This is a genomic window from Pseudonocardia endophytica (genome assembly GCF_004339565.1).
In the GTDB taxonomy this organism is placed as follows: domain Bacteria; phylum Actinomycetota; class Actinomycetes; order Mycobacteriales; family Pseudonocardiaceae; genus Pseudonocardia; species Pseudonocardia endophytica.
Window position 1 is genome coordinate 3,947,529 of record NZ_SMFZ01000001.1, and the last position, 56,002, is coordinate 4,003,530.

General features: G+C 73.2%; 57 protein-coding genes and 1 tRNA gene (2 of these 58 only partly in view). 22 read left to right on the forward strand and 36 right to left on the reverse strand.

Features of this window, described 5'->3' with window-relative positions; translation table 11 throughout:
* Positions 1 to 126: the beginning of a TetR/AcrR family transcriptional regulator gene (locus EV378_RS18360; protein ID WP_132427023.1), read on the reverse strand. 486 nt of this gene lie to the left of the window's left edge; only the first 126 of its 612 coding nucleotides appear in the window; its start codon is at positions 124 to 126; its stop codon lies beyond the left edge, outside the window.
* Between the two features lie 64 nt (positions 127 to 190).
* Between EV378_RS18360 and EV378_RS18365 the strand changes: the two genes are divergently transcribed.
* On the forward strand, positions 191 to 457 hold the full coding sequence (locus EV378_RS18365; RefSeq protein ID WP_132427025.1) for a hypothetical protein: 267 nt from the start codon (positions 191 to 193) through the stop codon (positions 455 to 457).
* Entirely contained in the window at positions 454 to 576 is a 123-nt protein-coding gene (locus tag EV378_RS36780; RefSeq protein ID WP_279389638.1) for a hypothetical protein, read from the forward strand. Before EV378_RS18365 ends, EV378_RS36780 begins: the two co-directional genes overlap by 4 nt.
* Position 577: 1 nt before the next feature.
* On the opposite strand, the gene EV378_RS18370 is transcribed toward EV378_RS36780, so the two are convergent.
* On the reverse strand, positions 578 to 1,147 hold the full coding sequence (locus tag EV378_RS18370) for a hypothetical protein (RefSeq protein ID WP_132427027.1): 570 nt from the start codon (positions 1,145 to 1,147) through the stop codon (positions 578 to 580).
* 199 nt (positions 1,148 to 1,346) lie between these two features.
* Here EV378_RS18370 and EV378_RS18375 point away from each other — a divergent pair, with 199 nt between their 5' ends.
* Positions 1,347 to 2,627, forward strand: coding sequence for an adenylosuccinate synthase (locus EV378_RS18375; RefSeq protein WP_132427029.1), 1,281 nt, complete (start codon positions 1,347 to 1,349; stop codon positions 2,625 to 2,627).
* 262 nt (positions 2,628 to 2,889) lie between these two features.
* Here the strand turns inward: EV378_RS18375 and EV378_RS18380 are convergent, their stop codons facing one another.
* From EV378_RS18380 to nth, 5 genes are read right to left on the reverse strand one after another with little or no spacing between them, the layout of a single operon-like run.
* A complete protein-coding gene (locus EV378_RS18380) occupies positions 2,890 to 4,101 on the reverse strand; it encodes an MFS transporter (RefSeq protein WP_132427031.1) in 1,212 nt (403 codons plus the stop codon).
* 60 nt (positions 4,102 to 4,161) lie between these two features.
* Positions 4,162 to 5,361, reverse strand: coding sequence for a MarP family serine protease (locus tag EV378_RS18385; RefSeq protein ID WP_132427033.1), 1,200 nt, complete (start codon positions 5,359 to 5,361; stop codon positions 4,162 to 4,164).
* The gene (locus EV378_RS18390) at positions 5,358 to 6,053 is read right to left on the reverse strand and encodes an NUDIX hydrolase (protein ID WP_132427035.1); all 696 of its coding nucleotides are present in this window, start codon (positions 6,051 to 6,053) and stop codon (positions 5,358 to 5,360) included. Before EV378_RS18390 ends, EV378_RS18385 begins: the two co-directional genes overlap by 4 nt.
* Entirely contained in the window at positions 6,050 to 6,715 is a 666-nt protein-coding gene (locus EV378_RS18395) for a TlpA family protein disulfide reductase (protein ID WP_243653534.1), read from the reverse strand. Before EV378_RS18395 ends, EV378_RS18390 begins: the two co-directional genes overlap by 4 nt.
* The gene (nth, locus tag EV378_RS18400; RefSeq protein ID WP_207908705.1) at positions 6,712 to 7,521 is read right to left on the reverse strand and encodes an endonuclease III; all 810 of its coding nucleotides are present in this window, start codon (positions 7,519 to 7,521) and stop codon (positions 6,712 to 6,714) included. Before nth ends, EV378_RS18395 begins: the two co-directional genes overlap by 4 nt.
* A gap of 202 nt (positions 7,522 to 7,723) precedes the next feature.
* Here nth and EV378_RS18405 point away from each other — a divergent pair, with 202 nt between their 5' ends.
* The 3 genes from EV378_RS18405 (at position 7,724) to EV378_RS18415 (ending at position 10,089) form a co-directional block, all read left to right on the forward strand.
* Positions 7,724 to 7,975, forward strand: a complete 252-nt coding sequence (locus tag EV378_RS18405) for a hypothetical protein (RefSeq protein WP_132427037.1) — start codon at positions 7,724 to 7,726, stop codon at positions 7,973 to 7,975.
* A gap of 149 nt (positions 7,976 to 8,124) precedes the next feature.
* Positions 8,125 to 8,799, forward strand: coding sequence for a Crp/Fnr family transcriptional regulator (locus tag EV378_RS18410; protein WP_132427039.1), 675 nt, complete (start codon positions 8,125 to 8,127; stop codon positions 8,797 to 8,799).
* Positions 8,800 to 8,901: 102 nt separating this feature from the next.
* Positions 8,902 to 10,089 carry an MFS transporter gene (locus EV378_RS18415; RefSeq protein WP_243653535.1) on the forward strand — a complete coding sequence of 396 codons (1,188 nt, stop codon included), beginning with the start codon at positions 8,902 to 8,904 and terminating at the stop codon, positions 10,087 to 10,089.
* Between the two features lie 99 nt (positions 10,090 to 10,188).
* Here EV378_RS18415 and EV378_RS18420 read toward each other — a convergent pair whose 3' ends face one another.
* Entirely contained in the window at positions 10,189 to 10,974 is a 786-nt protein-coding gene (locus EV378_RS18420; RefSeq protein ID WP_132427043.1) for an MBL fold metallo-hydrolase, read from the reverse strand.
* A complete protein-coding gene (locus EV378_RS18425) occupies positions 10,974 to 11,792 on the reverse strand; it encodes an NUDIX hydrolase (protein ID WP_132427045.1) in 819 nt (272 codons plus the stop codon). The genes EV378_RS18420 and EV378_RS18425 overlap by 1 nt, the downstream gene beginning before the upstream one ends.
* A 52-nt stretch (positions 11,793 to 11,844) precedes the next feature.
* On the opposite strand from EV378_RS18425, the gene EV378_RS18430 reads away from it, so the two are divergent.
* Entirely contained in the window at positions 11,845 to 12,741 is an 897-nt protein-coding gene (locus tag EV378_RS18430; RefSeq protein WP_243653536.1) for a Gfo/Idh/MocA family protein, read from the forward strand.
* Between the two features lie 6 nt (positions 12,742 to 12,747).
* On the opposite strand, the gene EV378_RS18435 is transcribed toward EV378_RS18430, so the two are convergent.
* From EV378_RS18435 to sp36, 4 genes are read right to left on the reverse strand one after another with little or no spacing between them, the layout of a single operon-like run.
* Positions 12,748 to 15,219, reverse strand: coding sequence for a hypothetical protein (locus EV378_RS18435; protein ID WP_132427047.1), 2,472 nt, complete (start codon positions 15,217 to 15,219; stop codon positions 12,748 to 12,750).
* Between the two features lie 26 nt (positions 15,220 to 15,245).
* Positions 15,246 to 15,899: a hypothetical protein gene (locus tag EV378_RS18440; RefSeq protein WP_132427049.1), complete on the reverse strand. Its 654-nt coding sequence runs from the start codon at positions 15,897 to 15,899 to the stop codon at positions 15,246 to 15,248.
* A 2-nt stretch (positions 15,900 to 15,901) separates the two neighbouring features.
* Positions 15,902 to 16,357 (reverse strand): RidA family protein, encoded by a 456-nt coding sequence (locus EV378_RS18445; protein ID WP_132427051.1) that lies wholly within the window; start codon positions 16,355 to 16,357, stop codon positions 15,902 to 15,904.
* Positions 16,354 to 16,527, reverse strand: a complete 174-nt coding sequence (gene sp36 / locus EV378_RS18450; protein ID WP_132427053.1) for a Sp36 family protein — start codon at positions 16,525 to 16,527, stop codon at positions 16,354 to 16,356. Before sp36 ends, EV378_RS18445 begins: the two co-directional genes overlap by 4 nt.
* A 103-nt stretch (positions 16,528 to 16,630) precedes the next feature.
* On the opposite strand from sp36, the gene bagA reads away from it, so the two are divergent.
* Together bagA and bagB are read left to right on the forward strand one after the other, a co-directional pair.
* Positions 16,631 to 17,662, forward strand: a complete 1,032-nt coding sequence (gene bagA / locus EV378_RS18455) for an ATPase BagA (protein ID WP_132427055.1) — start codon at positions 16,631 to 16,633, stop codon at positions 17,660 to 17,662.
* Complete coding sequence (gene bagB, locus EV378_RS18460; RefSeq protein ID WP_132427057.1) at positions 17,659 to 18,822, forward strand: ATPase BagB; 1,164 nt, start codon at positions 17,659 to 17,661, stop codon at positions 18,820 to 18,822. Before bagA ends, bagB begins: the two co-directional genes overlap by 4 nt.
* Positions 18,823 to 18,827: 5 nt before the next feature.
* On the opposite strand, the gene EV378_RS18465 is transcribed toward bagB, so the two are convergent.
* From EV378_RS18465 to EV378_RS18495, 7 genes are all read right to left on the reverse strand, one after another.
* Positions 18,828 to 19,157, reverse strand: coding sequence for an ArsR/SmtB family transcription factor (locus tag EV378_RS18465; protein WP_243653537.1), 330 nt, complete (start codon positions 19,155 to 19,157; stop codon positions 18,828 to 18,830).
* Between the two features lie 148 nt (positions 19,158 to 19,305).
* On the reverse strand, positions 19,306 to 20,826 hold the full coding sequence (locus EV378_RS18470; protein ID WP_132427061.1) for a hydrogenase large subunit: 1,521 nt from the start codon (positions 20,824 to 20,826) through the stop codon (positions 19,306 to 19,308).
* The gene (locus EV378_RS18475; RefSeq protein WP_132427062.1) at positions 20,823 to 22,436 is read right to left on the reverse strand and encodes a proton-conducting transporter transmembrane domain-containing protein; all 1,614 of its coding nucleotides are present in this window, start codon (positions 22,434 to 22,436) and stop codon (positions 20,823 to 20,825) included. The genes EV378_RS18470 and EV378_RS18475 overlap by 4 nt, the downstream gene beginning before the upstream one ends.
* On the reverse strand, positions 22,436 to 23,095 hold the full coding sequence (locus tag EV378_RS18480) for a hypothetical protein (RefSeq protein WP_132427064.1): 660 nt from the start codon (positions 23,093 to 23,095) through the stop codon (positions 22,436 to 22,438). The genes EV378_RS18475 and EV378_RS18480 overlap by 1 nt, the downstream gene beginning before the upstream one ends.
* Positions 23,092 to 24,039 carry a respiratory chain complex I subunit 1 family protein gene (locus EV378_RS18485; RefSeq protein WP_132427066.1) on the reverse strand — a complete coding sequence of 316 codons (948 nt, stop codon included), beginning with the start codon at positions 24,037 to 24,039 and terminating at the stop codon, positions 23,092 to 23,094. The genes EV378_RS18480 and EV378_RS18485 overlap by 4 nt, the downstream gene beginning before the upstream one ends.
* Positions 24,036 to 26,006: a proton-conducting transporter transmembrane domain-containing protein gene (locus tag EV378_RS18490; protein WP_243653538.1), complete on the reverse strand. Its 1,971-nt coding sequence runs from the start codon at positions 26,004 to 26,006 to the stop codon at positions 24,036 to 24,038. The genes EV378_RS18485 and EV378_RS18490 overlap by 4 nt, the downstream gene beginning before the upstream one ends.
* Positions 26,007 to 26,062: 56 nt before the next feature.
* The gene (locus EV378_RS18495) at positions 26,063 to 26,581 is read right to left on the reverse strand and encodes an NADH-quinone oxidoreductase subunit B family protein (protein ID WP_243653539.1); all 519 of its coding nucleotides are present in this window, start codon (positions 26,579 to 26,581) and stop codon (positions 26,063 to 26,065) included.
* A 131-nt stretch (positions 26,582 to 26,712) separates the two neighbouring features.
* Between EV378_RS18495 and EV378_RS18500 the strand changes: the two genes are divergently transcribed.
* Positions 26,713 to 27,102, forward strand: a complete 390-nt coding sequence (locus EV378_RS18500) for a DUF5313 family protein (protein WP_207908706.1) — start codon at positions 26,713 to 26,715, stop codon at positions 27,100 to 27,102.
* Positions 27,103 to 27,152: 50 nt separating this feature from the next.
* Here the strand turns inward: EV378_RS18500 and EV378_RS18505 are convergent, their stop codons facing one another.
* Complete coding sequence (locus EV378_RS18505) at positions 27,153 to 27,398, reverse strand: hypothetical protein (protein ID WP_132427072.1); 246 nt, start codon at positions 27,396 to 27,398, stop codon at positions 27,153 to 27,155.
* A gap of 219 nt (positions 27,399 to 27,617) precedes the next feature.
* A complete protein-coding gene (locus EV378_RS18510; protein ID WP_132427074.1) occupies positions 27,618 to 28,010 on the reverse strand; it encodes a WhiB family transcriptional regulator in 393 nt (130 codons plus the stop codon).
* Between the two features lie 194 nt (positions 28,011 to 28,204).
* Between EV378_RS18510 and EV378_RS18515 the strand changes: the two genes are divergently transcribed.
* From EV378_RS18515 to EV378_RS18530, 4 genes are all read left to right on the forward strand, one after another.
* Positions 28,205 to 30,562: a penicillin-binding protein gene (locus tag EV378_RS18515; RefSeq protein WP_243653540.1), complete on the forward strand. Its 2,358-nt coding sequence runs from the start codon at positions 28,205 to 28,207 to the stop codon at positions 30,560 to 30,562.
* A gap of 295 nt (positions 30,563 to 30,857) precedes the next feature.
* Positions 30,858 to 31,670 (forward strand): hypothetical protein, encoded by an 813-nt coding sequence (locus EV378_RS18520; protein WP_132427076.1) that lies wholly within the window; start codon positions 30,858 to 30,860, stop codon positions 31,668 to 31,670.
* Between the two features lie 213 nt (positions 31,671 to 31,883).
* Entirely contained in the window at positions 31,884 to 33,872 is a 1,989-nt protein-coding gene (locus tag EV378_RS18525; RefSeq protein WP_132427078.1) for a bifunctional MFS transporter/dTMP kinase, read from the forward strand.
* A gap of 1 nt (position 33,873) precedes the next feature.
* On the forward strand, positions 33,874 to 35,025 hold the full coding sequence (locus tag EV378_RS18530) for a DNA polymerase III subunit delta' (protein WP_132427080.1): 1,152 nt from the start codon (positions 33,874 to 33,876) through the stop codon (positions 35,023 to 35,025).
* A gap of 196 nt (positions 35,026 to 35,221) precedes the next feature.
* Here the strand turns inward: EV378_RS18530 and EV378_RS18535 are convergent, their stop codons facing one another.
* Positions 35,222 to 36,259, reverse strand: coding sequence for an NAD(P)-dependent alcohol dehydrogenase (locus tag EV378_RS18535; protein WP_132427082.1), 1,038 nt, complete (start codon positions 36,257 to 36,259; stop codon positions 35,222 to 35,224).
* A gap of 98 nt (positions 36,260 to 36,357) precedes the next feature.
* Between EV378_RS18535 and EV378_RS18540 the strand changes: the two genes are divergently transcribed.
* Positions 36,358 to 36,933: a TetR/AcrR family transcriptional regulator gene (locus EV378_RS18540; protein WP_132427084.1), complete on the forward strand. Its 576-nt coding sequence runs from the start codon at positions 36,358 to 36,360 to the stop codon at positions 36,931 to 36,933.
* On the opposite strand, the gene EV378_RS18545 is transcribed toward EV378_RS18540, so the two are convergent.
* The 5 genes from EV378_RS18545 to EV378_RS18565 all read right to left on the reverse strand — a co-directional run bounded on the left by EV378_RS18545 (position 36,934) and on the right by EV378_RS18565 (position 43,800).
* On the reverse strand, positions 36,934 to 38,241 hold the full coding sequence (locus EV378_RS18545; RefSeq protein WP_132427086.1) for a phenylacetate--CoA ligase family protein: 1,308 nt from the start codon (positions 38,239 to 38,241) through the stop codon (positions 36,934 to 36,936).
* A gap of 10 nt (positions 38,242 to 38,251) precedes the next feature.
* Positions 38,252 to 39,766, reverse strand: a complete 1,515-nt coding sequence (locus tag EV378_RS18550; RefSeq protein WP_132427088.1) for a class I adenylate-forming enzyme family protein — start codon at positions 39,764 to 39,766, stop codon at positions 38,252 to 38,254.
* 10 nt (positions 39,767 to 39,776) lie between these two features.
* Positions 39,777 to 40,886, reverse strand: coding sequence for an LLM class flavin-dependent oxidoreductase (locus EV378_RS18555; protein WP_132427090.1), 1,110 nt, complete (start codon positions 40,884 to 40,886; stop codon positions 39,777 to 39,779).
* A gap of 140 nt (positions 40,887 to 41,026) precedes the next feature.
* Positions 41,027 to 41,380, reverse strand: a complete 354-nt coding sequence (locus tag EV378_RS18560; protein WP_132427092.1) for a hypothetical protein — start codon at positions 41,378 to 41,380, stop codon at positions 41,027 to 41,029.
* A 152-nt stretch (positions 41,381 to 41,532) separates the two neighbouring features.
* Positions 41,533 to 43,800, reverse strand: a complete 2,268-nt coding sequence (locus EV378_RS18565; protein WP_165922330.1) for a M20/M25/M40 family metallo-hydrolase — start codon at positions 43,798 to 43,800, stop codon at positions 41,533 to 41,535.
* Between the two features lie 107 nt (positions 43,801 to 43,907).
* On the opposite strand from EV378_RS18565, the gene EV378_RS18570 reads away from it, so the two are divergent.
* A tRNA-Thr gene (locus EV378_RS18570) sits at positions 43,908 to 43,984 on the forward strand.
* A gap of 182 nt (positions 43,985 to 44,166) precedes the next feature.
* On the opposite strand, the gene EV378_RS18575 is transcribed toward EV378_RS18570, so the two are convergent.
* Positions 44,167 to 44,376: a hypothetical protein gene (locus EV378_RS18575; RefSeq protein WP_132427096.1), complete on the reverse strand. Its 210-nt coding sequence runs from the start codon at positions 44,374 to 44,376 to the stop codon at positions 44,167 to 44,169.
* A 265-nt stretch (positions 44,377 to 44,641) separates the two neighbouring features.
* On the opposite strand from EV378_RS18575, the gene EV378_RS18580 reads away from it, so the two are divergent.
* Positions 44,642 to 44,941, forward strand: a complete 300-nt coding sequence (locus EV378_RS18580) for a hypothetical protein (RefSeq protein WP_132427098.1) — start codon at positions 44,642 to 44,644, stop codon at positions 44,939 to 44,941.
* Positions 44,942 to 45,698: 757 nt separating this feature from the next.
* Here the strand turns inward: EV378_RS18580 and EV378_RS18585 are convergent.
* From EV378_RS18585 to EV378_RS18595, 3 genes are all read right to left on the reverse strand, one after another.
* Positions 45,699 to 46,418, reverse strand: a complete 720-nt coding sequence (locus EV378_RS18585) for a TetR/AcrR family transcriptional regulator (protein ID WP_132427100.1) — start codon at positions 46,416 to 46,418, stop codon at positions 45,699 to 45,701.
* Between the two features lie 128 nt (positions 46,419 to 46,546).
* Positions 46,547 to 47,302 carry an SDR family oxidoreductase gene (locus EV378_RS18590; protein ID WP_132427102.1) on the reverse strand — a complete coding sequence of 252 codons (756 nt, stop codon included), beginning with the start codon at positions 47,300 to 47,302 and terminating at the stop codon, positions 46,547 to 46,549.
* 241 nt (positions 47,303 to 47,543) lie between these two features.
* Complete coding sequence (locus EV378_RS18595) at positions 47,544 to 48,029, reverse strand: DUF3291 domain-containing protein (RefSeq protein ID WP_165922331.1); 486 nt, start codon at positions 48,027 to 48,029, stop codon at positions 47,544 to 47,546.
* A gap of 434 nt (positions 48,030 to 48,463) precedes the next feature.
* On the opposite strand from EV378_RS18595, the gene EV378_RS18600 reads away from it, so the two are divergent.
* Positions 48,464 to 48,739 (forward strand): PASTA domain-containing protein, encoded by a 276-nt coding sequence (locus tag EV378_RS18600; RefSeq protein WP_165922332.1) that lies wholly within the window; start codon positions 48,464 to 48,466, stop codon positions 48,737 to 48,739.
* A gap of 147 nt (positions 48,740 to 48,886) precedes the next feature.
* On the opposite strand, the gene EV378_RS18605 is transcribed toward EV378_RS18600, so the two are convergent.
* The gene (locus EV378_RS18605) at positions 48,887 to 49,498 is read right to left on the reverse strand and encodes a CGNR zinc finger domain-containing protein (RefSeq protein ID WP_132427108.1); all 612 of its coding nucleotides are present in this window, start codon (positions 49,496 to 49,498) and stop codon (positions 48,887 to 48,889) included.
* Between the two features lie 65 nt (positions 49,499 to 49,563).
* On the opposite strand from EV378_RS18605, the gene EV378_RS18610 reads away from it, so the two are divergent.
* Positions 49,564 to 50,451 carry a haloalkane dehalogenase gene (locus EV378_RS18610; RefSeq protein WP_243653541.1) on the forward strand — a complete coding sequence of 296 codons (888 nt, stop codon included), beginning with the start codon at positions 49,564 to 49,566 and terminating at the stop codon, positions 50,449 to 50,451.
* A gap of 1 nt (position 50,452) precedes the next feature.
* Here the strand turns inward: EV378_RS18610 and EV378_RS36785 are convergent, their stop codons facing one another.
* The 3 genes from EV378_RS36785 to EV378_RS18620 form a co-directional block, all read right to left on the reverse strand.
* A complete protein-coding gene (locus EV378_RS36785; protein WP_279389639.1) occupies positions 50,453 to 50,587 on the reverse strand; it encodes a hypothetical protein in 135 nt (44 codons plus the stop codon).
* A 4-nt stretch (positions 50,588 to 50,591) separates the two neighbouring features.
* Positions 50,592 to 51,380 carry a biosynthetic peptidoglycan transglycosylase gene (locus tag EV378_RS18615; RefSeq protein WP_132427110.1) on the reverse strand — a complete coding sequence of 263 codons (789 nt, stop codon included), beginning with the start codon at positions 51,378 to 51,380 and terminating at the stop codon, positions 50,592 to 50,594.
* A 474-nt stretch (positions 51,381 to 51,854) separates the two neighbouring features.
* Positions 51,855 to 52,649, reverse strand: coding sequence for an alpha/beta fold hydrolase (locus tag EV378_RS18620; protein WP_132427112.1), 795 nt, complete (start codon positions 52,647 to 52,649; stop codon positions 51,855 to 51,857).
* 208 nt (positions 52,650 to 52,857) lie between these two features.
* Between EV378_RS18620 and EV378_RS18625 the strand changes: the two genes are divergently transcribed.
* The 3 genes in view from EV378_RS18625 to EV378_RS18630 are tightly spaced (at most 52 nt apart) and all read left to right on the forward strand, a layout consistent with a single transcriptional unit that may run on beyond the window.
* Entirely contained in the window at positions 52,858 to 53,643 is a 786-nt protein-coding gene (locus tag EV378_RS18625; protein ID WP_132427114.1) for a siderophore-interacting protein, read from the forward strand.
* A 52-nt stretch (positions 53,644 to 53,695) separates the two neighbouring features.
* The gene (locus EV378_RS35395; protein ID WP_165922333.1) at positions 53,696 to 53,845 is read left to right on the forward strand and encodes a hypothetical protein; all 150 of its coding nucleotides are present in this window, start codon (positions 53,696 to 53,698) and stop codon (positions 53,843 to 53,845) included.
* Positions 53,846 to 53,863: 18 nt separating this feature from the next.
* Positions 53,864 to 56,002 carry the 5' portion of an ATP-binding protein gene (locus EV378_RS18630; protein ID WP_132427116.1) on the forward strand. It continues 606 nt past the right edge of the window, so the window shows 2,139 of its 2,745 coding nt (coding positions 1–2,139); it begins with the start codon at positions 53,864 to 53,866; its stop codon lies off the right edge, out of view.

Consider the following 56,002-nt stretch of genomic DNA (forward strand, 5'->3'; position numbering starts at 1 on the left):
GTTCAGATCCGCCTCGGCCGCCACGCTGCGCAGCGAGGCCCCGTGCAGCCCGTCCCTCGCGACGACGCGGAACAGCGCATCGGCGACCAGCTCCCGTCGCTCCCCGGCGTCCACGACCTTCGGCACTCGACTGTTTTAGCACACCTATGCTAGATTGATTTAGCACAGTCGAGATAAATAGGAGGTCGACATGGACACCGTCCTGACGTTGCTGCTGGTCCGCTTCGGACTGATCGCGCTCGGGGTCGTGGTGCTGGCGCTGCTGGCGACAGCGGCGCTGGCGATCGCCCGCCGGAGTCTGCGGACACCGGAGTCCAGGGACAGGGCGTCGTCGCTCGTGCGGTCGGCGTCGGACGCGCTGGAGCGCCGGTCGTCGGGTGCGGGGACGCGCGGCCGGGTCGTCGGATCGGTGGCCCGGCGGGCGGGCGACGCGGCCGCGCGGCGGCTCGAACCGTGACCGGCCACGAGCTGCTCGAGCACCTCGTGACGGACCTGCTGGTCAAGGGCGCGATCGTGCTCGTCGCGCTGGCGCTGGTCGCGCTGCTGGGCGTGGCGCTGTGGCGACGGCTCTCGTAGGTCAGGGACGCACGAGCAGCCACGGCTCGGTGTGCCGGTACCAGGCCCAGCGCGTGACCTCCCTGGGGTGCTCGACGCCGTCGTGCGTCACGCGCGCTCCGGTGAAGCCGATCTGCAGGGCACGGCCGGTTGCGGCGTGCACGCCGCGGTCGCCGAGCACGGACACGCCGTCCGGCCCGGCCTCGACCCGCAGCCTGTGCACCGTCCCGTTCAGCACCCGGGTCGCGTCGCAGTAGGCCTCGCCGTGCAGGTCCCGGATCTCGCCCCGGCCTGCCAGGACGCCGCCCGCGTCGTCGCGGACGAGCGGGACCGGTGTCGCCCGCCCGGCCAACGCCAGCCGGCCCGCGTCGGCTGGTCTGCTCGGCAGGCCCCACGCACGGGCGGCCGGTGAGCGCCCGGACGGCACGAACGCCACCTCGACGGCCCCCAGCAACTCCTTGCGCAGCAGCCGGACGAGCACGGCGGCCAGGTCGCCGTCGGTGCCGCGCACGATCACGCGGGACGGGGCGTCCGCGAGCACCGGGTCGAGCTCGTCGCGGCCGGGCCGTGCGCCGAGCGTGACGGACGGCACCGCCCCCAGCAGGGCGTCGACCCGTTCCCGCTGCGCTGCAGTGCGGATACCGTGGAGGCGGCGAGGCGGACCGACCGCACAGGCCAGGACCACCGCTCCAGGATCGATCGTGCCCACAGATCGGTTACCCTCCCCGCCGCGGTGTCCGGAATCGGAACGTCCGCGGCACGTGTCATGCCTGTAGAACGAGGAGTCTCACATGCCCGCAATCGTGTTGATCGGCGCCCAGTGGGGCGACGAGGGCAAGGGCAAGGCGACCGACCTCCTCGGCGGCAAGTACGGCTGGGTCGTGCGCTACCAGGGCGGCAACAACGCCGGGCACACCGTCGTCACGCCGGACGGCCGCGACTTCGCGCTCAAGCTCATCCCGTCCGGAATCCTGTCGCCGGGCGTGAAGAACGTGATCGGCAACGGTGTCGTGGTCAACCCCGAAGCGCTGATCGAGGAGAAGGCCGGGCTGGAGAAGCGGGGCGTGGACACGTCCGGCCTGCTGATCTCGGCGGACGCGCACCTGATCATGCCGTACCACGTGGCCATCGACCGCGTCACCGAGCGCTACCTGGGCAAGTCCAAGATCGGCACGACCGGCCGCGGCATCGGGCCCGCCTACCAGGACAAGGTCGCACGCGTCGGCGTCCGGGCCGCGGACCTGCTCGACGAGAAGATCCTGCACCAGAAGGTCGAAGCCGCCCTCGAGCTGAAGAACCAGATCCTGGTCAAGGTCTACAACCGCAGGGCGCTCGACTTCCACGAGGTCGTCGACACGGTCCTGGAGCAGTCCAAGGAGTTCGCCGAGAAGATCGTCGACACCCGGCTGCTGCTGAACCAGGCCTTGGAACGCGGCGAGACGATCCTGCTGGAGGGCTCGCAGGGCACGCTGCTCGACGTCGACCACGGCACCTACCCGTTCGTCACGTCGTCGAACCCGACGGCGGGCGGGGCGGCCGTCGGATCCGGGATCGGCCCGAACAAGATCGACCGGGTGATCGGGATCCTGAAGGCGTACACGACCCGCGTCGGGTCCGGCCCGTTCCCGACCGAGCTGCACGACGAGATGGGCGAGCGCCTGCGCAAGGTCGGCGGCGAGGTCGGCGTGAACACCGGGCGCCAGCGTCGCTGCGGGTGGTTCGACGCCGTGATCGGTCGGTACGCCACGCGCGTCAACGGGATCACCGACTTCTTCCTGACCAAGCTCGACGTGCTCTCCGGCCTGGACACGGTCCCGATCTGCGTGGGCTACGAGGTCGACGGCCGGCGGGTCGAGGAGATGCCGATGACCCAGACCGACCTGCACCACGCCGTCCCGGTCTACGAGGAGATGCCGGGCTGGTTCGAGGACCTCTCCGGCTTCCGGGAGTTCGACGAGCTCCCTTCCGCGGCCCGCGACTACGTCCACCGCATCGAGGAGCTCGTCCACGCCCCGGTGTCCGCGATCGGTGTCGGCCCCGGCCGGGACCAGACGATCACCCGCGAGGTCTGACCCGGCCGCACAAGATCTGACCCCGCGGCGCGGGCCGGGTCGCGCCAACGTTCCACCGGATGGCTCCGCCGGATCGAGCGGTACGTTCCGGTCGTCGTGACCGCGGAAACGTACCGGCCGATCGCGACAGGGGATCGACCGGCACATTACGGCTGTTCGGCCCGCCGTCGAGCGACGCCCGACCCGGTCCGGCTGCCCCGTTCCACCGGCTCGCGCGAAAGCTGCTCTCGTCCGACCGGGCCGTGCGAGCGGAGCCCTGTCCTCACCACCGCGCGGCGGGCTCCTGACGGACCGGCGTCACCGCCGCGGCGACGAGAGGCGCGGCCGCGGCCATGGCGAAGCCCCAGGTGTAGCCGGCCGAGCCGATCAGTGCGCCCAGCGCGATCGGCACACCGGAAGCGACCAGGTTCTGGCCGGTGTTCTGGATCCCCAGAGCCCGGCCGGACCACGACGGGCCCGCGATCTCGGCGACGGCGGTGAACGCCAGTCCGTTGTCGGCGACCGTGACCACCGACCCGATGCCCAGCGCCAGGGCGGCCAGCCACCCGGCCGTCGCGTCCCCGAGTGCGAACAGGAGCAGTACGCCCGCCGCCGCGACGGCGACCGTCCGCATCGGACGCAACCGCGACCCGACCCGGTCCGACCACACCCCGGACCCGATTCGCCCGACCGCACCCGCCACCTGGACGGCGGCCATGAACGCCCCGGCCGTGGCGATGCCCCAACCCTGCTCGCGGACCAGGTACTCGGTGCCGAACGCGGCCACCGCGAACTGCGGCACGACCAGAAGCGCGCTCGCCGCGTGCACCCGCCACAGCACTGGTGCGCGGTACGGCGTGCCGGACGTCGGCTGGTCGTCCGAGGCCGCGGCCCGTGGCGGGTCCGGAGCCAGGGTCGCGACGAGCACGGCGGACACCGCGCAGAGCGCGGCGGGCAGGAACAGTGCGGTGAACGCGCCGACGGAGCCGGCCAGCGCAGGCAGCGTCAGCCCGGCCACCGCGACGCCGAGCGGCTGGGCCGTCTGCCGGATGCCCATCGCCAGGCCACGCTCGGACCGTCCGAACCAGCCCATGATCAGCCGGCCGCTGGCGGCGTTCACCGACGCCGCGAACACGCCGCCGAGCCCGAGCAGTAGCAGGTGGGCGGCCGGTGCGGCGTGCGGCAGCGCCGCGACCACGCCGACGACGACCGCGGTGCCGGTGAGCCCTGCCGTCATCACGATCCGCTCGCCGTAGCGGTCGGCGGCCGCACCCCACGCGACGAGCGCCACGAGCAGCCCGACGGTCGGCGCGGCGACATAGGCGCCCGCCCCGGCCAGCGACAGCCCGTACGTGTCGCGCAACACCGGGAGCAGGAACGGCATCCCGTAGGCGAACGCGGAGGCGGCCGTCTGCGCGAACACGCCGATGCCGAGCACGAGCCAGCGCCGTCGGGACCGCGTGACGTCCCCTGCGTGCACGACCCGTTCCGACATGCAACGCACGCTACGTCCGCGTCCCAGAAAGTGGCGAGGTGATCCCAGATAATGGGATCGTCAGGCGGCGCAGTCTCCCGTCTGGACCTCGCGCGTCGAGCCGCTGGCGGCCGCGTTGAGCGCCGCGGCGACCTGCTCGCCGGTGAGCACGAAACCGGTCTCGGAGTCGTCAAGGGCCGCGCCGAACACCACACCCAGCACCCGGCCGTCGGGGGCGATCATCGGGCCGCCGGAGTTCCCGGAGCGGACCACGGCGCGCACGGTGTAGACGTCGCGGGTGACGCTGCCCTGGTCGTAGATGTCCGGCCCGCGCAGGCGGATCCGCTCGCGGATCTTGCCGGGCGTGATCGTGTAGGGGCCGTCCAGCGGGTAGCCGAGGATGATCGCGTCGTCCCCGACACCCGCCGGGTCCGGGCTGAACTGCAACGGGTCGGCGTCCAGGTCCGGCACGTCGAGCACGGCGATGTCGACCTCGGGGTCGTAGCTGACCACGGTGGCCGACAGCTGGCGGGTGGCGCCGGAGCGGCGGGTGACCTCGACGCTGGTGGTCGACGTCCCGGCCACGACGTGCGCGTTCGTCATCACACGCTGCGGGGCGACGACGAAGCCGGTGCCCTCCAGTGCCTTGCTGCACGACGGCGCCCGGCCGCGCACCTTCAGCACGCTCGGCCGCACGTCTCGGACGACCTGCGAGTCGGCCAGCGAGGCGTCCGGCGGACCGACGGCGGCGACCGGGGTCCGGGAGAACGGGCTGACCACGTCCGGGAACCCGGAGCTGTCCAGGATCTGCCGCAGCTCGGCGGGAAGCTGGCGCGCGGCGGCGGGCATCACCGAGTCGACGCCGGCGAGCACGGTGGACCCGCGCACGCCCTGCGTCAGGCCGGTGAGGCTCGTCGAGGCCAGCGGCAGCGCGATCAACCAGGCCGCGATCACCACGGCGATCGCCTGGACGGCCGCGCCCAGCGCCGAGTCCACCTTCAGCGTGCCCTCGCCGCGGATCCGGTCCCGGATGCGTCGTCCGAAGTAGACGCCGGTGGCCTCGCCGAGCGCGACGAGCAGCACCACCGCCGCGAGACTGATCAGGATCTTGGCCTGCTGCGACTCGACCGTCTCGGCCAGCAGCGGCGCCAGCCGCAGCCCGAGGATCGCCCCGGCAAGCACGCCGACGAACGACAACAGCGCGACCGCAACACCGTGCCGCCACCCGGAGACCGCGGCCAGCAGGGCGAGCACGACCACGACCAGGTCGACCCAACTCACGACGAACTCCCCCGGCCATCGGCGTACTCGGCCCGCGCCCGTTCCCAGGCGACATCCACGTCCTCCGGATCGCTCGCGTCCCACGGACGCTCCCATCCGGAGCGGTGCAGCAGTGCGGACAATAGGCCAGCGGTGAATCCCCAGATCACCAGACCCGCCGTCCGGAATGCGGGACCCACGTGACCTCGTGGACCACGCACGGAGAACCGGTTCGCCGGGTCGCAGAGCGTCTCCACCGGCACCCGCAGCACCCGTGCCGTCTCGCCCGGGTCGACCACGCGGACCGGCGTCGGCACGATCCAGTGCGCGAGCACCGGCGTCACGACGAAACCGGTCGGCGGGATCAGCAGGTCGGGCAGGACGGCCAGGGGCGCGACGCCGTCCGGGTCCAGTCCGGTCTCCTCCTGCGCCTCGCGCAGCGCGGCGGCGACCGGCCCGTCGTCGCCCGGGTCGATGCCGCCGCCCGGGAACGAGACCTGGCCCGCGTGCGCGCGCAACGTGCTCGCCCGCTCGGTGAGCAGCACGTCCGGCGACCCGCCCTCGTCGGCGAACAGCATCAGCACGGCCGCTCGTCGGCCCTCGCCGGACGCCGGGATCCGGCGGGCCCCGAACCACTCCGGGTCCAGCCCCTGTGCGGCCTCCAGCAGGGGGCGCAGCGTCTCCGGCGTGGCCAGCGGGTCGACGGCCGTCACGACAACCTCTCCACGGCGGCCGCCACCTCCTCCGCCGACCGGAACGGCGTCGGTGGGTCAACGCGGGACACCGAGCCGTCCGCGCGGACGACGTAGCTCGCCGGGAGCGCGGGCGGCACGTCGAGCGCGGCGCGCAGCGCGCCCGCCGGGTCGGTCACCGCGGGCAGGGCCACCCGCAGCTCGCGCAGCAGGCCGAGGGCGGCGACCGGGTCGTCCCGGACGTCCACGGTCAGCACCGGCGTCGCGTCCGGCCGTGCCGCGTAGGCCGCGATCGCGGGCAGCTCCTCGCGGCACGGCGCGCACCAGGACGCCCACACGTTGATCAGAGCGGGACGACCGGCGAGCACGGCCCCGACGTCCGCGCGCCCGTCGGTGCCCAGGCACGGCACCTGAACGCCGGCCAGCGGGCCGGACGCCGGGCGCCCGGTCGGCGCGGGACACGGCACCGTCCCGGCGGCTGCCCGCGCCGCCGCCAGCGCGGCCGGGTCGGCCGACGCCGGGTCGTTGTCCGGTTCGGCGACAGCGGTCGTCGGAGCTCCGTCAACGGAGGACGACGATGGTGAGGACGGCCACAGCGCGAAGACCGCGATCGCCGCCAGCAGGACGACGACCACCGTCGCCCCGATCTCCGTCCGGGTCGCGGTGATCCGCCCGCGCGTCACCGCCCGTCCCCGGCCAGGTCACCGAGCCCGGCCAGCTCCAGCAGGTGCGGACGCTCGACACCCTTGACCAGCTTCGCGGCCTCGGCCGGGTCGGTCGGACCGGTACCGAACGCCGGGCAGTCCGACGCGAGCGTGCAGGCCCCGCACGCCGGCTTGCGCGCATGACAGACGCGGCGGCCGTGGAAGATCACGTAGTGGGACACGATCGTCCAGTCCCGCTTCGGCACGAGCTCGCCGATCTCGTGCTCGACCTTGACCGGGTCCTCCTCGGAGGTCCATCCCCAGCGGCGGACCAGACGCCCGAAGTGGGTGTCCACCGTGATGCCGGGGATGCCGAACGCGTTGCCGAGGATGACGTTCGCCGTCTTGCGCCCGATGCCCGGCAGCGTGACCAGATCCTCCAGCCGGTTCGGCAGCTCACCGCCGAACTTCTCGACGACGGCCGAGCCGAGACCGATCAGCGAGTTCGTCTTGTTCCGGTAGAAGCCGGTCGGACGTATCCGCTCCTCGAGCTCGGTGCGGTCGGCTCCCGCGTAGTCCGCCGCCGTCGGGTACGCGGCGAACAGGCCGGGCGTGACCTGGTTGACCCGCTCGTCGGTGCACTGGGCGGACAGGATCGTCGCGACCGCGAGGTCCAGCGGTGTGCGGAAGTCGAGCTCGCAGTGCGCGTCGGGGTACGCGACGGCCAGGGCGCGCAGGATGCGCCCGACGCGGCGCGCCCGGCCCAGCGGACTCTCCCCCGCGGCGACGCGTGCGGCGAGCGTGGCTGCGGCCCGCGGCGTGGGGCGCCCGACGGAGGTACTCACGAATCCGAGACTACGGGGACACACCGACACCGAGCCGCGGCGGTCGAGCGGCGGAGCAGCGGCACGGGTGGGGTCCCACCGTCCGACCGGTAACAAGAAGGGCGGACACGCCGATGAGGCATCACGAATGGGTATCGGGCTCTCCGACATCGGCCCCCCGGGCGACGGAGTCCGGTCCCGATGCGGGAGGATCAACAGTGCCATGACTGCTTGGTTGTCCGTCCTCGTGCCGTTGCTGGTGATGTTCTTCGCGCTCGGTATGGAGCGCGTCGAGTCCCGGCTGCGGGAGTCCACCGTCCGGCAGGACGAGCTGGACGAGCTGCTGGAGCAGCCCCGTCCGGACGAGCTGCGCGCACTGTTCAGACAGGGGACGGGACGGGCTCTGGAGCTGTTCCGGCTCCGCAACCGGAGCCGTCGCCGGGGCGCTCGACGGAGCCGTATCCCGTCGCCCTGACCCCATCGCGCAAAGCCGAACGGGTGAGCGGACCTGATCGGGCTCGCGCCCGTTCGGGTTGTCGCTGCGCATCGGGTTGCCCCCGGGCTCTACACTGGCGCGCCGACGACCCGCTGCGCACCCGTGCGGCCGGTGAACGAGGAGTTTCAGTGGACGAGGTTCTCATCAGGGCCGGGATCTTCCAGGGAGTGGAGCCCCAGGCCGCAGAGGCGTTGGCCGAGGCGTTGGAGCCGGCCGAGTTCTCCCGTGGCCAGGTGATCTTCTCCGAGGGTGAGCCGGGCGACCGGCTCTACATCGTGTCGGGCGGCAAGGTGAAGCTCGGCCGCAAGTCCCCCGACGGCCGGGAGAACCTGCTGATGGTCGCCGGGCCGTCGGACATGTTCGGCGAGCTCTCGATCTTCGACCCGGGCCCGCGAACGTCGACCGCCACGGCGGTCACCGAGGTGCGGACGTTCACCATGGACCGCACCGCGCTCCGCGAGTGGATCGGCAAGCGCCCGGAGATCGCCGAGCAGCTGCTGCGGGTGCTGGCGCGCAGGCTGCGCCGGACGAACAACATGCTCGCCGACCTGATCTTCACCGACGTGCCAGGTCGTGTCGCGAAGTCGCTGCTCCAGCTGGCCCGCCAGTTCGGGTCGCAGGAGTCCGGCCTGCTGCGGGTCACGCACGACCTCACACAGGAGGAGATCGCCCAGCTGGTCGGCGCCTCCCGCGAGACGGTCAACAAGGCGCTCGCCGACTTCGCCCACCGCGGCTGGCTGCGTCTCGAGGGCAAGAGCGTCCTGATCCTGGAGCCGGAGCGCCTCGCCCGCCGGGCCCGCTAGGTCGACCCCACCGACTGGTACGCCCGTACCAGTCCGTGTGATGCTGGAGGCGTGCCCGCCTCCCTGCGTCACTACCGCGCTGCCCTGAGGACGCCAGGGGCGGTGGCACCCGTACTCGCGTCCGCGCTCGGCCGGCTGCCGATCGCGATGCTGAGCCTTGCCGTGCTGCTCTACGTGCACGCGGTGCAGGGGTCGTTCGCCGTCGGCGGCGCCGTGTCGGCGGGCGTGCTCGCGGGGACCGCCGTCGGGATGGTCGTGCAGGGCCGTGTCGTCGACCGGCTCGGCCCGACCCGCCCGCTGCTCGTCGTGGCCGCGCTGTTCGCCGTGGCGGGCGGGTTCCTGGTGGTGGTCGTCGACCGCGGTCACGGTCTCGCGACGCTGTTCCCGCTCGCCGTCACGACCGGCCTGTTCAGCCCGTCGATCGAGGGCGCGTCCCGGGCACTGTGGACGGACCTGACGCCGTCCGGCCCGGTCCGGGAGGCGGCGTTCAACTACGAGGCGATCAGTCTCGAGGTGTTCTTCATCCTCGGGCCGGGGCTCGCGGCCCTGCTCGTCGCGACGACGCCGTGGCCCGGCACCGCACTCGTCGCGGCCGTCGCGGCGATGGCGACCGGCACGGTCCTGTTCGCGCTGTCCCCCCGGGTGCGCGCCCGCAGCGCGTCGGCCCGGTCGGCCGTCGTGGAGCGGGCCGGGATGCTCGGCGTGATCCGGCGTCCCGGCCTGCGGACGGTCGCGCTCGCCTCACTCGGGTTCGGCCTGGTCATCGGGTCCGTCGAGGTCGGAGTACCTGCCGCTGCGACGGCGGCGGGGTCACCCGCCGCGGGCGGCCTCCTGCTGTCGGCGTGGTCGGTGATCTCGGTGGCCGCCGGCGTGCTCTACGGGCTGAGGCCGTGGCCGCGCTCGATGGGACGGCGGCTTCCGGTCCTGCTCGGGACGTTCGCCGTTCTCGTCGGACTGACGGCGCTGGTCGCCCCGCTCCGGTCGCTGCCCCTGCTCGCGGTGACGTTGTTGTTGGCCGGCGCCACGATCACGCCGCAGGTCACCGCACACTCGCACGGCGTCGACCTCACCGCGCCGGACTCGTCGGCGGCCGAGGCGTTCAGCTGGGTCGTCACGTCGGCCGTGATCGGCGTGTCCGCCGGCCAGTCCCTGGCGGGCCTGGCCGTGGACACGGTCGGGCCGGCCGGGTTCGCCGTCGGCCCGGTGCTGGGCCTCGTCGTGGCGTGCGTGCTGTGGCTCCGACGACGGACGGTCGTCCCCGCGGCGGAGCGCGAGGTGTCGCCGGTCTGAGTCGGTCCGGGCTGTCCTGAACGGCTCCACCCGACGACATCGCACCGGTGGTGGCTCCCCGACGCGGCCGACCGCCGTACGTGCGATCTCGGCCCGATCTCAGCCTCGCAGGTAGTCCAGCTGCGCGCGGACCGACCACTCCGCCGCGTCCCAGAGCTTCTCCTCGACGTCGGCGTACACCATCTCGACGACCTCGCGCGGTGTCGCGTCCGGCCCCAGCTTCTCCAGCGCCGCGCGGACCTGGTCCAGGCGTTGCTCACGGTGCGCCAGGTACTCCCGTGCGACGGCGGTCGCGTCCGGGAGCTCCGGCCCGTGACCCGGCAGGACCGGCGTGCCGGCCGGGATCAGCTCGGCCAGCAGTCGCAGCGAGTCCAGGTAGGGCCCGAGCGCGCCGTCCGGGTGCGCGATGACCGTCGTGCCCCTCCCGAGGATCGTGTCGCCGGTCAGCAGCGCCGGGTCGTTGCCGCCGACCAGGAACGACAGCGAGTCCGCCGTGTGGCCCGGCGTCGCGATCACCCGGATGTTCACGCCCGCGACGAACATCGTCTCGCCGTCGGTCAGCGGTTCGGCCCGCCGGCAGAGCGACGGGTCCAGCGCCCGTACCGGCGCGCCGGTCAGCTCGACGAAGCGGTCGATGCCGCCCGCGTGGTCGTGGTGGTGATGGGTGAGCAGCACGAGTGCGACGGGCGGTCCGTCGGCCAGCTGCTCGAGGTGCTCGCCGTCGTCCTCCCCGGGGTCGACGACCACCCGCGCCGGCGACCCGAGATCGGACAGCACCCACGAGTTCGTGCCGTCGAGCGTCATGTGGTTCGGGTTGTTCTGCAGCAGCACCGACGCGGCCTGGCGCACCGGTCGCAGCTCGCCGTACGCAGGGTGTTCGCTCATCACGCCGGTCCCTTCGGGGTGAGGTGGTCAGCGGCGGTCTCCCAGTCCGGATCGCCGGGCAGCACGACGCTCACCGAGCTCCCCTCGCGCCGCACCCGCGGGATCACCGGGGTGATCGACCGGCCCGGCGCGGCGGTGAGCGCGTCCCCGGCCGACCCGTGCTCACCGAGCTCCTGCAGCGTGCGCAGGGTCGGCGCCATCAGTTCGATCTCCAGCCCCTCGTAGGCGCGCAACGCGTTCGCCGGCGTCCACCACCGAGCCTCGACGGCCTCGGTCGTCCTGTCGTCGGCGCGTTGGCCGTCCGGGACGCGGGCGATCAGGAACGCCGTGTCGTAGCGGCGCGGGTTGGCCGGTGGGGTGATCCACCGCGCCCAGCCCTCCAGCAGGTCCGTACGGAGCACGAGATCGTGGTCGACGAGCAGCTCCCCGAGTGTGCGACGGCGCTCGTTCAGGTCGTCGCGCCAGCGCTCGGCGTCCGGCAGCGGCACCGGTGGGCCGTCGGCGGCTCCGGCCAGCAGGACGCCGCACTCCTCGAACGTCTCCCGGATCGCCGCCTGCACGAACGACCCGGCGAGCTCCGGCTCGCAGTCCAGCCTGCGGCCCCACTCCGCCGGAGAGGGTCCGCGCCAGCGCGTCGGGTCCGGGACGTCGGACGACGAGACGCCGCCGCCCGGGAACACGGTCATGCCGCCGGCGAAGGCCATGCCGGACACCCGCCGTTGGAGAAAGACCTCGAGGCCGCCGTCCGGGGCGTCGCGGACGAGCAGGACGGTCGCGGCCGGCCTCGGAACGACCGGTTCCCCGCTGCTCTGCGCCATGCCCGGACCCTAGGTCATGATGCGGGGACCGGGGCACGTGATGATGACCGCCATGACGAGCGAGCGGCTGCGGATCGGGCTGGTCGGCGCCGGACCGTGGGCGTGGCGGGTGCACGCGCCGTCGCTGACCCAGCATCCGTGGTTCCGGTTCCAGGGCGTCTGGACGCGCAGGCCGGAGGCCGCCGGCGATCTCTGCGACGAGTTCGGCGGACGCCCGTACCGCACGCTCGACGAGCTCGTGGACGACACCGACGTGATCGCGTTCGCCGTGCCGCCCGCCGTGCAGGCGGAGCTCGCGCCCGATGTCGCCGCGGCCGGCAGGCACCTCGTGCTGGAGAAGCCGTTGGGCGAGGACCTGGCGGGCGCGCGCCGGGTCGCGGACGCGGTCGCCGCCGCCGGGGTCCACTCGACGACGGTGCTCGTCCTGCGCTTCGACGACGCCGTGCTGGCCTGGCTGGACGGCATCGGCCCCGGGCCCGCTGGCCAGGACACGGTCGGTGTCGCCCGGTGGCTGTCCGGCTCGCTGCTCGGCGGTCCGTACCACCGGTCGGCATGGCGGGCGGAACACGGCGCGCTGCTGGACATCGGCCCGCACGTGATCGACCTGCTGGACACCGCGCTCGGTCCGGTGACCGGTGTGGACATGGCGCGGCGGACCGACCCGGACGTCTGGCGGGTCGGGCTCGCGCACGCCGGCGGCGCACGCAGCACGATGACGCTCTCGCTGCGCCTGCCGGTGGACCCGACCGAGATGGAGTTCGGCGTGTTCGGGCCCGCCGGGCGGCACGTGCTGCGCGCCCGCTCCGACGACGCCACCACCTGCTACGGGCGGATGCTCGACGAGCTCGCGTTCGCCGTCGGGCCCGGACGTCCTGGGCCCGCCGTCGACGCGGCCCGCGCGCTGCGGCTGCAGGAGATCGTCGACGAGATCCGGGGCGCGGCCGGCTGAGCCGGGTCAGTCCTGCGCGGGCGGGTGCGACGTGCCGTTGCGCGGCGCATCCCCCGATCCGCCCTCCCGCGCGGCGAGCTCGGCCTGGAGCCGTCGGAGCAGCTCCTGCTCGTTCGGGGTCAGCCGGCTGTCCAGGACGTCCTCCCCGGCGTCGGTGGGTGCGCCCGACTCGGACGGCGCCGGCTCGAACGCGGCCGAGCTCGGCCGGGTCGCCCCGGACGCGGGCGCCCCGGATGCGCCCGCCCCGGGCGCATCGAGACGGTGCCGCGGCTGGGCGTCGGACGTGGACTCCCGGACGTCCGCCGCCTGCTCGTCCCCGGACGTCCGCCGGTTCGGCGACGGCGTCACGCGGCTGAGTGGCGGGGTGGTCGGGGTCGGTGCCGTGGCCGGCTCGAGATCCGGGTCCGGCGTCGCCGCGGCGGGCATCGACCAGCTGCCGGAGCCCCACTGCCGTTCCCATTCCCGCTCGCCGGCACGTGTATCCGATGTAGACGCTGCCGCGCCCGTCCCGTGTCCGTTGACCGGTGGATCGTCCGTCGCGGAGGCGGGTGCGGCGGTCCGCGGCGCCGGACGAGGTGCCGGACGGGGCGACGGGTGGCCGTTCGTCCCGCCGGGCGGGTCGGGATCGGGCCCGACGTCCGCCGTCGGGACGCTGTGACCGTTCGACGGCGGCGTACCCGTCCGGGCGCTCTCCGGGCGTCCGAGCACCGCGTTGCCGCCGTGGACGGTGCGGTCGACGGCGTTGCGGGCCGGATCGAACCGGGCCGGATCGACCTCGGCGGGACCGGACGGCTGCTGGTCCGGCTCCTGACGGTTCGACGGGTGGTCCGATTGCGGTGCGGGTCGTGCATCTCCGTCGGACGGGCCCGCCGGTCGGGAAGCCGCGCGGCTCTGCAGCGCACCCGGCCAGGACGCACCTGCCGGCGAGACCGCCCCGGTGTCCTCGACCGACGGCCGACCACCCGCGTCGTCCGGGGCCACTTCCCGGCCCCTTCCGCCCGCCGGCGCCGACGGGGTGCGGTCCCCGACGGACGCTACCCCGCGGCCGTCGCCGGTCGTCGCCTCGTGCGCGTCGTCGCCGGTCGTCGCCCGGTGGGAGCCGTCGCCGCCCGCAGCCTCACCGGAGTCGCCGCCGACGGAACCCGGCCGGGCGGTATCGGTGGGGAACCCGTCGCCGGCCGGCGCGCTCCCGGCGTCGTCGCCGGTGAGTGGTCGTGGGGTGTCGTCCTCGACGGATGCTCTCCGGGCGCCGTCGGTCGACGCGGCCGGGGCGCCTCCGATGGTGGGCACGTCCGGGTCGTCGTCGGTGGGCACTCGCCGGACATCGCCGTCGACGGGTGCTCCTCGGCCGGTGTCGCCGTTCGGCGCGCTCCACGCGACGTCCCGGGTGGGCACTCGGCGGGAGTCGTCATGGGCCTGCCAGGTGTCGCCCGTCGCGAAGGTCGCGGCGCCGTCGCCGTCGGGTGCGCCCCGGTCGTCGACGACGGGAGCTGTCCAGGTCGGCATCCCGGTCGGGCCGGGTGCGCCGTCCTCGGTGGACCCTTCCTCGATGCCGTCGCCGGCGGACTCCCGCCAGGTGCTCTCGTCGCCCCGCGCCCCCGGGCCGTCGTCGCTCGGCGCCACCCACGGGACACGACCCGCCGACGACGTGTGGTCCCCGGTCGAGGTGCCACGGTCGCCCGGCGCCGCCGGCGGGCCGTCGTCCCACGGCAGGTCCTCGCCGTGCCCGGCCTGCGCCGCGACCGCCGGACCGGGGTGGCCCGGACGCGGCCCGTCGACCACCGGTACGGCTGCGGAGGGCCCGCTCCAGGAGGGAGCCTCGTCCCCGGGAAGATCGTCCCGGACGACGACCGGCATCGGCGACGGCGGGGTCCGGACCGGGGAACCCGCTGCCGCCAGCGCGGCCCGCTGGTACGGCGGGAGCGCGGCCCTGTCCACGAACGCCTCGACCGACGCCGGGATACCGGCCCTGGCCAGCGCCGCACCGACCTGATACGTGATCACCTCGGCCGGCGCGGGCCCGTCGAGCACCATGAGCACGACGGGGTGCGGCACCGGACCCGGCGCGGCCCCGGCCGGGGTGAGCCGCCAGGTCACCGACGTGCGCGCACCGCTGCGGGCGACGGCCGTCAGCCCGGCTGCGACCTCGCGGATCCGCTCGGCAACGCCCGGCTGTCCGCCGTCGGTGGAGAAGACGTGCGGCGTGCGATCCGGGAGCGACGCGCCGGGAGGCAACAGCCGGGCGAGATCGCCCCCGATCCGGCGCTCCGCGGCGTCGGCCAGCCGGTCACGGACGGAGTGCGGCAGGACCGTGCGGCCGGCGGACAGCGTCGCGACCAGCAGCTCCAGCGCCCCGGCCTCCTCACCGACCGCTACGAGCTCGCGGGCGATCGCGAGCAGGTCGTCGTCCACCCATCCGGCCAGACCGAGCAGGAGCTCGTGCCCGGGGGTCGGGGCCGTGGCCACGGCGTCGGACATGGAGGTCTCCTTCGCTTCGCGACCGGTCAGGTACCGGTCAGCGCACCGAACGCGCCCGCGGGGTCGGGAGTCGCGACGTCGTCGGCCGGGGCCGGAGGGCGCGCGAACAGCACGGAGGATCCGACGACGGCCGCCTGGTGATAGGAGGGGACCTCCATCTCCAGCGGCAGCACCTCGACGCACGGCGTGCGGTCGCCGTGCACGCGCAACAGACGCTGCAGCGTCCCGGTCAGCTCCCACGGCCGCTCGGCGCCGAGCACCACCAGGACCCGCTGCTCGCCGCGCGGACCGCGCCAGCTCTGGCGCAGCTCCTCGACCCCGGCGTGGCCCGCGGCGACGGACGTCGCGGACATCGCCGCGAGATCGTGCGTCACGGTGCCCGCCGAGAACGCGACGCCCGGGTCGTCGAGCTCGGGCAACGGCAGCACGGTGTCGACCATGCGCGACGACGGCGACCGCTCGCCCACGCACCGCCACAGCAGCTCGCGCTCGAGGTCGGTGACGCCGAGCCGGTGCCGCAGCAGGGCGCGCGGCAGCACGGCGGCGACGGAGCCGAGCGCGCCCGCGGCGAGCCAGTCGCGCAGGCGCCACACCACGTCGTCGGGCAGCCGTCCGGCGAGCCGGACCAGCAGCTCGTGTCCCGCAACCTGCACGGGGGCGCCCTCGACGACGGCGGTCACGGTCAACCGACCTCGACGACCAGCTCGACCTCGACGGGCGCGTTCAGCGGCAGCTCGGCGACGCCTACGGCGGAACGTGCGTGCGCCCCGGCCTCCCCGAACACCTCGCCCAGCAGGTCGGACGCGCCATTGATCACGCCGGGCTGCCCGCCGAAGTCCGGCGAGGACGCGACGAAGCCGACGACCTTCACCACACCGGTCACGGCGTCCAGGCCGACGAGCGCGTCGATCGCGGCCAGCGCGTTCAGCGTGCAGATCCGGGCCAGGTCGTAGGCCTGCTCCGCGGAGACGTCACCGCCGATCTTGCCGGTGGCCGGGAGCTTGCCGTCCACGAACGGCACCTGGCCGGCCGTGAACACGAGGTTCCCGGAGCGACGGGCCGGGATGTACGCCCCGGCCGGGGTCGCGACCGGCGGGAGCGTGATCCCCAGCTCGGCCAGCTTGGCCTTCGGCGTCATGCCTGGACCGGGCGCTTGAAGAACGCCACCAGCTGCTCGGGGTTGGCGCCCGTGGTGATGGTCACCAGCTCCCAGCCGTCCTGACCGAAGTTGTCCAGGATCGCCTTCGTGTTGTGGATCAGCACCGGTGCGCTGAGGTATTCCCACTTCTGGACGCCGGGGGAGCTCATGGAAAAAGGGTAACGGCCGTGGAGTCGATCATCCTCCCGGCCTCGGCGGACGGCGACGTTCGTCACCGGGCCGACCTGCCCCGCGCTCCGTAGTCTGAGGCCCGTGACGACGTCCGTCCGCCCCGACCCGTGGCCCGCCCGGCTCCGCTCGGCGCGTCTGCACGTGGTGTCCGGCAAGGGCGGCACCGGCAAGACCACGGTCGCCGCGGCCCTCGCGATCGCGCTCGCCGCTGGCGGTCGCCGGACGCTGCTCGTCGAGGTCGAGGGTCGTCAGGGCATCGCCCAGGTGTTCGACACCCCGCCGCTGCCCTACGAGGAGCGGAGGATCGCCGTCGCCCCGGGTGGCGGAGAGGTTCGCGCGCTGGCCGTGGACGCCGAGGCCGCCCTGCTCGAGTACTTCGAGATGTTCTACCGGCTCGGGATGGCCGGGCACGCGCTCCGGCGGATGGGCGCCGTCGAGTTCGCGACGACGCTCGCTCCCGGCCTGCGCGACGTGCTGCTCACCGGCAAGGCGAAGGAGTGCGTGTCCCGCACGGAGAACGGCCGCCCCGTCTACGACGCCGTGGTGCTCGACGCCCCGCCGACCGGACGGCTGGTCACGTTCCTCGACGTCACCCGCGCGATGGCCGACCTGGCCCGCACCGGCCCGATCCACGGGCAGGCCAAGGGCGTCGAGGAGCTGCTGCACTCGGAACGCACGGCCGTGCACCTGGTGACGCTGCTCGCCGACCTGCCGGTCACCGAGACGTTGGAGACGATCGACGAGCTGGAGAGCGCAGGTCTCCCGGTCGGGACCGTGTTCGTGAACCGGATGCGCGAGCAGTGGCTGCCGGACCGGTCGCTGACCGCCGCCGCGCACGGCCGGGTGGACGCCTCCCGGGTGCGCAACGGGCTCGCGGGCGCCGGTCTCGAGCTGGCACCGGAGGAGATCGACGGGCTGGTCGCCGAGACCGTCGAACACGCCGTGCAGGTCGCCGGGGAGACAGCGGCGCTGGCCCGGCTGGACACCCAGCTGGACCCGCCGATCTCCCGGGTCACGCTGCCGCAGCACCTCGGCGGGGTGGACCTGGGCACGCTCTACGAGCTGGCCGAGTCGATGACCGAACAGGGCGTCGCGCTGGAGGAACGTCGGTGACACGCAAGGCCCCCGAACTCGACGTCGATGCCGTGCTCGACGACCCGGACACCCGTGTCGTCGTCTGCTGTGGTTCCGGAGGCGTCGGCAAGACGACGACGTCCGCCGCGCTCGCCCTGCGTGCGGCCGAACGGGGACGGCAGGTCGTCGTGCTGACGATCGACCCGGCCCGCAGGCTCGCACAGGCGCTCGGCCTGGAGGCGCTGGACAACGAGCCACACGCGGTCGCCGGTGTGGGTGGGCCGGACCGCGGGACGCTGAGCGCGATGATGCTGGACATGCGCCGCACGTTCGACGAGATGGTGCACGGGCACGCCCCGCCGGACCGCGCGGCCAAGATCATCGAGAACCCGTTCTACCAGACCATCTCCTCGTCGTTCTCCGGAACGCAGGAGTACATGGCCATGGAGAAGCTGGGCCAGCTCGTCGCGACCGGGAAGTGGGACCTGGTCGTCGTGGACACCCCGCCGTCGCGGTCGGCACTGGACTTCCTGGACGCGCCGCAGCGGATGTCCACGTTCCTCGACGGCCGGATGATCCGGCTGCTGTCGTCCCCCGCGCGGGCCGGCGGCCGCGGCATCCGCAAGCTCGTCGGAGCCGGGTTCGGGCTGTTCGCGAAGGCCGTCGGCACGATCCTCGGCGGCCAGATGCTGGCCGATGCGTCCGCGTTCGTGCAGGCGTTCGACACGATGTTCGGCGGGTTCCAGGAGCGGGCGCAGAAGACCTACGCGCTGCTGCGCTCGCCGGGGACGGCGTTCCTCGTCGTCGCCGCTCCGGAGCCGGACGCGCTGCGCGAGGCCGCCTACTTCACCGACCGCCTGTCCGGGGAGGACATGCCGCTCTCCGGGCTGGTGCTGAACCGGACCCATCCGGTGCTGGCGCCGGTGTCCGCGGCACGCGCGCGCAGTGCCGCGGAGAACGTGGGTGGCGCCGGGTCGCAGATCGCGGCCGCCGTGCTGCGCCTGCACGCCGACCGCGTCGAGCTGGCCGAGCGCGAGGAGCACCTGCTCACCCGCTTCTCCGGCGCGCACCCGTCGGTGCCGGTGGTGCGGGTGCCCGCGATCGCCGGCGACATCGCCGACCTCGACGGCCTGCGCCGCGTCGGGGAGCTCCTGGCGGGCGACGAACCGGCCGCTCCGGCGGCGGCCACCCAGGCCTGACCCGCTCAGCTGGAGCGCAGGTCCTCCAGCAGCTCGATCTGTTCGGACAGAACTCCGGTGAGGATCGCCCTGGCCACCCCGAGCAGCTCGGCGACCCGGGTGCTGGTCAGCGAGTAGTGCACGGCGGAGCCCTCCTTGCGGTTGCCGACCAGGCCCGCCTTGCGCAGCACGGCGAGCTGCTGGGAGAGGTTCGCAGGCTCGACCTCGATCTCGCCGAGCAGCTCGGACACCGCGTGCTCGCGCTCGCTCAGCAGCTCCAGCACCCGGATCCGCACCGGGTGCCCGAGCGTCTTGAAGAACTCGGCCTTGGCCTGGTACAGCGGTCGGTGGGTCACCGCGGGCCGCCGGTCCCCGCTCGATGGCATGTCCCGTCGCACCCGCTTCGGCTGGTCGCCCGTTCCGTGCGGCGGCGCCGCGCTCCCGGAGATGTCTTGCAAATCTTAGCAACTCCTCGACCCGGGGCCGGTCCTCCCGGCCGCGCGTTCAGAGGTCGTTCCCGGCGTAGGAGAGGTTGAAGCTCTTGTTGGTCAACGGGAAGTCCGGAACGATCGTGCCGGCCAGAGCCACCGGCAGCGCGGGCCAGTTCAGGAAGCTCGGGTCGACGATCTTGACCCGGCGCAGGGTCCCGTCGGGACCGACCTCCACCCGGTGCACGACCGTGCCGCGCCATCCCTCGACGATCCCCACCCCGCTGCCCGCCGTCGGTGTCGCCGCACGGTCCGGGTCGGCGCGGGCCAGCAGCCGGCCGTCGACCTCCCGCACCAGCACCTCGATCAGTGCCGCCGCCTCCTGCACCTCCCGGACCCGCGTCACGAACCGGGCGAGCACGTCACCGCCGCGCGTTCCCTCGGGCGCCGGCACGGACGGCGGGGCGGGGACGCCGGACACCGGGTGGTCGGTGCGCGCGTCCACGTCGAGGCCGGACGCGCGCGCCACGTAGCCCAGCGTGCCCAGGTCGTGCGCCTGCTCGGGGGTGAGGACGGCGGTGCCGGCGAACCGGTCGCGCACGACGCTGTTGCCGAGCGCGAGATCGGCCACCTCGGCCAGGTCCGCGCCCAGCGCACGCACCCTGGCCGGGTCCGGCAGCCGGCGCACCCTGACCGAGCCGGGTGCGACGGCGCCGCGCAGCAACCGGTGACCGGCCACCTCGTCGTTGATCCGCAGGAACTGCTCGCGGATCCGCTGGGCGTGGTTGTTCAGCACGGCGAGACCGACGTCGTTGCACAGGGCCCCGATGTCGGTGGCGTGGTTGTAGAGCCGCTCCAGCTCCAGCAGCACGGCCCGCAGCCGCGCGCCGTGCGCGCCGGGGGCGGTGCCGGTGGCGTCCTCGACGGCCTGGCAGTAGGCCAGTGCGTGCCCGACGGAGGTGTCCCCGCTGACCCGCTCGGCGAGCTCCACCCCGCGGTCCGCCGTGCGGCCCTCGAACAGCTTCTCGACGCCGCGGTGCACGAACCACAGCCGCGCCTTGAGGTTGAGGATCGTCTCGCCGACCACGGAGAAGCGGAAGTGGCCCGGCTCGATCATGCCGGCGTGCACGGGGCCGACCGGGATCTCGTAGACGCCGGGGCCCTCCACGGCGCGGAACGGGTAGGGCCCGTCCGCCTGGCCGAACGCCGGCGGCGGGCCGGCGTCGCCGAGCATCGGGTACCAGCCGCGCGGCCAGTGGAAGTGCCGGACCAGCCGACGGGGTAGCGGATGGTCGACCGGGACGATCCCGAACAGGTCGCGCATCTCGCGCTCGAACCGGCCGGCCGGGAACGAGTGCGCGGCCAGGCTGGGTACCCGCCTGCGGTCCGGGCCCAGGTGCAGGTGCAGCTCGACCCGACGGTCGGGGCGGGCGGCGGTGAACAGGTACACCGCGCGCAGGTGCCCCGCGCCGTCGTCGTGGCCCGCGAGGAGCGCGAGCCGGAAGCCGTCGTCGAGCAGGGCGACGGCCCGCCGCTCCAGCTCGCCGTGGGTGACGTCGTACGCGGTGCGGTGGGCGGTGGTGGTCCCGGTCGTCATGGCGCTCCTCCGGACAGGACGGCTGCCGCCTGGCCGACGAGCGTGCCGAGCGGTCCGGTGGTGACGCCCAGCAGCGCGCACGCCGCCAGGCCGCCGACGATCGCCGCGACCGCCGTCCCCGGCAGTGCGGCGGTGCCGGGGACGCGGGCCGCGCCCGGGACGTCGGCGGGCCGGATGACGTGGTCGGCGACGGTGTGCTCGGAGGTCGGTCCCGGGTCGGTCCGTCCGGCAGCGGCCGGGCCGGTCGTGACGGGACCTGACCTGCGCGGGTCCGGTTCCGTGCCCCGCCAGGACGTGGCCGGGCCGAGCAGCATCCGGCCGGTGTGTCCGAGCAGGGCCGCGGAGGCGACCAGGACGAGCACGAACGCGACGGCGACGGCCCAGCCCAGGCCGGCGTCGAACCCGGCACCGGCGATCGCCAGCTCGCTGGCGAACAGACTGAACGGCGGGAACCCGACGAGGGCCAGCACGCCGGCCCCGAAGCACCCGGCCAGCACCGGGGAGCGCGCGGCGAGCGCGGTGACGTCGTCGATCCGGCTGGTGCCGGTGTACTGCGACACGTGCCCGGCCGTCAGGAACAGCGTGCTCTTGGCCAGGCCGTGGCCGAGCACGTGCAGCAGCACGGCGGCGGTGGCGACCGGGCCGCCGACGGCCGCGCCGAGCGCGAGCAGTCCCATGTGCTCGATGCTCGAGTAGGCCAGCATCCGCTTGTAGTCGCGCTGGGCCAGCAGCAGGCTCGCCGCGATCGCCAGTGACGCGAGCGCGACGAGCACCAGCAGGCCGCGGGCGAACGCGGGGCCCAGCGCCGCGTCCGAGACGGCGCGCACCCGCAGCAGTGCGTAGCAGGCGATCGACAGCAGCACACCCGACATCAACGCCGACACCGGAGCCGGGGCCTGGCTGTGCGCGTCCGGGAGCCACGCGTGCAGCGGGGCCAGCCCGGCCTTCGTGCCGAAGCCCAGCACGAGCAGCACCACGGCGATCCGGGTGACGCCGGGTTCCAGCCCGCCCGCCGCGGCCTGCAGGTCGACCCAGGCCAGCCCGGAGCCGGCGTGGCCCGCGGCGGAGTCCAGCAGCAGCGTCCCCAGCAGGGCCAGCGCGATGCCGGTCGAGCAGATCACCACGTACTTCCACGCCGCCTCCACGGCCGGGCGGGTGCGCCGCTGCCCGACCAGGAATGCGGTCACCACGGTGGTCGCCTCGATCGCCACCCAGAGCAGCCCCAGGTTCGCCGCGAGTACGGCCAGCGCCATGGTGGACAGGAACAGCTGGACCAGCGCGCAGTGCCGGGCCGCGGTCCGCGCGGTGGCCCGGCCGGCGCGGATCTCGCCGCGCAGGTGCGCGGGCGTCGCGACGCACGCGATCAGCCCGACGGCGGCGACCACCAGCAGCATGAACGCGCTCGGCGCGTCCGCGCGGAGCAGGGCCCACGGCGTCGCGGGCGGGTCCCCGGACGTGACCAGCACGGCCAGCGCGACGGCCGCGGTGAGCACGAGGCAGGCCGACACGATGCCCGGCCACGCCCGCACCCGGCGCCTGCGCACGAGGAGATGACCGGCCGCGGCCAGCGCGGGCAGGGCGACGGGAGCGACCAGTACCAGCAGGACCATCAGTCGTGCAGCTCCCTGAGCTCGTCGAGGTCGGTGTCGCCGAACGCGGTCCGGATCCGCCCCGTCAGCACGCCCAGCACGAGTACGGCGAGGAGCAGGTCGAGCGACACGCCGAGTTCGACGACGAGCCCCGGCTCGGCCGTGGTCAGGAACCCGACGGCGGTGATCCCGTTGTCCATCAGCAGGAACCCGACCAGCTGCGACACCGCCCGGCGCCGGGTCACCAGCACGAAGAACCCGATCAGCACGACGGCCAGCCCGACCGGGATCGCGGCCGTGGCGGGCGACGGCGCCAGCGCGACGAGCGGCGGCGACACCGCAACCGCCAGCAGCGTCAGCAGCGCGGCGGTGAGCAGCGAGGACGCGACGTTGACCAGCGGGCTCGTCTCCCGCCGGTCGGCCGCCCCGCCGGTCAGCGTCCGCCGCAGCAGGTGCGGCAGCACCCCGGCCCGCAGCACCAGCACCCCGGCCGCAACGGCCCACAGATCGGCCGAGCCCTCGGTCGCCGCCACCACCGCGATCATCGCGGCGAGCGAGAGGCCCTGAACGGTGAAGATCCGGACGACGACGGACAGCTCGCGACGCCAGAGGATCAGCACGGCGGTGAGCAGGAGCGTGCCCGCACACAGGTCGAGAAGGTGCGCTCCGGGCGCGGTCACGCCGGCACCAGCGCCGCGACGACGGCGAGCACGGTCAGCAGGAACGAGCCCGCCAGCAGCTCGGGGACGCGGAACAGCCGCAGCTTCGCCACGAACACCTCGGCCGCGGCCAGCGCCGCACCGAGCACCGCGATCTTGACGACGATCAGGACGGCGCCGAGCGCCAGCTCCGCAACGCCCGTGCCGGTGGCCACCCCCCACGGCAGGAACAGCGTCGACCACAGCCCGAGGAACACGGTCAGCCGCATCGCCGACGCGAGCTCGACCAGCGCGAGGTCCGGGCCCGCGTACTCGAGCACCATCGCCTCGTGCACCATCGTCAGCTCGAGATGGGTGCTCGGGTTGTCCACCGGGAGCCGCCCGGTCTCGGCGACGATCGCCAGCGCCAGTCCCGCCGCGGCGAGCACACCCGCCGGGCTCGTCACCCGGGCCGGGTCGGCCAGGGTGGCGGACACGATGTCGGCGATGTCCGTCGAACCGACGCGCACCGACAGCGCCAGCACGGCCACCAGCAGGGTGGGTTCGACGAGCGCCAGGATCGTGATCGCCCGGCTCGCCCCCATCCCGCCGAACGCGGTCCCGGTGTCCAGCCCGGCCAGCGCCGTCGCGACCGCGCCCGCGGTCAGCAGCGCGACGACCACGAACAGGTCGGCGCCCGGCTCCGGCACCGTCGAGGTCGACACGAACGGCACCACGGCCACCACCGCGACCGTCGTGGCCACCGTCACCAGGGGCGCCGCCCGGAACACCTCGGAGGTCCCACGCGGGGTCACCGGGTCCTTGCCGAACAGCTTGCGCACGTCGCGCCACGGCTGGCCGACCCCGGCGCCTGCCCGCCCCTCCAGCCGGGCCCGCACCTGGCGCATCAGGCCCACCAGTAGCGGAGCCCCGGCCACGACGAGCACGAGCTGCACGCCGGCGCCCAGCAGTCCCTGGGCGGTCATCGGGTCACCGCCAGCACCGCGAGCGCGCCGCACAGGGTGACGAAGCCGTAGCCGAGATAGCGGTGCACGCTGCCGTCGGCGAGCCGGGTCGCCGCGCGTCCCCATGCCCGCACCGCGGCCAGCACCGGCAGGTACAGCCGGTGTTCGATCCGGTCCGGTACGCGTAGCCGGTACCGCACGGCGTCGACCAGGTACCGCGACTCCCGGTGGTGGGTGACGTCGACGTCGCTCTCCGGGCGCACGACGTCGTCGAACACGCGCTGCAGCGGCTCGGCGAACGAGGTGGCCGTGTACTCGGTACGTGCCGGCATGGGGCCCGCGCCGCAGTCCCACGGCCGGACGACGGCGGGCGTCGCGCGCCGCCGTCCGGGGGCGAGCAGTCGGACCGCCACGGCCACCGCGAGCGCCGCCGTGCCGACGGCGGCCGCGACCGGCAGCGGGGAGAGCGAGCCCGTGAACCCGGCGAGCCGGACGACCAGCGCGTCCGCCGTCACCGGGTCGTCCGAGGCGACGGTCGCGGCGGCCACCCGCCCGATCGCGGGCAGCACCACGTAGGGCAGCAGCCCGAGCAGCGCGCAGGCCGTCCCGGCCACCGCCAGGCCGGCCGTCACGGTCGCCGGCCCGTCGACGGCCGCGGCCGCCGCCGCGGACCGGGGCCGGGCCAGGAACCCGACCCCGAACGCCTTGACGAACGTCACCACCGCCATTCCCGCGGTCAGCGCCAGTGCCGCCACGGCGACCGGCAGCACGACGGCGGCCGCGACCCCGCCGTCGGGCAGGCCGTGCACGAGCGCCTGGAGCAGCAGCCACTCGCCGACGAACGCCGCGCCCGGCGGCAGCGCGGACCCGGCCAGGGCGCCCAGCCCGAACGCGGCGGTCGTCACCGGCATCGGCGTGCGCAGCCCGCCGAGCTCGTCCAGGTCGCGGGTCCCGGTGCCCTGCACGACCGACCCGGCGGCAAGGAACAGCAGTGTCTTGAACGCGGCGTGCGCGAGCACGTGCAGCAGCGCGGCGGCGAGCGCGAGCCCGGCCACCGTCCGCTGCCCGGACGCGGCGAACAGCCCGGCCGCGCCGACGCCGACCAGCACCAGTCCCATGTTCTCGGTGGTCGAGTACCCGAGCAGGACCTTCAGGTCGGTAGCGACGGCGGCCTGCAGGATCCCGTACACGGCCGACGCGGCGCCCAGCAGCAACACCAGCACCCACCACCAGGCCGGTCCGCCGCCGAGCAGGTCGAAGCCGACCCGGACCAGCCCGTACACGCCCATCGTGACCATCGCCGCGGACATCAGCGCGGACACGTGGCTGGGCGCCTCCGGGTGGGCCCTCGGCAGCCACGCGTGGAGCGGCACGATGCCCGCCTTCGACCCGAACCCGACGAGCACCAGCGCGAACACGGCCGTCGCGATGCCAGGGCCCAGCCCGGCCGCGGCGGCCCGCAGGGCGGGGAACGACCCGTCGGCGGCGTGCCCGGCGAACAGCAGGAGCCCGGCCAGCACGGCGACGAAACCGAGGTGGGTCATCACCGCGTACCAGCGACCCGCCGAGGCGACCTCGGGCCGGTGGTGGTGCTCGGCGAGCACCAGCAGCAGCGACGCCGACGCCATCAGCTCCCAGCCCAGCAGCAGCGTGCCGACGCTGCCGGCCGCCGGTACGAGCAGCATGGCCAGCACGAACAGCGGAAGTGCCGCCTGCACGGTCCGCCCGGTCAGCCCTCCGCGCGCGGTGTAGCCGATGCCGAACACGCCCGCGCACACCGCGACCAGACCGACGACGCCGACGAAGACACCACTCAACGGATCGAGCGCGATCGTGACCCCGGACAGCGGCAGCAGGCCGGGCGCCCGTACCGACCAGGCCGGCCCGGTCACGGCGGTCACGCCGGCGACGAGCGCGGCGGTCCCGCAGGCGGTGACGCCCGCCCCGACGACGGCCGGCCGTGCGGCCCGCGGGGCCGGAACGGTCACGACCGCCGCTGTCGTGCCAGCGCACGCCGCGCCGAGCAACCACGCCTGGGAGGCGATCATCGACCGGTCACGGACCGCAGCGCGGCGACGATGTCCTCCGGGCGCGGCGGGCAGCCGGCGACCTCGACGTCGACGCCGATCACGTCACCGACGGCGCCGACCACCCCGTAGGCGTCGGCGAACGCGCCGCAGTTGCGCGCGCAGTCGCCGATCGCCACCACGAGGTTGGGCGTCGGGACGGCCTCGTGCGTCCGGCGCAGCGCGACCTCCATGTTCCGGGTCACCGGGCCGGTCACCGCCAGCACGTCCGCGTGCCGGGGCGAGGCGACCAGCCGGGCGCCGTACCGGTCCGCGTCGTACACCGGGCCGAACGCCGAACCGATCTCGACCTCGCAGCCGTTGCACGACCCGGCGTCGACGTGCCGGACCTGGACCGACCCGCGCAGCGCCGCGGCCGCGTGACCCGGGAGGCGTTCCGGGGGTGGCGGGGCCGGTTCGGCCGCGCGACCGATCCGGCGGATCCGGCGCCACAGGCCGCCCGTCCCGACCGGGATCCGCCCGCGTCGCAGTGCCACCTCGATCTCCCTTCGCCCGACCGCCGAGCGGTCGCGCGGAACAATAATTGCAAGAGTCGGCAATTACGCAATGTGTGAGGTCACACGTCGGGACGGTCACCTCGCCGGTGCCGGCCCGATACCGTCGACGTGTGACCCCTCGGCGCCCCGGCCCGCTGCGTTGGCTGTGGTTCGCGTTCGGTGGGGCGCTGCCCGAGCGCTACCGCGACTGGGTGCTCCACGACGCGACGTGTGCCGGCTGGCGGTGGCGGCACATGGCGCGGGCGTTCGTGCAGATGAGCCCCGTGGCGGTGCCGGTGCTGCTGCTGGTGCCCGGCCCGCTGTGGGTGCGCCTGTGCGCGGTGCTGCTCGGCTGGCTGGTCGCGTTCCAGTACGCGCTGTTCATCATGGACGCCTCGGTCGACCACCGGGTGCGGAAGGCGGGCTTCCCGGCCGGGGCGGCCGAGGAGGGCCGGGCGGAGCGCACCGCCGAGCAACGTGCCGCAGCGGCGGCCCGGTACGCGGGCCGGTACCGGCGCTGAGGCTGTCGGCACGGCCCGCTCGTGGTCCCGGCACCCCGAGCCGCGGTGTGTCACGCGGCCCGGGGGTGGTCGTCGGCGCGGCCGGACAGCACGGTCTCGAGGAACGTGTCGAGACGGCGATCGTGTCCGCGGTGCCGGTCGGCCAGGACGTCCAGTGCGGCCAGCAGGGTCGGGTCCAGCGACGGACGCCGCTCGACCTCGTCGGTGACCAGGCGGGTCAGACGGAGGCCGTCGGCCTCGGTCCGGGGCGACTCGCACCGCCAGCGCCCGATCTCCTGAACCAGGATCATGCTCATCGCGACCACCGCCCTTCCGACGTCCTGCCGGTCCGTCCGGCCTGGTCAGAAGCATGCGGCGGGCGCGGTCGCGGCACATGAGTACCGCGCTACTCGCAGTTTCGACGGGTGCTACTCGCCCGGGCGGCCGGCCGCGAGCAACCGGTCGGTGTCGCGTCGGTCCCACTGTCCGGCGGTGCGACGGACGGTCCGGCACCCGGCCGGACGGGGCCGAGCCGGTCAGACCGCCGTGCTGCTCGCGTAGTGGTCGGTGCGCGCGCGGCCGAGCAGCCGGGCCCAGCTGCTGACGTCCGGGCGACGGCGCAGCAGTGCGCGGCGCTCCCGCTCCGTCATGCCGCCCCACACGCCGAACTCGATCTGCTGGTCCAGCGCGTGCGCGAGGCACTCCGTGCGCACCGGGCAGACCACGCAGAACTCGCGCGCGTCGCGCTGGCGTGCCCCGGTGACGAACAGCTCGTCGGAGTTCTCGGTCCGGCAGCGCGCCGCGCTCCGCCAGTTCCACACCGGGCCGTCCGGGCGCCGTCCGGCCGCGCGCAGCCGGGGGCGGGACGGCCTGGCCGGCCGGTCGGTCGTGGGCAGGGTGGTGACGGACGCCGGGGCGTGTTCTGACATGGGAGGTTCCACCTCGGGGGCGACGGGCGGGCCCGGACGGGCCGCCGCTGAGCGGTCGGGAAGGGCGGGACGGGGCCCGCGCTGTAGGAGACGATTCTTCGTCCTGTGGCCGGTCACCGGCAGCGCGCAAAACTACGCAACCGGGCGGGCCCGACCTGACGGGTACATGACGTGGTGCCCAGTACGCTGCCGATGTGAGGTTCCCGCGCCATCTCCTGCGACCGATCGGCGTGCTCGCCGGCCTCTGCGTGCTCGCCGGCGTCGTCACCGCCGGGATGGCGTTCCCGGCGGCGGCCGGTCTCGGTGTGCTGTCCAACGAGGCCGGGGACAGCGTGAGCTCCAGCTCCGCCGACCTGGTCAACACGCAGGCGCCGCTGACCACGACGCTGACCGACTCGGCGGGCCAGCCGATCGCCTACCTGTTCGACCAGAACCGCACCAACGTCACGAACGAGCAGATCTCGCCGGCCATGAAGGCCGCGATCCTGGCGATCGAGGACCGCCGGTTCTACGAGCACCAGGGCGTGGACTGGCAGGGCACGATCCGCGCGGTGATCGCGAACTCGGCGTCCGGCGACGTCGTGCAGGGTGCGTCCACGCTGACCCAGCAGTACGTGAAGAACTACATGCTCTACGTCGAGGCGCAGACCGAGGCGGAGCGGCTGAAGGCCACCGAGCAGACGCCGGCGCGCAAGCTCAAGGAGGCGCGGATCGCGCTGCAGCTGGAGCGTCAGCTGTCCAAGGACGAGATCCTCAACCGCTACCTGAACATCGTGTTCATGGGCAACGGGTCCTACGGCGTCGCCGCGGCCGCCCGTACCTACTTCAACACCACGCCGGACAAGCTGACCGTCCCGCAGGCCGCGATGCTGGCCGGGATGGTGCGCTCGACCACCCAGTTCGACCCGATCCAGCACCCGCAGACCGCGACCGAGCGGCGCAACGTCGTGATCGACCAGATGCGCCAGCAGGGCATGATCAACGACCAGCAGGCGCAGCAGGCGATCTCCTCGCCGCTGGGCGTGTCGAACCCGCTGGTCCAGGTGCCCAACGGCTGCATCGGCGCGGGCGACACCGGGTTCTTCTGCAAGTACGTCGTGCAGTACCTGACCGAGGCCGGCTTCTCGACCGAGCAGATCAACCGCGGCGGCTACACGATCAGGACCACGCTCGACCGCGAAGCGATGCGGCAGATCAAGAACTCCGTGGACCGGGTCGCGCCGGACGCTCCGAACGTGGCCAACGCGATGGCGCTGGTGCAGCCTGGGCAGGACAAGCACCGCGTGCTCGCGATGGGCGCGAACCGCACGTTCGGCCTGAACGCGGACTCCGAGGAGACCAGCTACGGCCTGCCCTACCAGCCGGTGAACCTCGGTGCCGGTTCGGTCTACAAGATCTTCACCGCGGCCACCGCGCTGGAGAAGGGCCTCGGCATCAACTACCAGATGGACATCCCGCCGTCCGGCTACGCGTCGCCGATCTACCTGGACGGAAGCGCCCGGCCGATCCCGGTCGCGAACGCGGGCACGTACCCACCGGTGCTGTCCATGCAGGACGCGCTCGCGACGTCGCCGAACACCGGGTTCATCAAGCTCGAGGAGTACACCGGCATCCCGGACGTCGTCGACATGTCCGTGCGGCTCGGTATGAAGAGCCTGGCCACGACGCCGTTCACGGACCCGAACACCGGCCAGCGCACCGGCAAGTCGATCGCCCAGGTGACCAAGGACCAGAAGCTCGCGTCGTTCACGCTGGGCACCACGCCGACGAGCGTGCTGGAACTGTCCAACGTGAGCGCGACGCTGTTGTCCGGCGGCAAGTGGTGCCCACCGACCCCGATCGACTCGATCACCGACGCGGCCGGCAAGCCGGTGCCGTTCACCGAGGAGGGCTGCCAGCAGGCCGTCGATCCCGGCCTGGCGAACACGCTGGTCACCGGCCTGAGCAAGGACGACACCAGCGGCACCTCGGCGGCGGCGGCGCGGTCGGCGGGCTGGAACCGGCCGATGATGGGCAAGACCGGCACCACGCAGCAGCACAAGTCGGCGGCGTTCGTCGGCGGAGTGCCGCAGATGGCCGGCGCGGTGATCACGTTCGACAACTCGAACTCGCCCCGCCCGCTGTGCGACAGCGGGTCCGCGCCGTTCCCCTGCGGCAACGGCAACATCTTCGGTGGCAAGACGCCCGCCGAGACCTGGTACGGAGCGGTGAACCCGCTGCTGGCCGGCAAACCGACGGAACCGTTGCCGCCGACGGAGGCCCGGTACCTGGAGGGCGGCTCGGAGTCGCGGGTTCCCGACGTCGTCGGCGACCGGCTCTCCGACGCCCGCGCCGAGCTCGAGGGCGGCGGCTGGACCGTCACCACCCGGGACGTCGACAACCGGGCCCCCAAGGGCACGGTGATCGGCCAGACCCCGCGCGGTGCCGCCCTTCCGGGCCAGCGCATCACGCTGCAGGTGAGCACCGGATCGGTCCCGCCGCCACCGCCGATACCGACCCTGCCGGGCGCGGCACCACCCACGGCCGCGCCGCCCGCACCGGGTGGCGGCTGACCTCGGCGTGGACCTCCCCGCCGTCGGATGCGGCGGCAGGCACACGGGGGACGCCGGGGAACCGGGCGCCACGGTACGGCCGCCCGACCGGCCACGACGTGACGACCGATCCGTGCGAGCGATCGATCGCCACGGCACGGCGGCGATCGTGACCATCGCGTGGCGGCCGATCCGTACCCCGTCCGGCCAACCGGCGCAGGCGACTCGTCGCCGCAGGTCACCCGTCCGTGCCCAGATCGGCGACGGTCGCGTGTGGACGTCGCCGGATGCCACCCGGCGGGCTTAGCATGCGGGGATGTCGCCTACCGGGAACCGGCTGACGCCGGCGTCCGGGCGGGCGCCGGGCACCCGTGAGGACCGATCGACGGCCGGGCGGGCCGCGGCGCGGTCCGGAGTGCTCTCCGCCGTGCGATGGCCGCGTGCGCGTTCCCGCCCGCTCCCCGGGACCGGCGGCGACGACGGTCGCTGGGGCGTGGCGCGTCTGGTCGCCCAGCGCGAGGCGGAGCGACGGGTCGCGACCGACCCGTCCGACACGGACGACCTGCCGGCGGAGGCCGAGGCCGGCGAGGCCTGCGAGGCCGACGTGCAGCCCGACGACGCCGTCCCGGCCGCCGAGGCTCCCGAGGTCGACGCCTCCGACGACGGCGCTCCGGCGTCCTCCGAGGACGACGTCCCGGCGCGCGCCGCTGACGACGGCGTTCCGGGGGCGTCCGGCGAGAAGGGGGCCGAGCCCGAGGACGTTCCCGTGGCCGTCGTCGACACGCCTGAACCGGCGACCGCGGACGACGAGCCCGGTCGGAGCCCCGGCCCACCCGCGCCACGCACACCGGAACCGGCCGTCCCGCCGTCGCCGCGCACACCGTTGCGGACGCCGCTCGTCCCCCGCCCCCCACTGCCGTCACCGCGCCGCCCGCCGGTCGTCCGGACGGGTCCCGTCGTCCCGAACGCCGCCGACGCCCGCGCGTCCCGCCCCCGGGTCGAGCCGGACCCGTCGTTGTTCGGTTTCGCCCGGCACACCCGCAGCCGCCTCGGCGCCCGGGTCTTCACCCTCTTCTTCGTACTGGTGTTCGCGCTGATCCTGGTGCAGACGATCGCGTCGATCGTGTAGCCGCACACCGGCGCGACGGGACTAGCCCCCGGCCCTCGCGGCGAAGTGTCGGGGTCGACTACTACCCTGGCCGTATAGCCCGTGCCCGCCGGATTCGTGAGATGTCTCCCCGCCGATCGGCCCACGGGCGGGCCCCACAGGAGGAGGTGAGCCGCGATCGGTTCCCCGGCGAGCCCCCAGGTCTCCGCGCCGACGTCGCACCGCGTCTCCTCCGTGCTGGCGATCCCGGCGTTCCGGCGCCTGTGGACGGTCACGGCGATCACGTCGACCGGTGAGTGGCTGTCCGTCCTGGCCCTGACGTCGCTGGCCACGCACCTGGCCGCAGGCTCCGGCTACGCGGCGCAGAGCTTCGCGCTCGGCGGTACGGTCGCCGTCAAGCTGCTGCCGTCGCTGCTGTTCGGCCCGCTGGCCGGTGCGCTGGCCGACCGGTTCGACCGTCGCAAGCTGATGGCCACGTGCGACTTCCTCAAGTTCGGGCTCCTGATCTCCATCCCGATCGTCGGCTCGCTGTGGTGGCTGCTCGCGGCCACGTTCCTGATCGAGCTGTGCGCGATGTTCTGGATCCCGGCGAAGGACGCGGCGGTGCCGAACCTGCTGCGCCGCCCGGACCAGATGGAGACGGCGGCCCAGCTCGGCCTCGTCGTCACCTACGGGGTCGCGGTCGCGGGCGGCGCCGGCCTGTTCGCGCTCGTGACCAAGTTCGGCCCGCTGGTGGACGCGAACTCCCCGACCACGGCCGTCTACCTGGCGCTGTTCGTCAACTCGTTCGCGTTCCTATTCTCCGCGCTGATGGTGTGGTTCCGCATCCCGGAGCTGTCCGGGAAGACCGCACCGTCCGAGCGGGCCACCACGCCGCCGTCGCTGGTGTTCATGCTGCGCGACGGGTTCACGTTCGTCGCGACGACGCCGCTGATCCGCGGCCTGGTGATCGGCATCATCGGTGCGTTCACCGCGGGCGGAGCCGTGATCGCGACGGCGAAGCTCTACTCGTCCAGTCTCGGCGGCGGCGACGCCGCGTACTCGATCCTGTTCGTGTCCGTGTTCGGCGGGCTCGCGCTCGGCATGGCCGTCGGGCCGCGGCTGGCGCTGCGGCTGCCGCACAACCGGTTGTTCGGCACCGCGATCGTCGGCGCCGGCCTGTCGCTGGCCGTCGTCGCCGTCGCCGTGCACCTGTTCATGGCGATCGTCGCCGTGATGTTCGTCGGCGGGTTCGCGGGCGTCGCGTTCCTGACCGGACTGACGATCATCGGCACGCAGGTCGCCGACGAGGTCCGTGGCCGGGTCAACGCGTTCGTCCAGTCCCTCGTGCGCGTGGTGCTGCTCGGCGCGATGTCGCTGGTCCCGATCGTCGTCGGCGTCGTCGCCACCCGCACGATCACCATCGACGGCACCCCGTACCTCGTCGACGGCACCCGGTTCGTGCTCGGCGGCGCCGGGATCGTGGCCGCGGTCGTCGGCACGATCGCCTACCGGCAGATGGACGACCGCAGGCTCGAGCCGTTGCTGAAAGACCTGGTCGGCGCCCTGCGCAACGGCGAGCTGCGCACCGGCAAGGGTGTGCTGATCGCCGTCGAGGGCGCCACCCCGGCGGAGACCGCCCGGCAGGCCGAGCGGCTGGCCGCGGCGCTGCGCGAGCGCGGCCACCACGTCGTCGAACCGGACGACGGGGAGCGCGACGCCGCCCGATGGACGGCCGCCACCCGCGAGGCGAACCTGTCCGGCGCGCGGGCGAAGGCGCTGGCCGCGGCGGCCGTGCGCGCCGACCTCGTGGAGCGGGTGATCAGACCGGCGCTCGACGAGGGCGCCGTCGTCGTGATGGACCGGTTCCTGTCCAGCCCGCTGGCGCAGTTCGGCGTCGCCGCCGAGCAGATGGGCGCCGCACCCGACGACGGCGAGCTCGAGTACCTGGGCCGCTGGGCCTCCGGGCGCCTGCGTCCGGACATGTCCGTGCTGCTCGACCGCGCCCCGGACGCCGCGGGCGGCGCCGTGCGGGTGGCCGGCGAGGAGCACGCGCGGGTGCAGCGCCTGCTGGCCCGGATGGTCGCGGTGGAGCCGCACCGGCACGTCGTCGTGGACGCCGACGGCACCGAGGACGAGGTCGCCGATCGGGTCCGGGACGGAGTGTTCCCGCTGGTCCCGGCTCCGGCCGAGGTCGACCAGGCCACCGGTCCGGTCACCGGCCGCCCGGAACCGTCCACCTGAGATGTCGGTCTGGGACGACGTCGTCGGCCAGCCCGCCGTCGTGGCCGAGCTCGGCGCGGCCGCGGCCGACCCGGCCGCGATGACGCACGCCTGGCTGTTCACCGGCCCGCCCGGCTCCGGGCGGTCGAACGCGGCGAGGGCGTTCGCCGCCGCGCTGCAGTGCCCCGACAAGGGCTGCGGCGAGTGCCGAGCCTGCCGCACGATCATGGCCGGTACGCACGCCGACGTCCGGGAGATCGTCCCGGAGGGACTGTCCATCTCGGTCGCCGAGATGCGCGCGCTGGTCCAGCTCGCCGCCCGCAAGCCCTCGACGGCGCCGTGGCAGATCGTGATCATCGGGGACGCCGACCGGCTGACCGAGGGCGCCTCGAACGCGCTGCTCAAGGCCGTGGAGGAGCCGGCGCCGGAGACCGTGTTCCTGCTGTGCGCACCGTCCGACCACCCGGACGACGTGCCGATCACGATCCGCTCCCGCTGCCGCCCGGTGTCGCTGCGCACGCCGTCCGCGGAGGCCGTGGCCGGCGTGCTGCGCGACCGCGACGGCATCGACCCCGACCAGGCCGACTGGGCCGCGTCCGTCGCGGGCGGACACGTCGGCCGAGCCCGGCGGCTGGCCCGCGACGCACACGCCCGCAAGCGGCGGGAGTCGATCCTCGCCGTCCCGACCGGCCTGCACCGCCTCGGTGACGCGTTCGCACACGCCGACGCGCTGATCTCCTCGGCGGAGGCCGAGGCGAACGAGCTGCGCGAGCAGCGCGACGAGGTCGAGCGCGAGGAGCTCGCCGTCGCGATGGGCGCGGGCGGGACCGGCAAGGGCGTCGCGGGCGCGGCCCGCGCGGCGAAGGCAGCCGAGCGGGACCTGGAGAAGCGCCAGAAGTCCCGCGCCACCCGGACCCAGCGCGACGCGCTGGACCGCGCGCTCGTCGACCTCGCCGGGTTCTACCGGGACACGCTCGTCGCCGGGTCCGGCGCCGGCGTCGCGCTGACGAACCCGGACCGTGATCGGGAGATCCGCACGGCCGCCGCCGAGTGGACGGCGGAGTCGACGTTGCGCCGCCTGGAGGCGGTGCTCGCCTGCCGCGAGGCGCTGGAACAGAACGTGAAGCCCCGGATCGCGGTCGAGGCGATGATGACCGCACTCCACCGCGGCTGATCCGCGGCCCCCGCCCCGCGATGATCGACGGCCGCGTTCGGATGCAGGCGAGAACCCGCCCCGATCCGGACCCGACTGCCGATCACGGTGGGTGGCGCGCGGCAGATGGGCCGCATGATCGGCGGGATCGTCCGGATCGGGGCGAGAAACAGCCTCGATCCGGACGCGATCGCTGATCACCGTCCGGGGCGGGCTGCTACGCCAGGTCGGCCATGTCCAGGACGAAGCGGTAGCGGACGTCGCCGCGTCCGAGTCGCTCCAGTGCCTCGTTCACCTTCGACGACGGGAGCACCTCGACGTCGGCGGTGATCCCGTGCCGGGCGCAGAACTCGAGCATGGCCGCGGTCGTCGTGGTGCCGCCGCTGCCGGCCGAGGCCAGCTTCTTGCGCCCGACCAGCAGGTCCATCATGTCGACGGTGACCGGGCCCAGGTGGCCGAGATGGCTCAGCGTCCCGTCCATGGCGACCATCCGCAGGTAGGGCCCGACGTCGTGGGGCACGGCGATCGTGTCGATCACGACGTCGAACCGGTCCCGTGCGGCGGCCGTCTGCTGCTCGTCGGTCGTGACGACGAGGTCGTCGGCACCGAGTGCGCGGGCGTCGTCGGCCTTGTCGGCGGAACGGGACAGGACCGTCGTCCGTGCCCCGAGTGCGACGGCGAACTTGACCGCGAGGTGCCCGAGCCCGCCGAGCCCGGCCACCGCGACGCGCGTGTCCGGCCCGACGCCGAGCGCCGACATCGGCTCCCACACGGTGATCCCCGCGCACAACAGCGGAGCCGCCGCGGCCGGGTCGAGCCCGTCGGGCAGCGGGTACACGAACCCGTCGCGGACGACGTACTCGCGCGAGTAGCCGCCCAGCGTCGTCGACCCGTCGTGCCGGTCGGTGCCGCCGTAGGTCAGCGTCGGGAACTCGTGGCAGAAGTTCTCCTGCCCGATCCGGCACATGGCGCACGTACCGCACGAGTCGACGATGTTCCCGACGGCGACGGGGTCGCCCACGGCGAACCGCGTCACGTCGCTGCCGACGGCCGTGACCGTGCCGGTGAACTCGTGGCCCGGCACGAGCGGCCCGTCACCGGTGTGACCGTGCAGCGCGTGCAGGTCCGTGTGGCAGACGCCGCAGAAGTCCACCCGCACCGCGACGTCGTCGGGCCGCAGGTCACGCCGCTCCAGCGCCACCCGCTCGAGCCGCGTGCCGTCCCGATCCGCTTTCCATCCCACCGTGCTGCGCATGCTCACTCCCATAAACAGACTGTTCGGTCTGTTCTTGGACGCTACGCCGAGATCGAGCAGAGAAGCAAACCGAACGGTCTGTTGCTACCGTCATCGGCATGCCTCTGACCTCGCGCGGAGAAGCGACGCGGCAGCGGATCGTCGACGTGGCGACGGAGGAGTTCGCCGAGTACGGGATCGCCGGCGCGCGCGTGGAGCGGATCGTGGCCGCCGCCCGGACGAACAAGGCGCAGCTCTACGGCTACTTCGGCAGCAAGGACGGCCTGTTCGACGCGATCTTCTTCGAGTCGCTGGAACGGATCACGAACGTCGTCCGGATCGATGCGACCGATCTCGCGGGCTGGGCGGTCCGCCTCTACGACGAGTACCTCCGCCGTCCGGACCTGATCCGGCTCGCCACCTGGGCGAGACTGGAACGACGACCGGCAGGTCACCTCGTCGAGGACACGCAGCGCCTCGACGACGTCAAGCTGCGCGCCATCGCCGACGCGCAGGCCGCCGGCACGGTCCGAAGTGGAGACCCGTTCGACGTGATGGCGATGGTGATCGCCATGTCCATGGCGTGGTCACCGGTCAGCAACGTCTACGCCGCGACCGCCGACGAGCCCGACGACGTGCACGAGCAGCGCCGCACGCTGCTGCGGGAGAGCGTGCGTCGCGCCGTCGCGCCCTGATCAGCGCTCGTCGACGACCCGGCGCGCCTTGAACGTCGTCTCCGGCAGGGTGCCCGGCGCGAGCAGCTCCAGCGACGTGCGGATGCCGAGCACCTTCTGCAGCGTCTGCTCGGTCAGCGCGCGCAGGTCCTCGCCGCCCTCGGCCTCGACGGTCAGCTCGTCGAGCGCGCCGCGCTTGTGCACCCGGATCCGGAACTCCGGGCCGAGGCCGGGCACGGCGCGCAGCGCGGTCTCCACGGCGCTCGGGAACACGTTCGCGCCGCGGATGACCAGCATGTCGTCGAGCCGGCCGAGGATGCCCTCCGGCAGGCGCGGGTAGGTCCGGCCGCAGGGGCACGGCGAGTCGTCGAGGTAGGTCTCGTCGCCCGGCGCGAACCGGATCATCGGCTGGGAGTCCCGCCAGAGGTGCGTGTAGACGACGGCGCCGCGCTCGCCCACCGGCGCAGGCACCGAGGAATCGGCCCGGTCGACGACCTCGGTGAACACCTCGTCGGTGATCAGGTGCGTGCCGGTGCCCTCCTCGCAGCCCACATTGGTCTGGAACGGGTACATCTCCGATGTGGACCCGGCGTCGGCGACGGTGGCGCCCCACCCGTCACCGATGATCTCCCGCGTGCCGGGCAGCGAACCGCCGGCTTCGCCGCCGACGAGCAGGTGCCGGATCGTCGACGCGCGCAGGTCGACCCCCATCCGCTCGGCGACCGACAGCAGGTGGATGCAGTACGACGGCGTCGCGCTGAACACCGTGGACCGCAGCCGCGCGATCAGCTCCAGGTGGCGCTCGGAATCGGTGATGCCGATCGGGAACAGCGTCGCGCCGATCCGCTCGGCGCCCTGCACCACGCCCCACCCGCCGAAGAACAGGCCGAACGGGAACCCGACCTGCACGACGTCGTCGGGCCGCACGCCTGCGCACCACTGGGCCATCGCGTGCACGTCGGCCGCGCGGTCCCAGTCCGATCTGGACACGGCGTACATCGTCGGCACCCCGGACGTGCCCGACGAGCCGTGGATCCGCGCGATCTCGCCGGGCGCCATCTCGCGGGCGTAGGAGCCGAACGGCGGATACTCGGCCTGGTCGGCGACGAGCATCGTCTTGGTGATCACCGGGACCTTCGCGGTGAAGTCCTCCAGCGTCCGGACCTGGTCCGGGTGGAAGCCGTGCGCGTCGTAGTGCCGCCGGTAGAACGGGAGCTCGTCGTAGACGCGGTGGAGCTGGTGCTGGATCCGCTCCAGGATCAGCACGTCCCGCTTCGCCGGGTCGCGCGTCTCCCGTTCGGAGTCCCAGTACCGCGGGAAGTCGCCCATGTCTCGCTCCTCAGCCGATCGCGCGGTCGCGTGCGGCCCAGTGGGGCGCCCGCAGGGCCTTCTTGTCGATCTTTCCGAACGGCGTCTCCGGCAGCTCTGCGACGAGCTCGGCGGACTTCGGACGGGCGTAGGCCGCGAGCCGTCCCCGGGACCACTCGACGATCTCGCCGGGCTCGACCGGCCCGTCCGTGACGATCACGGCGTGCACGGCCTCGCCCCAGTCGTCGTGCGGCACACCGATCACCGCGACCCGGGAGACCGACGGGTGGGTCGCCAGCACGTCCTCGACCTCGCGGCAGTACACGTTCATCCCGCCGCTGATCACCATGTCGGTCCGGCGGTCGCGCAGGTGGAGGTACCCGCCGTCGTCGAGGAACCCGATGTCGCCGGTCCGGATCCAGCCGCCGGGCAGGAACTTCTCCGCCGTCGCCGCCGGGTCGTCCAGATACGACTCCAACGTGTACGGCGAGCGCAGGCAGACCTCGCCGGTCCCGCCGGCCTCCAGGAACCGGCCGTCGTCGTCGACGACCGCGACGTCGGCCATGATCGACGCCTGCCCGCAGGAGTCGAGCGTGTCCGGGCGCGACGGGTCGTGGTCGTCCTTGGCCAGCCGGGTGCCCCAGTTCGGGCACTCGGTCTGGCCGTAGAGCTGCACGAACACCGGCCCGAACACCTCCAGCGCCCTGGCCAGCCGGCTCGGGGTGATCGGCGCCGCTCCGTAGACGACCGTCCGCAACCCGAACTCCTCCGCCCCGCCGACGGCGTCGAGCAGCCGGTAGATCATCGTCGGGACGAGGAACGTCCACGTGATCCCGCGGGTGCGGATCGCCTCCAGCACACCGCCCGCGTCGAACCCCGGCTCGATCACGCTGGTGGCGCCGCGGATCAGCGCCGACTGCGCGAACAGCCCGGCCGCGTGCGCGAGCGGGGTGGTCAGCAGCAGCCGGTCGCCCTCGACGATCTCGGCCTCGACGATCTGCGCGTACTGCACGGCGACGGCGGACGCCTGCGTGTGCACGACGCCCTTCGGTAGGCCGGTCGTCCCGCTCGTGAAGTAGATCGCCGCCCGCGCGTCCGGACCGATGTCCGCGGGCTCCGGCGCGGCGACCTCGGAAGCCGGGCCCGCCAGCGGCTCACCGGGCAGGGGCCCGCCGCCGTCGTCGACGACGAGCGCGGGCACCCCGTCCGGCCGCGGCACGCTGGACCCGAGCACCACGAGCCGCGCCCGCGACGTCCGCAGGACATGGTCGACCGTCGCCGCCGGCAGCAGCGGGTTGACCGGCACCTTGACCGCGCCGAGCCGTGCCACCGCCAGGTCGGCGACGACGAACTCGACGCAGTTGCCGAGGTACAGCGCGACGGCGTCGCCCGCCGTCACACCGTGCGCCCGCAACTGGGCGGCGACGGCGGCCGACCACCGGTCGACGTCGCCGAACGTCCAGCTGCGGCCGCCCGCCTCGAGTGCCGTGCGGTCGCGGTACCGGTGCAGCGCCGCCGTGAACTCGGCGCCGATCGTCGTGCGCACCCGATGCGCGTCAGTCGATGCCGAGTGCGACGTTCGCCATCCTCTGGCGCCGCGCGAGCCGCTCCCGCTTCGTGAACTGCGGCATCACGTAGCGGGCGAACAGCTCCAGCGAACGGTTCCACTTGTCGGTCGTGACCCAGTCCCGGCAGTTGATCAGCAGCGTGCCGAAGCCGCCGGTCTCCTCCTCCAGCTCCTTGATCTGGCGGGTGCACTCCTCGGGGCTACCGATGATCCACGGGATGTTGTCGACCATCCACTCGAGCGTGAGGTCCTCGTCGGTCATCCCGTCGCCGACCTTCATCAGCGCGCCGAGACCGAGACCGAACAGGTAGTCGTAGGACAGCTTCACGCCGGCGCGGATGTCGCGCAGCGCCTGGTCCTTGTCGTCGGTGACGTAGACCTCGCGGACGATCCGCCAGTTCTCGCGGGTCACGGCCTCGTCGATGCCGGAACGGTTGCCCGCCTCCAGCATCGCGGCACCCATCGCCTTGAGGTCCGGTGCGTCCATGTAGGTGCCGTTGTCGGTCGGTGCGAAGTGGACAGACAGCGGCTTCCACCCGCGCTCGCCGCACCGGGCGTAGTTGTGCACACCGGTCAGACCGGCGATCGCGAACGGCGGCACGTCCTGATACGGCCCGACCTGCAGCTGCCGGTTCTCGTACTTCCAGTACACACCCTCGTAGCTGACCGGGTCCTCGGACGTCAGCAACTGCCAGATGATCTCCAAGGCCTCGTTCGTACGCGGCGAGGCCTCGGACGGCTCGAGCCCGAACAGCGCCTTGTCGGTCGGCAGCCCACCACCACCGAAGCCGTACTCGAGGCGACCGTGCGTCAGATGGTCGAGGAACGCGAGCCGCTCGGCGACCATGAACGGGTCCTGGTACGGCAGGTTGACCACGCCGGTACCGAGGCGGATCCGGTGCGTCAGCGCGGACGCCTTGGCGATCATGAACTCCGGGACCGGGACGTTCTCGTAACCGCCGGTGTGGTGCTCGCCGATCCAGAACTCCGAGAAGCCCAGCCGCTCGGCCTCGACGATCGCCGCGATGTCGCGGTCGTAGGACAGTGTCCAGTTCTCGATCGGCGGGTGCTCGGGCATGGTGAAAAAGCCGAACTTCATCGATCGGGGTTCCTCTCGGGGACGCACCCGGAAATGGGTGACCGTGGTGACAAACTACCGTTTGGTGTAGTGAGTCCGATCACTCTGTCTCCGTGCGGGTTCCGGTGTCAAGACTGCCGTCGACCGCCCGTTGTGGACTCCTACCGGGCCGTTCGGAGCAGCCGCACGAACACCCACGGCAGCGCGGCCAGGACGGTGAGCACGCCGACGACGGCGCCCGTGGTGATCGTCCACCCGGGATCCCCGCCGCTGATCCAGCCGGCCAGGCCCATTGCCCCGAGCGGCAGCCCGACGACGGCAGGCCAGACGAGCGTGCCCAGCCACTTGTCGGCGGCTGACCAGCCGGATCCGGCCCAGAGCATCACGACGCCCGCGAACCAGCCGACGACCGGCACGACGAACCCGCCGAGGATCAGCAGCAGCACCGTGGCGACGGTGTAGGCGCCGTCCTGGTCGGGGCGGTGGTAGGGGGTGGCGGGGGCCAGCGTGGTCATCTCGGTCGCTCCTCGCGGTCGTGTGTCTCGTGGTGGCGATGTCGACGACGACACTGCCGCGTCCGAGCCCGCGTTCCATCGCCCCGGGAAGCGAGATCCACGCACACCGGACCGGGACGACGGGCTGAGCCCCGCCTCCTACCGTGGGGTGATCACCCCGGGATCCGGCGGGTCACCAGGACCTGGTCACTGGTGCGGTTCGCCTCCCCGCGCAGCTCGGGCGGGCGGGGCACGAACCCCGGTACGGCACCGAGGCCGTCGGACACGTCCGAGACCTGCAGGCCGACCGGCCCGGGTTCGACGGGTGTCAGCGTGACACGGACGCCGGTGGCCGGGACCGCGCTGAGCCGGACGTCGCTGCCGTCCGGGGACGCCGATGCGGGCGGGCGTCCGGGGTGGACGACGGTGACGCTCTCCAGTGGACGGTCCGATCGGACCTGGACGGTCGGCGCGCCACGCGGGCTCGCGACCTGCAGCACGACACGATCCGGCGTCCGTTCGACGACCGTCACCGCCGGCCCGGGAACCGGCAGCGCCGGCGCGGGGCCGGTCCGGACCGGGACGTCGTCCGTCCACGCCGGAATCCGCGTCGGCGGGGAGCTCACGTAGCGCCGGGTCCAGTCCGCGGGTGCGGTGTCCTCACTGACCCAGGTCGCGACGCCGGTGTCCGCGTCCTGCACGAACGCGAGGCTCGTGGCCTGCGGGTGCTCCGACGACGGCCGGTCGACCAGCATCGCTGCCCCGGCCAGCACGAGGGTCAGCACGAGCGCACCGACCGGGACCCACCGCCGTCGGCCCGACGTCGAGGTCGGCACCAGGACGGCGGTCAGCGCCGCCAGCGTCAGCACGAGCACGACGACCGGCAATCCGTCGGAGATCCCGCTCAGCGCGAACGCCGCCCAGCCGAACGGGACCAGCAGTACGACGGCCGGGATCGCGCCGACCGTGACGGCCGCCGTCGCAGCGGCCGGCCGCTCGCGCAGGAGGATCGCCACGCCGAGCCCGAGTGCCAGACCCAGTGCGGGCCAGGCGAACAGGAACGACATGCCCGGCGTCGCGAACGCGGTGACGAGCCCCAGCACCGTGAACACGAGACACGCACCGGCCGCCGCGGCGTAGCGGCCGGGCCGTCGTCGCAACAGGAGGAGCCAGAGCGCGACGACGGCGACCACGAGCGCGACGTCGGCCAGTTGGAACACCAGCGGCCGCGCCAGGAACGGCCCGGTGTCGGCGTACGACGGGCGGACGAGCGTGATCAGCTGCCAGAGCCCGATCGCCGCGCCGAGCCCGGCGCCGGCGACGAGCAGGGTGGCCCCGGCCGCGCCGAGCGTGCCGCGGATCGACATCAGCCCGCCGCGCCTGCCCAGGACGATCGCGCCGGCGAGAGCGACCGCCGCCAGCCCGGCCACCGGCCACACGAACCAGCCCGGGTAGGTGACCATCCCGCCGAGGAACCGGAAGTACGTGCGGTCGCCCGTCTCCGGCGCCCCGCTCGTCCCGGGGTCGAGCGGGGCGAGGTCGCGGTCGCCGAGCGCGCGGGTCAGCCCGAGCGCGGCGTCGCCGTGACCCTGCACGCTGCCCGCATCGAGGTTCGACGGGTTGTCGCCCGTCGTGTGGTACTCGGTCGGCTGGTCGATGAACGCGAAGTTCAGACCGGGCCGACCGGCCCGCAGGACGTTCGTGAAGTCGGTGTCGTTGGGCAGCAGGCGGTAGAACTCGACCAGCGACGAGTCGCCGGTCGGGTGCGGGAGCGCGTCGGCGTACGTGCGCACCAGCTCGTCGTTACCGGGCGAGGTCTGGAACATCAGCGACGGTCCGGACACCCCGCGGGCCTCGAAGTTCAGCGTGACGACCGGGCGGCGGTCGGCCACGAGCTCGTCGCGCACCCAGGCCTGGGCCCCGAGCAGTCCGGACTCCTCGCCGTCGGTGATCAGAACGACGATGTCGTTGCGCAGCGGCGGCCCGGTCCGCAACGCGCGCACCGCTTCCAGGATCGACGCCACCGACGACATGTCGTCGGCCGCACCGGGCCCGCGCGCGACGGAGTCGTAGTGCGCGGCCAGCACGATCGCGCCGGTCGGGTCCGTCCCCGGCAGCGTCGCGACGACGTTCTCCACCGCACCCGCGCTCATCGACCCGTTCTTGGCGAACGCCCCTGCGCTGGACTGGATCCGGGTGTCCAGCCCGGCCGCGTCGAGGCGCCGGACGAGCTCGTCGCGCGTCCGGTCGGACGCCGGACTGCCGATCGGCCGCGGCTCGCGAGCCAGCTCGGCGACGGTCTGCTTCGCCCGCTCCGCGCTGAACTCCCCCGGGCCAGCGCTTGCCGGCACCGGTGACGGCGGACCGGCGTCCACGAACGCGAACGCGCCCACGAGAACGAGCACCAGAACCGACACGAACCGAGCTGCCATGCCCCCCATGCGCGGCATGCTGCCAGCGACGACGACCCCCGCCGTCCGTCGGACGGATGATCTCGTGGGGGGTCGGAGGACGTGCGTGGGCGCTCGCTACACTGGTAACGCACCACGCCGCCTTAGCTCAGTCGGTTAGAGCGACGCACTCGTAATGCGTAGGTCTGGGGTTCGACTCCCCAAGGCGGCTCCATTTCTGCAGGTCAAGAGCGTGATCAGCCAGCTCGGCTGACCTGCTGTTGGCATCGTGGCACGGGCCGTGTCGTTTCGTTTCGTTTCGTTTCGTGCAGGTCAGCGCCCGTGGCGCGTGGCACGGGGACACTGGTCGTCGCGATCAGCGGCCGCGACGAGCGGGCCGGTGTCGCAGACGATCACTCAGGGACGTCCGAAGCCGTCGGCGAGGAGGTCGTCGTGGTTCCGGCCGAGGTCGGTGCGACCGCTGGCGAACGAGGCGAACCAGGACGGCGGCCATTCGACGGCCGGCTGCGTCTGTCGTTGGCGGCGGGCCTCGGCGAGCACGGCTGGGACACGTTCGTCGGGCAGCTCGTCGACCAGCCGCTTCAACTCGTCGCGCTCGGCGCTCATGCCTTCAAGGATAGCGCCGAGCGCTGGCGCGGAGATTCAACGCGGCGCGTGAGGATCGGCGCTCGGCTGATTGATCACTCGGGCTGCCGTTGCTCCAGACCGGGAGCTGGCAGCTGTCCAGGCGGCGATCGGTGCCGCCCCCAGGACTCGGGCTCTTCCCGGCTGAGCACACTCGGGCCCGGGAACCTGACGCCCGTCGGTGCGACGTCCGTGCCGGGCGCCCGTCTCACCGACGGCATCTCGTGGCCTGACCGCCCCCGTCGAGATGAACGAGTCCAACTTCGGCCCCGGTTCGGGCTACGAGAAGTACACGACGACTCTCCCGAAAGCCGGCGGCCGGTTCGTCGCTGTGACGGCGCACTTCGTGAACAACGCGAAAGTTGGCATTGACCTCACCTGCAGCCTAGCGATCAACACCAAGCTCATCGACTCGCAACAGTGCAACTTCGACGCCATCGACGACCTCTACAAGATCAAGGGCAACCCGGAGTGCAACGACCAGCTCCAGCCGGGCTTCGAGGCCGACATGACGTGGGTATACCTCGTACCCTCGTCCACCCTCTGAGGTTGAGGCGATCTGAGCGCCGATGATCTCCGCGTGGCCTCCTTCGTGGCCTCCAATGAGGTCCTACGGTGCTCGCTGTTGTGCACGGTGACCGCCGGAAAGCCTCAACCTGTTCGTCGCGCTCGTCGGCGCATCGGGTGGCGGGACCAGGGTGCCGCGCAGCAGTTCCGGGAGCCTGAACCCGAACACGATCACGAAGACCCCCAGGCTGATACCTGCCGCGGGGCCGGCGCCGGTGGTGGTCGGCGGGACACGACATGCCAGCGCCTGCGCACGGCGTCAGCCGGCCGACACTCGACGCGCGGCGAATGTCGTCGTGGGCTGGTAACACGGAGACGGCGCGGGCGAGGTCTCAGCAGTGACGTCGGGGGATCGTCGCCGCGCAGAGCGGCTGTGCAGTGCGATGGAGGCGGAGTTGCGCCGGGTCGGGGGTGAGGAATTGCTCTCTGACGCCAGGGTCGAAGCCGAGTGGTACGCGGCCCTGTACTTTCACTGGGACGGCAGCGGGCCGGAACCGCTGGTGCGGATACGCTCCCGCGCGGACATCCTTTCATTGCGCCTGGAGCGCGCTCGTGGGCTGACCGGAGATCTGGGGTAGGTGCCGCCCGACCGGCTCGCCGCGATCGCCGAACGGAGATAGCGGTCCTCCTCGGCTGAGACCGGTCGATGTACGTCGGGCGAACCGCGGAACCGTGGCGGCCGGGCCCGTGCCGAGCCAGGTCGACCGTGGTGAGCGCTGGCGGGTTCTGGCGGCGGGTCAGGTGGTGACGTCGCTGTCGGTCGGGCTGGTGCACCGCGCAATGTCGGTAAGCCACTTCTTGAGCAGCACGGTCTCGGGAATGCCGAGCACGGAGTTGTCGTCCGGTAGATCGAGCAGGGTGGTCGCCGCGTGGCTGGCGTCGGTGCGGCGGGGACCGGGGTGGCCGCCGGTGACCGCGGCGATGGTCGCTTCACGCATCTCGACGGACAGCTCCGGGTCGGGTTGTGCGGTGACGATCTGGCGCAGGGTGAGGCCGATGTTGGCGGCCAGGATGTGGGCCGCGGCGCGGTCGGGGTCGACGGCGAGACGCCCGCGGCGGGCGGCCTCGTGCGTGAGTGCGAGCAGGATGGTCGTCGGCCCGCTCTGCGCTGCGGGGCGGCGTCCGGGGGTGACCTGGCCGTACATCAGCGCGTAGAAGCCGGGGTTGGCGATGCCGAACGCGACGTGGGCGTCCCAGCCGTCGCGGATGTCCTGGATGGGGTCGCCACTGGACTCGTGCTTCTGCTTGGCGTCGAGGTACTGCTCGAAGCCGTACTCGATGACGGCGTCGAGCAGCCCTTCCTTGTTGCCGAAGAAGTGGTAGAGCGTGGGAAGGCGGACGCCCACGGCGTCGCAGATCGCGCGGAGCGGGACGGACTCCCCTGGTGATGCTGCGATCAGGTCGGCGGCGGCGCGCAGCAGGCGATCCCTGGTGCCGCCCGGCTCCTGATCTCCCACGATCCCACTCTAGGTCGGCCGGACGCGTTCGTGCGTCCGGCGGGGCGGCCGGCGCGCGCCCGACATGCGCGCACCGGCCGCGGGTGTTCTGCCCGGCCGGCGCGGTCCGCTCTGCCGGCGGGTGTGTCTCAGCGGGTGGTGTAACCGCCGTTGGCGAAGATCGTCTGGCCGGTGATCCACCAGCCCTCGGTCGCGAGGAACCGAACGATCGGAGCGATGTCCTCGATCTGGGTGAGCTGGTTGCCCATGGCCATCGACTTGTGGAACTCGACCCGTTCCGGTGTCTCCTGCGGGTAGAAGAACGGCGTGTCCATCGGGCCGGGGGCGACGCTGTTGACCGAGATACCGCGCTCGGCGAACTCCTTGGCCGCGGCCCGGGTGAAGTGCTCGACCGGGGACTTCCCGCCGGCGTAGGTGGAGTAGCCGTCGGTGAACGCGGCCAGCAGTGCGGTCACGATGGTGATCACCTTGCCGTTGTCGGCGAGCGTGCGGCCTGCCTCCTTGATGAAGAAGTAGGCGGCCTTGGAGTTGATGTCGAACATCGAGTCGTACTCGTCCTCGGTGGTCTCCACGATCGGCTTGCGCAGAACCTTGCCGACGGTGTTGACCGCCACGTCGATCGGGCCCAGGGCTGCGGACGCGTCGGCGAAGAGCCGCTCGACGTTGGCCGGCACGGTCAGGTCACCGCCGAGGAGCACGCCCCGGCCCCCGGCGACCTCGACCGCCTTGAGCGTCTGCTCGGCTTCCGGGCGTGACGACTCGGAGTTGTAGTGGATCGCCACGTTCGCCCCGGCCTCGGCGGCCTGGCGGCTGATCAGGCCGCCGAGGTTCTTCCCGCCGGCAGCGACGAGCACGTTCTTGCCCTGCAGTGTGTGAGTAGCCACGACTTCCTCCTATATCAAGTGACTACCAAGCTGTATCAGCTATATATAGCCCGTGTCGAGTGCGCTCTCGCGACACGGTCGACTCGACGTACGCCGCAGGTGACGGGTCGGCCCGCCGGTCGGCAGCGATGCTCGACCGGGCCGGAGGCGTGAGCCACTCCTCCCCCGGTTCCCTCGTCCTGGCCGCAAGCGGGGCAAGCGTGGCATCGCGAAGCGACGCCGGAGGCGGCTCTCGTGGCCGTCAGCGCGGCGTGGATGATCGCGGTCGAGTGGATGCGACGGGTGTTCCCGATGCCGCGAACCGGCACCGCAGGGAGAACGCCCGCGCCGTAGGCCCGTACGTCCTGAGGTGGCTGAGTCGCCGTGTCGCGTCGTTCGCGGTCGGTCGATCACCGGAGGTCACCCACCACAGCACCGTGGACGGCTGGCGGGTCTTGTCGAACCAGCGTTCCCGCTGCCGCAGGAAGTGGCCATGTCGGCTGCGGTAGACGAACTCGTGCAGTGATCTGTAGTCACGCCAGACCGAGAGGTTGAGGAACGCTGGTCCGGTGCCTTCTCGAATGACGCAGAGGCCGTGATCGTCGCCTGTCTGGAGGCGCCAGACGAAGCCGTCGCTGTGTTCGGCGAGGTGGTGGATCGGCGCGAGCGCGGTAACGAATCCGCGCATCGCCGGGTCGTCGAGCGGTGCGCGCAGGCTGGCGACGTTGGCCTGTGCGAGTTCGGGCACGCTGGCAGAGTACGGCCGGCCGGCCGTGATCGACCGTGTTCGGATTCGCTCAGTGATCCGGCGGCGCCCTTGGTCTTCCTGGAGCCGGATTCGGCAACGGCTGGAGGGCCGGCCGGGTTCCACTCGTGCATGCTCGTCGGACTGGGCACCGCTCTTCGAAGAGCAGGGCGCCGAGTAGCAGGCCGCGCTCCGGTAGCTGCGCCTGCGCCCGCGCGCCGAACGACACGCGACCGCTCTCCAGGAAGCGATACCCGCTCGCCGAGCTCCGGCTGAGCCCGTATCGCAAGCCCGAGATCATCCGTTATGCCCTCGCATACCCCTTCGTGGCCGAAAGGCGTCTCATGCGTATCGCACTCGTCCCCATCGCTGCCGTAGCTCTGGCCGTCGTCACCGGTTGTGGAGGCGGAGGCACCGAAGCGCCGTCCACCGTCACGGTGACCGCGCCCCCGGCGGCAGCTGCAGCACCGACGACATCGGCTCCTGCGCCCGCCCAACAGCTCCAGATCCCGGAGGTCGACGGCAAGAACGGCGCGATCGCGCTGGACGAGCTGCGTCAGGCCGGGTTCACGAAGGTGGAGCCCGCTTCGCGCGACGAGAAGGACCGGTTCGTCGTCAACCCGGCGAACTGGACCGTCACCAAGATCGAGCCGGGCGCCGGAGAGACGGTGTCCTCCGACTCGACGGTCGTCGTCACGATGACCAAGGAGTAGGTTCAGCACTGCCTGACGAGGCCGACCGGGTCGCAAGCGAGCCGCGGAGTAGCCGACGTCGGAGGCGTTCTGCCGTCCTCGGTTCATCGACTCCTTCGCCGCGGACGTCTTCGGTCGCAGCGTGGACAAGGGCCAGACCGGGACGCTCTACCTGGTCGTCGACCCGGTCCTGGGCTCGCCCGTGGCGGCGGCCTTCCTGCGGGCCCGGGACGCGCGCAGGTTGACCGCGTTCCCGCAGATCCGGACGTTGTGCCAGGCGCCGCTGTTGTTGCGCGAGCGGTCGTAGAACGCGACCGCGCAGCGCTCGTTGCGGCACGTCTTCAGCCGGCGCCAGGTGTCCGCCCGCTGCGCCTCGAGGACCTCGATCAGGATCCAGCTCACGGCCGTCCGCCACTCCTGACCACGCGGTGCCAGCGCGACCGTCCCGTCGGCGCCCAGCGACAGGGCGATCGGCGCGGTGCGCAGCTCGGGCCCACCGGCCTGGTCCGGGCCGGCCGCCACGCTCCGCAGGTCGGAACGGAGTGCCTGCAGTTCGTCGAGCCCCCGCTGGTCCAGGGCGACGTGCGGTGCCGGCCGCCCGGTCGCCTCCGCCCAGTCGGCGCACGCGGCATCCAGCCAGGGCTGGGCCTGCTCCAGCGACGACAGGAGGTCCGGCTGGCGCGGACGTCCGGCGGGGATCGTGTTCATCAGGTCCTGTACGAGAGCCAGGCCGCCGTCGGCCGGTACGCAGTCGTAGCGTGACGTGGCGGTCCAGGACATGGACCTCATGATACGGGCGACGTACCCTACATCCATTCGAGTATGTCGAGGATCGGAGCGGCCTCGTGGGCGAGTGGTCGAAGCAGTACGTCGAGGTCGAGGGCCGCCGGATGGCCTACGTCGAGTTCGGCGGAGGCGATCCGATCGTGTTCCTGCACGGGAACCCGACGTCGTCGTTCCTCTGGCGGCACATCGCGCCGGGCCTGGCCGCGCACGGGCGCTGCATCGTGCCCGACCTGATCGGCATGGGCGACTCCGAGAAGCTGCCGGACAGCGGGCCGGGCTCGTACCGGTTCGTCGAGCACCGTCGCTACCTCGACGCGTTGCTCGAGCAGCTCGGCGTCCGGGGGAACGTCGTCCTCGTGGTGCACGACTGGGGGTCCGCGCTCGGCTTCGACTGGGCCCGTCGACATCCGGGCGCCGTGGCCGGCATCGCCTACATGGAGGCGATCGTCTGCTCGATGAGCATCGAGGAGTGGGGACCGCGGGCGATCTTCGAGGCGATGCGGTCGCCGGATGGTGAACGGATGGTTCTGCAGAACAACGTGTTCGTCGAGCGCATCCTGCCGCGATCGATCCAGCGCACGCTGACCGACGACGAGATGGCCGAGTACCGGCGCCCGTATCTGACCCCGGGGGAGGACCGGCGGCCCACGCTCACCTGGCCGCGGCAGATCCCCTTCGACGGGGAGCCCGCGGACGTCGTCGGGATCGTCGACGACTACAGCGCGTTCCTCGCGACCTCACCGATCCCGAAACTGTTCGTGAACGCCGAGCCCGGCGCCATCCTGAACGGACGAGTCCGCGAGGTCTGCCGCGCCTGGCCGAACCAGATCGAGGTGACCGTGCCCGGCATCCACTTCGTCCAGGAGGACTCCCCTGCCGCGATCACCGACGCGCTGCTGAGCTGGCTCCCGCTCGTTCGGGCCGGAACCGCGGCGGCCGAGGGATAGATCAGTTCCGACGGACCCACAACCACGCGATCGACCCGGCCAGGAACAGGATCGCGCCGACCGTCCAGATCGGCGACGACTCGACGACGAACCCCGCGACCACCAGCAGGATCCCGACGAGCGCGACGACGTGCACCGCGCTACTCCCCGTTCTTGATCATGTCGGCGACGTCGGACGGCATCGTCCGGCACGACCCCGACCCGTCGGGCTGCTGGGACGCGGGCTCGGTGAGCCCGAGCCTGCGGGCGAGCTCCAGGTCGCCTCCGTTCTGCGCGATCTCGTACGCGACCGCGTCCCGCGCCCCGCGGATCTTCTTGAGCTCGTACCAGCCGTCGGGGTCGTTCGGGTTCATGTCGATGCCGCCGCCGGGCGCCCGGTGCGTGTGGATCGGCCCCGGGAGCACGCCCATGAGCTGCGCGGACTCGTCCTTCGTCAGGCGGTCCGGTGCGTGGTCGAAGTAGTACCAGGACGCGTCGCAGACTCCGTACAGGTGCGGTCCGAACTGCGCGACGTTCAGGTACAGCTCCAGCACGCGCTGCTTGGACACCGCGTGCACGAGCTGCTCGGCGAGGATCGCGTCCAGCCCCTTGCGCAGCGGGTCCTGGCTCGACCACAGGAGCAGGTTCTTGCTCAGCTGTTCCGGGATCGGCGAACCGGCCGGGTCCTTGTGCCCGCCGGCGAACGCGATCCCGCGGGCGGCGAACCCCGACCAGTCCAGCCCGGTGAAGCGGTCCGGCAGCTCGGCGTCCTCGTGCGCGAGCGTCGCGTTGACCATGTAGAGGTTGACGTACTCGAGGTCGACATGGTCGTTGATGAACGAGCCGCCGGCCAGCATGTACGTGGTGAACGGCGGGTCGAACGCGCCCAGCGACAGGAAGTAGGCCTCGGCGGCGCCGTCGAACAACAGCCCGATCAGCAGCGTCCACACGAGGATGCGCCGCGCGCGACCGCGCCGTGTCGTCGACGTCCGCGGCGGCGACCGGAACCGTCGGACGCGTCGTCGCAGCAGGGAACGGAGCCGGTCGATGCCGTCCCACGAACGCCGGCTCGGGCGGGGCGGAGCGACCGGATCCGGGTAGACGACCGGCGGCGGGGCGCCACGCAGCGGTGATCCCGGGCGCGGACCGCGGTTCAGCGATCCGCGCGGCGGTGGGCCCGGTCGAACATCCGGGCGGGGTGCGCGGGGCGGTGGCGGGCCGATCGGCGGTGTCCGGCGACGGGGCGGCAGACCTCCCGGCGGTGCGCCGGGAGGCATCCGTCGGTCGCGTCGATCAGACACCCGATCGGCTTGCTCTCGCCGGCACGATCCTCGAATCTACCGACCCCGGCGGACGCCGTTTCGCGCAGGCCGTGCCGGCGATCCGTCCGGGCAGGTCACGCGCGGTGCCACCGCCACGGCCCGTCAGGATGTCGCCGCGGCCACGCGTCGGACCAGGTCACGGACGGTTTCGAGCGTCTCGTCCGGATGGTCCAGTTGCAGGTTGTGCATGGCCCCGGGCCATGAGACGAGCTCCGCCCCGAGTGCCTGCGCGACCCGGGTGTGGGAACGCCGGATGGAGTTCGACGGCTTCCGGTCGGCCGTGACGACCACCGCCGGGATGTGGCGGGGCAGATCCGACTCGCGCATCCCGGCCGACAGCTCGGTGATGCCGTGGACCGAGCGGGCGAGCCTCGGGAGGTCCAGGTCGCCGATCTTCCGGTGGGCCGCCTCGCAGTCCGGACGCAGTGTGAGCTTGGCGCGCTGGCGGGCGAAGGACCGACCGAGCGAGGCCGACAGGAGTCGCCGCAACACGGTGACCCGGCACAACCTCTCGGTCAGGCGCATGGAGCGTTCGAGGCGCGCGCAACCGCTTGCGTCGTTGACCGGGGTCGGGTCGAGCAGGACCACGCCGGCGAGGACGTCGGGGTGGTCGCGGGCCAGCAGCGTCGCGACGCCGCCGCCGAGGCTCTGCCCGACCACGACGACCGGGCCGAGGCCCAGCTCGCCGATCAGCGACGCCAGGTACGACGGGGCGTCGGCGAGCGATCCGTCCACGGTGGACGTTCCGGTGCCGGGCCGGTCGTGCAGGATCACGCGGCAACCGGGATCGGCGACCAGGCCCTCGACGAGGCCGGGGAAGAACCCGTCGACCTCCTCGGCGCCGCCGGGAAGCAGCATCACGGGCGGTCCGGAGTCTCCGACGACGCGGGTGGGCATGCGGACGATCCTGGCACGACCGGCGGTCCGGACGCCGTGGGCGACATGGCCTCCCGCCGCCGCGTACTCCGCGACGGGCCGGTCGAGGGGCCGGCCGCGGGACTCCGTTGGGCAGCTCGTCGGTGGACGGTTCGTCCGGACCGGGCAGGACGTCGACGAGTGGCATGATTAGGTTAGGGTTGCCTGAGTTGAGGATTCGAGGGGTGCGATGAGCTTCCGTGACGGCCGCAGTATGACGACGCTCGCCGTCGTCGAGACGATCCGCACCGAGCGGGTCGGGCCACACATCGTGCGTGTGACCGTCGGCGGCGAACAGCTCGACGCGCTGCCGCGACACGGCTACGACCAGTGGTTCCGCATGTTCCTGCCCAGCTCCGGCGGCGAGACCAGCTTCGAGCTGCCCGCGAAGCTCGACATGGTCGGCTACTTCCGCTACCTGCGGATGCCGAAGGCGACCCGCCCGCCGATGCGCAACTACACCGTCCGCGCGTTCCGCCAGGACGCCGGTGAGCTGGACATCGACTTCGTCGTGCACGGCGAGTCCGGTGTGGCCGGTCCGTGGGCGCAGCGCGCGACGCCGGGCGAGCGGGTCGCGCTGCTCGATCAGGGCCGTGGGTACGACCCGCTGCCCGGCGCCGCGTCGCACCTGCTCGCCGCGGACGAGTCCGGGCTGCCCGCCGTCGCCGGCATCCTGCGCGACCTCCCCCGCGACGCGGCAGGCGTCGCGTACCTGGAGATCCCGCACGCCGACGACGAGCAGGACCTCGACGCACCGGACGACGTCGACGTCCGCTGGCTCGTCCGTCCACAGGGGGCGCGTCCGGGGTCGGTGGCGCTGGCCGAGATGAAGGCCCAGCCGGTGCCCGCCGGCCCGCTGTCCGCGTACGTCGTCGGCGAGCAGAAGCTGGCGACCACTGCCCGTAAATGGCTGACCGGGGAGAACGGCGTGCCGAAGGCGAACGTCACCTGTCAGGCGTACTGGCGGCAGTCGTAGTCCACAGGTCTGTCCACAACGTGGATCACCGAGGGTGAATCCGGGTACCCCGTTGGCGGCCGACAGCGCCGACGCCGTCCTCATCGGACGGACGGCGACGACGGACGAGGTCGCGGCGTTCGTCGCGTTCCCGCTCGGCGACGGGGTGCCCTTCGCGGCCGGCGCCGAGACGACGCTCGACGGGGGTTCCACGGCGTCCTGACGGCACTACGCTCGCCCGGTGGCGAACGGGCTGGTCGGGCGCGGTCGCGAACTGGCGTGGCTGCGCGCCGCCGCCGGACCCGTTCCGGACGCGCGACCGCGTCTGGTCGTCGTCGAGGGCGAGGCGGGCATCGGGAAGACCAGGCTGGTCCAGGCGTTCGCCGACGGGCTCGCGACGCCGGTGCGCTGGGCGCAGGGCGTCGAGGAGGGCGGCCCGCCGTTCTGGCTGTGGAGCCGGCTCGTGCCCGAGGTCCGGCCGGACGCCACGGCCGACCGGTTCACGCTGTTCGGCGAGCTCCGCGCGGCGCTCGCCTCCGACGGCGGCCTGCTCCTCGTCGTCGACGACGTGCAGTGGGCCGACGAGCCCTCGCTGCTCCTGCTGCGGATGCTGCTGCGCGACCCGGGATGCCGCGGCCTGGCCTGCGTCGCGACGCGACGGACCGGCGAGACCGGCCTCGGCTGGGAACGGGTCGGGCCCGACCTGCTCGGTGGCACCGACGTCGAACGCCTCGACCTGCGTGGTCTCGACGACGGCGCCGCCGTCGAGCTCCTGACCGCCGCCGCGGGCCGCGACCCGACGGCGGACGAGTCGGCACGGGCGACGCTCGCCGCCGCGGGGAACCCGCTGTTCCTGCGCGAGCTCGGGCGTCTGCTCGCGTCCGGGGCACGGGCGTCCGGTGACGGGATCGCGGGCGTCATCACGGCCCGCATCCGGCGGCTCGACCCGTCCGCACAGGAACTCCTGCGTGCCGCGGCGCTGCTCGCCGAGACGTTCGAGCTGGCCGTCGCGGCCCGGCTCGTGGACCGTCCGACCGCGGCGTGCCTGCCCGCGGTCGGCCAGGCGCTGTCCGCCGGCCTGCTCGACGAGAGCGGGTCCGGCCGGTTCCGGTTCGCGCACGGCCTCGTCCGGACCGTGCTGGCCGAGCAGATCCCGCTGCAGGAGTCGGTCGTGCTGCACCTGCGCGCCGCGGAGGCCGTCGAGGACCTGCACCGTCACGACCTGGCCCGGGTGTCCGCGGACGTCGCCCGGCACCGGATCGCGGTCGCCGTCGCGGGGGACCGCAGGCCGGCCGTCGACTGGGCCCGCCGGGCCGGTGACGACGCCACCCGGGCGCTCGCGCACGAGGAGGCCGCCCGCCTCTACGGCGCGGCCCTGAGCTGCGGCGGAGACATTCTGGAGGCCGGGGAACGAGCCGAGATACTCGTCGCGCGGGCCGGCGCCCAGATCGCGGCGGGCCGGTTCTCCGAGGCGTTCGACGACTGTGGGCAGGCGGTGGACCTCGCGGGCGGCGCCGGCCGGGAGGACCTGGTCGCCTCCGCTGCGCTGACGCTCGACGCCGTCGGGAACCAGGCGTGGGACCGGACGCTGCAGGCGTGGTGCGAGCGTGCACTCGAGACCGTCACCGCGGGTCCCCGGCACTCCCGGTTGCAGGCCCGGCTGGCGGAGGTGCGCTACTACGGCGGCGACCGGGCGGGCGCCGACGCGCCCGCCGCCCGCGCACTGGAGACGGCGGGCGAGGACGGGAACGCACTCGTCGCAGCGCTGCGGGCCCGTCAGCTTCTCTGCACCGGACCCGACCACAGCGACGAGCGCGCCGACCTCGCCGGGCGGATGACCGCGCTCGGTGCGCAACTCCGACGTCCGGACGTCCAGATGTGGGGGCACCTCTGGGCGATCGACGTGCGGTGGGAGCACGGCGATCTCACCGGCATCGAGACCGAGCTGACGCTGCTGCGCTGGTGCGTCGGCCGGGTCCGCAGCCCGCTGGCCGGCTGGCACCTGCTGGTCGGACGCGCGGCGCTGGCGCAGGCCCGTGGCGAGCTCGCCGCGGCCGTCGAGCTGGCCGACGAGGCGTTCCGGCTGGTCGCGGGCACTGGCCACCCCGCGGCGCACGGCGCGCGACTGGCCCTGCTCGGCGCCGTCGGTCACCACTCCGGACCGCCGCCGGACACGTTCGGTCCGCCCGGGTCGGCGGCCGACGTCGGCGAGCCCCGTGAGTCGCTGTTCGCGCGGCTCGGCCCCGCCGAGGCGCTCGCCGCGACCGGCCGCCTCGACGACGCGGCCCACCTCTACGGGCTCACCGGTCCACCTCGCGACTGGGACGTCCCGCCCTACTTCGAGCTGCCGGCATTCACCGTCGGCGCCCGGATCGCGATC

Excerpts from the sequence above, each read along its gene's own strand:
- EV378_RS18430 (WP_243653536.1), top strand. The coding sequence starts at position 11,845 with ATGACGAGCGAGCGGCTGCGGATCGGGCTGGTCGGCGCCGGACCGTGG.
- EV378_RS18560 (WP_132427092.1), bottom strand. The coding sequence starts at position 41,380 with ATGACCACGCTGGCCCCCGCCACCCCCTACCACCGCCCCGACCAGGAC.
- EV378_RS18435 (WP_132427047.1), bottom strand. The coding sequence starts at position 15,219 with ATGTCCGACGCCGTGGCCACGGCCCCGACCCCCGGGCACGAGCTCCTG.
- EV378_RS18510 (WP_132427074.1), bottom strand. The coding sequence starts at position 28,010 with ATGTCAGAACACGCCCCGGCGTCCGTCACCACCCTGCCCACGACCGAC.
- EV378_RS18625 (WP_132427114.1), top strand. The coding sequence starts at position 52,858 with ATGAGCTTCCGTGACGGCCGCAGTATGACGACGCTCGCCGTCGTCGAG.
- sp36 (WP_132427053.1), bottom strand. The coding sequence starts at position 16,527 with ATGAGCTCCCCCGGCGTCCAGAAGTGGGAATACCTCAGCGCACCGGTG.
- EV378_RS18620 (WP_132427112.1), bottom strand. The coding sequence starts at position 52,649 with ATGCCCACCCGCGTCGTCGGAGACTCCGGACCGCCCGTGATGCTGCTT.
- EV378_RS18605 (WP_132427108.1), bottom strand. The coding sequence starts at position 49,498 with ATGTCCTGGACCGCCACGTCACGCTACGACTGCGTACCGGCCGACGGC.
- EV378_RS18505 (WP_132427072.1), bottom strand. The coding sequence starts at position 27,398 with ATGAGCATGATCCTGGTTCAGGAGATCGGGCGCTGGCGGTGCGAGTCG.
- EV378_RS18365 (WP_132427025.1), top strand. The coding sequence starts at position 191 with ATGGACACCGTCCTGACGTTGCTGCTGGTCCGCTTCGGACTGATCGCG.
- EV378_RS18565 (WP_165922330.1), bottom strand. The coding sequence starts at position 43,800 with ATGGGGGGCATGGCAGCTCGGTTCGTGTCGGTTCTGGTGCTCGTTCTC.
- EV378_RS18530 (WP_132427080.1), top strand. The coding sequence starts at position 33,874 with ATGTCGGTCTGGGACGACGTCGTCGGCCAGCCCGCCGTCGTGGCCGAG.
- EV378_RS18520 (WP_132427076.1), top strand. The coding sequence starts at position 30,858 with ATGTCGCCTACCGGGAACCGGCTGACGCCGGCGTCCGGGCGGGCGCCG.
- EV378_RS18580 (WP_132427098.1), top strand. The coding sequence starts at position 44,642 with ATGAACGAGTCCAACTTCGGCCCCGGTTCGGGCTACGAGAAGTACACG.
- EV378_RS18485 (WP_132427066.1), bottom strand. The coding sequence starts at position 24,039 with ATGACCGCCCAGGGACTGCTGGGCGCCGGCGTGCAGCTCGTGCTCGTC.
- EV378_RS18535 (WP_132427082.1), bottom strand. The coding sequence starts at position 36,259 with ATGCGCAGCACGGTGGGATGGAAAGCGGATCGGGACGGCACGCGGCTC.
- EV378_RS18555 (WP_132427090.1), bottom strand. The coding sequence starts at position 40,886 with ATGAAGTTCGGCTTTTTCACCATGCCCGAGCACCCGCCGATCGAGAAC.
- EV378_RS18540 (WP_132427084.1), top strand. The coding sequence starts at position 36,358 with ATGCCTCTGACCTCGCGCGGAGAAGCGACGCGGCAGCGGATCGTCGAC.
- EV378_RS18405 (WP_132427037.1), top strand. The coding sequence starts at position 7,724 with ATGACTGCTTGGTTGTCCGTCCTCGTGCCGTTGCTGGTGATGTTCTTC.
- EV378_RS18375 (WP_132427029.1), top strand. The coding sequence starts at position 1,347 with ATGCCCGCAATCGTGTTGATCGGCGCCCAGTGGGGCGACGAGGGCAAG.
- EV378_RS18575 (WP_132427096.1), bottom strand. The coding sequence starts at position 44,376 with ATGAGCGCCGAGCGCGACGAGTTGAAGCGGCTGGTCGACGAGCTGCCC.
- EV378_RS18545 (WP_132427086.1), bottom strand. The coding sequence starts at position 38,241 with ATGGGCGACTTCCCGCGGTACTGGGACTCCGAACGGGAGACGCGCGAC.
- EV378_RS18475 (WP_132427062.1), bottom strand. The coding sequence starts at position 22,436 with ATGGTCCTGCTGGTACTGGTCGCTCCCGTCGCCCTGCCCGCGCTGGCC.
- EV378_RS18380 (WP_132427031.1), bottom strand. The coding sequence starts at position 4,101 with ATGTCGGAACGGGTCGTGCACGCAGGGGACGTCACGCGGTCCCGACGG.
- EV378_RS18445 (WP_132427051.1), bottom strand. The coding sequence starts at position 16,357 with ATGACGCCGAAGGCCAAGCTGGCCGAGCTGGGGATCACGCTCCCGCCG.
- EV378_RS18470 (WP_132427061.1), bottom strand. The coding sequence starts at position 20,826 with ATGACGACCGGGACCACCACCGCCCACCGCACCGCGTACGACGTCACC.
- EV378_RS18425 (WP_132427045.1), bottom strand. The coding sequence starts at position 11,792 with ATGGCGCAGAGCAGCGGGGAACCGGTCGTTCCGAGGCCGGCCGCGACC.
- EV378_RS18420 (WP_132427043.1), bottom strand. The coding sequence starts at position 10,974 with ATGAGCGAACACCCTGCGTACGGCGAGCTGCGACCGGTGCGCCAGGCC.